The 57,671-nt window shown below is 65.1% G+C and carries 43 protein-coding genes and 10 pseudogenes (1 of these 53 only partly in view); 26 read left to right on the top strand and 27 right to left on the bottom strand.

Translation table 11 applies throughout. The features are described from left to right. Both purB and AUC69_RS10590 read right to left on the bottom strand, forming a co-directional pair. Window positions 1-904, bottom strand: the 5' portion of a protein-coding gene (purB, locus tag AUC69_RS10595; protein WP_069442121.1) for an adenylosuccinate lyase. The gene continues 389 nt to the left of window position 1, outside the view; 904 of the gene's 1,293 nt are visible here — the first part of the coding sequence; the start codon lies at window positions 902-904; the stop codon falls past the left edge of the window. Between the two features lie 117 nt (window positions 905-1,021). Then, window positions 1,022-1,510, bottom strand: a complete 489-nt coding sequence (locus AUC69_RS10590) for a hypothetical protein (protein ID WP_069442120.1) — start codon at window positions 1,508-1,510, stop codon at window positions 1,022-1,024. A gap of 151 nt (window positions 1,511-1,661) precedes the next feature. Between AUC69_RS10590 and AUC69_RS10585 the strand changes: the two genes are divergently transcribed. Continuing rightward, window positions 1,662-1,871, top strand: a complete 210-nt coding sequence (locus AUC69_RS10585; RefSeq protein WP_069442119.1) for a hypothetical protein — start codon at window positions 1,662-1,664, stop codon at window positions 1,869-1,871. A gap of 3 nt (window positions 1,872-1,874) precedes the next feature. On the opposite strand, the gene AUC69_RS10580 is transcribed toward AUC69_RS10585, so the two are convergent. The 7 genes and pseudogenes from AUC69_RS10580 to AUC69_RS10555 all read right to left on the bottom strand — a co-directional run bounded on the left by AUC69_RS10580 (window position 1,875) and on the right by AUC69_RS10555 (window position 7,805). Beyond that, on the bottom strand, window positions 1,875-2,870 hold the full coding sequence (locus AUC69_RS10580) for a branched-chain amino acid ABC transporter substrate-binding protein (protein ID WP_342018573.1): 996 nt from the start codon (window positions 2,868-2,870) through the stop codon (window positions 1,875-1,877). Between the two features lie 178 nt (window positions 2,871-3,048). Beyond that, window positions 3,049-3,404, bottom strand: a pseudogene (locus tag AUC69_RS16380) (DUF6867 family protein). Beyond that, window positions 3,401-4,147, bottom strand: a complete 747-nt coding sequence (locus AUC69_RS10575; RefSeq protein WP_069442118.1) for an ABC transporter ATP-binding protein — start codon at window positions 4,145-4,147, stop codon at window positions 3,401-3,403. The pseudogene AUC69_RS16380 and the gene AUC69_RS10575 overlap by 4 nt, the downstream one beginning before the upstream one ends. Next, window positions 4,144-4,989 carry an ABC transporter ATP-binding protein gene (locus tag AUC69_RS10570; protein ID WP_069442117.1) on the bottom strand — a complete coding sequence of 282 codons (846 nt, stop codon included), beginning with the start codon at window positions 4,987-4,989 and terminating at the stop codon, window positions 4,144-4,146. The genes AUC69_RS10575 and AUC69_RS10570 overlap by 4 nt, the downstream gene beginning before the upstream one ends. Beyond that, the gene (gene livM / locus AUC69_RS19040; protein WP_083239329.1) at window positions 4,986-6,536 is read right to left on the bottom strand and encodes a high-affinity branched-chain amino acid ABC transporter permease LivM; all 1,551 of its coding nucleotides are present in this window, start codon (window positions 6,534-6,536) and stop codon (window positions 4,986-4,988) included. Before livM ends, AUC69_RS10570 begins: the two co-directional genes overlap by 4 nt. A 3-nt stretch (window positions 6,537-6,539) precedes the next feature. Next, a complete protein-coding gene (locus tag AUC69_RS10560; protein ID WP_158008084.1) occupies window positions 6,540-7,451 on the bottom strand; it encodes an ABC transporter permease subunit in 912 nt (303 codons plus the stop codon). A gap of 111 nt (window positions 7,452-7,562) precedes the next feature. After that, window positions 7,563-7,805, bottom strand: a complete 243-nt coding sequence (locus tag AUC69_RS10555) for a CDGSH iron-sulfur domain-containing protein (RefSeq protein WP_069442116.1) — start codon at window positions 7,803-7,805, stop codon at window positions 7,563-7,565. Window positions 7,806-8,092: 287 nt separating this feature from the next. Here AUC69_RS10555 and AUC69_RS10550 point away from each other — a divergent pair, with 287 nt between their 5' ends. The 5 genes from AUC69_RS10550 (at window position 8,093) to AUC69_RS10535 (ending at window position 15,009) form a co-directional block, all read left to right on the top strand. Further along, entirely contained in the window at window positions 8,093-10,555 is a 2,463-nt protein-coding gene (locus AUC69_RS10550) for an acyl-CoA dehydrogenase (protein ID WP_244500208.1), read from the top strand. A 43-nt stretch (window positions 10,556-10,598) separates the two neighbouring features. Then, window positions 10,599-12,596 carry a 3-hydroxyacyl-CoA dehydrogenase NAD-binding domain-containing protein gene (locus AUC69_RS10545; RefSeq protein WP_069442115.1) on the top strand — a complete coding sequence of 666 codons (1,998 nt, stop codon included), beginning with the start codon at window positions 10,599-10,601 and terminating at the stop codon, window positions 12,594-12,596. A gap of 31 nt (window positions 12,597-12,627) precedes the next feature. Beyond that, window positions 12,628-13,344 carry a thiolase family protein gene (locus tag AUC69_RS19385; RefSeq protein WP_342018571.1) on the top strand — a complete coding sequence of 239 codons (717 nt, stop codon included), beginning with the start codon at window positions 12,628-12,630 and terminating at the stop codon, window positions 13,342-13,344. After that, complete coding sequence (locus tag AUC69_RS19380) at window positions 13,257-13,940, top strand: thiolase family protein (RefSeq protein WP_342018570.1); 684 nt, start codon at window positions 13,257-13,259, stop codon at window positions 13,938-13,940. Before AUC69_RS19385 ends, AUC69_RS19380 begins: the two co-directional genes overlap by 88 nt. Window positions 13,941-14,055: 115 nt before the next feature. Beyond that, entirely contained in the window at window positions 14,056-15,009 is a 954-nt protein-coding gene (locus tag AUC69_RS10535; RefSeq protein WP_069442114.1) for a DUF2147 domain-containing protein, read from the top strand. A 131-nt stretch (window positions 15,010-15,140) separates the two neighbouring features. Here the strand turns inward: AUC69_RS10535 and AUC69_RS10530 are convergent, their stop codons facing one another. Next, on the bottom strand, window positions 15,141-16,868 hold the full coding sequence (locus AUC69_RS10530) for a long-chain-fatty-acid--CoA ligase (protein ID WP_069442113.1): 1,728 nt from the start codon (window positions 16,866-16,868) through the stop codon (window positions 15,141-15,143). 356 nt (window positions 16,869-17,224) lie between these two features. On the opposite strand from AUC69_RS10530, the gene AUC69_RS10525 reads away from it, so the two are divergent. From AUC69_RS10525 to AUC69_RS10510, 3 genes are all read left to right on the top strand, one after another. Next, window positions 17,225-17,494, top strand: a complete 270-nt coding sequence (locus tag AUC69_RS10525; RefSeq protein ID WP_069442112.1) for an acyl carrier protein — start codon at window positions 17,225-17,227, stop codon at window positions 17,492-17,494. Window positions 17,495-17,559: 65 nt separating this feature from the next. After that, window positions 17,560-18,798: a beta-ketoacyl-[acyl-carrier-protein] synthase family protein gene (locus AUC69_RS10520; protein WP_069442111.1), complete on the top strand. Its 1,239-nt coding sequence runs from the start codon at window positions 17,560-17,562 to the stop codon at window positions 18,796-18,798. A 27-nt stretch (window positions 18,799-18,825) separates the two neighbouring features. After that, window positions 18,826-19,470 carry a DsbA family protein gene (locus tag AUC69_RS10510; RefSeq protein WP_083239327.1) on the top strand — a complete coding sequence of 215 codons (645 nt, stop codon included), beginning with the start codon at window positions 18,826-18,828 and terminating at the stop codon, window positions 19,468-19,470. 20 nt (window positions 19,471-19,490) lie between these two features. Here the strand turns inward: AUC69_RS10510 and radC are convergent, their stop codons facing one another. The 3 genes from radC to sfsA are packed head-to-tail and all read right to left on the bottom strand — an operon-like array spanning window position 19,491 to window position 21,811. Beyond that, on the bottom strand, window positions 19,491-20,177 hold the full coding sequence (radC, locus tag AUC69_RS10505) for a RadC family protein (protein ID WP_069442108.1): 687 nt from the start codon (window positions 20,175-20,177) through the stop codon (window positions 19,491-19,493). Window positions 20,178-20,194: 17 nt separating this feature from the next. Beyond that, window positions 20,195-21,016, bottom strand: coding sequence for a type I methionyl aminopeptidase (gene map / locus AUC69_RS10500; protein WP_069442107.1), 822 nt, complete (start codon window positions 21,014-21,016; stop codon window positions 20,195-20,197). 27 nt (window positions 21,017-21,043) lie between these two features. Beyond that, window positions 21,044-21,811: a DNA/RNA nuclease SfsA gene (sfsA, locus tag AUC69_RS10495; RefSeq protein WP_069442144.1), complete on the bottom strand. Its 768-nt coding sequence runs from the start codon at window positions 21,809-21,811 to the stop codon at window positions 21,044-21,046. Between the two features lie 106 nt (window positions 21,812-21,917). Between sfsA and AUC69_RS10490 the strand changes: the two are divergent. Continuing rightward, window positions 21,918-22,693, top strand: a pseudogene (locus AUC69_RS10490) (competence/damage-inducible protein A). A 67-nt stretch (window positions 22,694-22,760) separates the two neighbouring features. Here the strand turns inward: AUC69_RS10490 and AUC69_RS10485 are convergent. Continuing rightward, a pseudogene (locus tag AUC69_RS10485) lies at window positions 22,761-23,015 on the bottom strand (BLUF domain-containing protein); the annotation flags it as partial. 138 nt (window positions 23,016-23,153) lie between these two features. Between AUC69_RS10485 and AUC69_RS10480 the strand changes: the two are divergent. Beyond that, window positions 23,154-23,354: a hypothetical protein gene (locus AUC69_RS10480; RefSeq protein ID WP_069442105.1), complete on the top strand. Its 201-nt coding sequence runs from the start codon at window positions 23,154-23,156 to the stop codon at window positions 23,352-23,354. Window positions 23,355-23,397: 43 nt separating this feature from the next. On the opposite strand, the gene AUC69_RS10475 is transcribed toward AUC69_RS10480, so the two are convergent. Then, on the bottom strand, window positions 23,398-23,604 hold the full coding sequence (locus tag AUC69_RS10475) for a hypothetical protein (protein WP_069442104.1): 207 nt from the start codon (window positions 23,602-23,604) through the stop codon (window positions 23,398-23,400). 43 nt (window positions 23,605-23,647) lie between these two features. Then, window positions 23,648-27,349 (bottom strand): annotated as a pseudogene (locus AUC69_RS10470) (vitamin B12-dependent ribonucleotide reductase). Window positions 27,350-27,784: 435 nt separating this feature from the next. On the opposite strand from AUC69_RS10470, the gene AUC69_RS10465 reads away from it, so the two are divergent. From AUC69_RS10465 to AUC69_RS19760, 5 genes and pseudogenes are all read left to right on the top strand, one after another. Next, window positions 27,785-28,381 carry a response regulator gene (locus AUC69_RS10465; protein WP_069442103.1) on the top strand — a complete coding sequence of 199 codons (597 nt, stop codon included), beginning with the start codon at window positions 27,785-27,787 and terminating at the stop codon, window positions 28,379-28,381. Window positions 28,382-28,498: 117 nt separating this feature from the next. Further along, window positions 28,499-28,876: an NADH:ubiquinone oxidoreductase subunit NDUFA12 gene (locus tag AUC69_RS10460; protein ID WP_069442102.1), complete on the top strand. Its 378-nt coding sequence runs from the start codon at window positions 28,499-28,501 to the stop codon at window positions 28,874-28,876. Beyond that, complete coding sequence (locus tag AUC69_RS18555) at window positions 28,873-29,235, top strand: class I SAM-dependent methyltransferase (protein WP_244500207.1); 363 nt, start codon at window positions 28,873-28,875, stop codon at window positions 29,233-29,235. Before AUC69_RS10460 ends, AUC69_RS18555 begins: the two co-directional genes overlap by 4 nt. A 138-nt stretch (window positions 29,236-29,373) precedes the next feature. Beyond that, window positions 29,374-29,655 carry a hypothetical protein gene (locus AUC69_RS18550; protein ID WP_244500206.1) on the top strand — a complete coding sequence of 94 codons (282 nt, stop codon included), beginning with the start codon at window positions 29,374-29,376 and terminating at the stop codon, window positions 29,653-29,655. Next, window positions 29,618-30,106: pseudogene (locus AUC69_RS19760) on the top strand (DUF2155 domain-containing protein); the annotation flags it as partial. The gene AUC69_RS18550 and the pseudogene AUC69_RS19760, both read left to right, overlap by 38 nt. Window positions 30,107-30,155: 49 nt before the next feature. Here AUC69_RS19760 and aat read toward each other — a convergent pair. From aat to AUC69_RS10420, 7 genes and pseudogenes are all read right to left on the bottom strand, one after another. After that, window positions 30,156-30,953, bottom strand: a complete 798-nt coding sequence (gene aat / locus AUC69_RS10445) for a leucyl/phenylalanyl-tRNA--protein transferase (RefSeq protein ID WP_083239324.1) — start codon at window positions 30,951-30,953, stop codon at window positions 30,156-30,158. A 6-nt stretch (window positions 30,954-30,959) separates the two neighbouring features. Then, window positions 30,960-32,315, bottom strand: coding sequence for an acetyl-CoA carboxylase biotin carboxylase subunit (gene accC / locus AUC69_RS10440; RefSeq protein WP_069442100.1), 1,356 nt, complete (start codon window positions 32,313-32,315; stop codon window positions 30,960-30,962). 7 nt (window positions 32,316-32,322) lie between these two features. Continuing rightward, complete coding sequence (gene accB, locus AUC69_RS10435) at window positions 32,323-32,799, bottom strand: acetyl-CoA carboxylase biotin carboxyl carrier protein (protein WP_069442099.1); 477 nt, start codon at window positions 32,797-32,799, stop codon at window positions 32,323-32,325. 20 nt (window positions 32,800-32,819) lie between these two features. After that, window positions 32,820-33,272 (bottom strand): type II 3-dehydroquinate dehydratase, encoded by a 453-nt coding sequence (aroQ, locus tag AUC69_RS10430; protein ID WP_069442098.1) that lies wholly within the window; start codon window positions 33,270-33,272, stop codon window positions 32,820-32,822. A 160-nt stretch (window positions 33,273-33,432) separates the two neighbouring features. Then, complete coding sequence (locus AUC69_RS10425) at window positions 33,433-34,134, bottom strand: DsbA family protein (protein WP_083239323.1); 702 nt, start codon at window positions 34,132-34,134, stop codon at window positions 33,433-33,435. A gap of 124 nt (window positions 34,135-34,258) precedes the next feature. Next, complete coding sequence (locus tag AUC69_RS17495; protein WP_158008083.1) at window positions 34,259-34,423, bottom strand: hypothetical protein; 165 nt, start codon at window positions 34,421-34,423, stop codon at window positions 34,259-34,261. Then, window positions 34,380-35,447: pseudogene (locus AUC69_RS10420) on the bottom strand (M48 family metalloprotease); the annotation flags it as partial. The gene AUC69_RS17495 and the pseudogene AUC69_RS10420, both read right to left, overlap by 44 nt. A gap of 437 nt (window positions 35,448-35,884) precedes the next feature. On the opposite strand from AUC69_RS10420, the gene AUC69_RS10410 reads away from it, so the two are divergent. Next, a complete protein-coding gene (locus AUC69_RS10410) occupies window positions 35,885-37,060 on the top strand; it encodes an aminotransferase class I/II-fold pyridoxal phosphate-dependent enzyme (RefSeq protein ID WP_069442143.1) in 1,176 nt (391 codons plus the stop codon). Between the two features lie 69 nt (window positions 37,061-37,129). Here the strand turns inward: AUC69_RS10410 and AUC69_RS10405 are convergent. After that, a pseudogene (locus AUC69_RS10405) lies at window positions 37,130-39,804 on the bottom strand (Rne/Rng family ribonuclease). 623 nt (window positions 39,805-40,427) lie between these two features. Between AUC69_RS10405 and AUC69_RS10395 the strand changes: the two are divergent. The 3 genes and pseudogenes from AUC69_RS10395 (at window position 40,428) to prfB (ending at window position 45,682) form a co-directional block, all read left to right on the top strand. Further along, window positions 40,428-41,660 carry an N-acetylmuramoyl-L-alanine amidase gene (locus AUC69_RS10395; protein ID WP_244500205.1) on the top strand — a complete coding sequence of 411 codons (1,233 nt, stop codon included), beginning with the start codon at window positions 40,428-40,430 and terminating at the stop codon, window positions 41,658-41,660. 134 nt (window positions 41,661-41,794) lie between these two features. Further along, window positions 41,795-44,467 (top strand): annotated as a pseudogene (locus AUC69_RS16365) (penicillin-binding protein 1A). A gap of 101 nt (window positions 44,468-44,568) precedes the next feature. Beyond that, a protein-coding gene (gene prfB / locus AUC69_RS10385) for a peptide chain release factor 2 (protein ID WP_141700737.1) occupies window positions 44,569-45,682 on the top strand; the annotation gives its coding sequence in 2 pieces (ribosomal slippage) (window positions 44,569-44,637 and window positions 44,639-45,682; 1,113 coding nt in all). A 76-nt stretch (window positions 45,683-45,758) separates the two neighbouring features. Here prfB and AUC69_RS10380 read toward each other — a convergent pair. Next, window positions 45,759-46,322: a bactofilin family protein gene (locus AUC69_RS10380; protein WP_069442090.1), complete on the bottom strand. Its 564-nt coding sequence runs from the start codon at window positions 46,320-46,322 to the stop codon at window positions 45,759-45,761. 615 nt (window positions 46,323-46,937) lie between these two features. Here AUC69_RS10380 and AUC69_RS10375 point away from each other — a divergent pair. Further along, entirely contained in the window at window positions 46,938-49,277 is a 2,340-nt protein-coding gene (locus AUC69_RS10375) for a YhdP family protein (RefSeq protein WP_069442089.1), read from the top strand. Window positions 49,278-50,196: 919 nt separating this feature from the next. Next, a complete protein-coding gene (locus tag AUC69_RS19880) occupies window positions 50,197-50,508 on the top strand; it encodes an AsmA-like C-terminal domain-containing protein (protein ID WP_069442087.1) in 312 nt (103 codons plus the stop codon). Between the two features lie 9 nt (window positions 50,509-50,517). On the opposite strand, the pseudogene tyrS reads toward AUC69_RS19880, so the two are convergent. Then, window positions 50,518-51,770: pseudogene (tyrS, locus tag AUC69_RS10360) on the bottom strand (tyrosine--tRNA ligase). Window positions 51,771-51,887: 117 nt separating this feature from the next. Next, window positions 51,888-52,555, bottom strand: a pseudogene (locus AUC69_RS10355) (alpha/beta hydrolase). A 261-nt stretch (window positions 52,556-52,816) separates the two neighbouring features. Between AUC69_RS10355 and AUC69_RS10350 the strand changes: the two are divergent. The 4 genes from AUC69_RS10350 to sufD all read left to right on the top strand — a co-directional run bounded on the left by AUC69_RS10350 (window position 52,817) and on the right by sufD (window position 57,648). Continuing rightward, window positions 52,817-53,878 (top strand): cysteine desulfurase family protein, encoded by a 1,062-nt coding sequence (locus AUC69_RS10350; protein ID WP_244500204.1) that lies wholly within the window; start codon window positions 52,817-52,819, stop codon window positions 53,876-53,878. A gap of 125 nt (window positions 53,879-54,003) precedes the next feature. Further along, window positions 54,004-55,476 carry a Fe-S cluster assembly protein SufB gene (gene sufB, locus AUC69_RS10345; protein WP_069442086.1) on the top strand — a complete coding sequence of 491 codons (1,473 nt, stop codon included), beginning with the start codon at window positions 54,004-54,006 and terminating at the stop codon, window positions 55,474-55,476. A gap of 50 nt (window positions 55,477-55,526) precedes the next feature. After that, window positions 55,527-56,282: a Fe-S cluster assembly ATPase SufC gene (gene sufC / locus AUC69_RS10340; RefSeq protein ID WP_069442085.1), complete on the top strand. Its 756-nt coding sequence runs from the start codon at window positions 55,527-55,529 to the stop codon at window positions 56,280-56,282. Between the two features lie 13 nt (window positions 56,283-56,295). Continuing rightward, window positions 56,296-57,648 carry a Fe-S cluster assembly protein SufD gene (sufD, locus tag AUC69_RS10335; protein WP_141700735.1) on the top strand — a complete coding sequence of 451 codons (1,353 nt, stop codon included), beginning with the start codon at window positions 56,296-56,298 and terminating at the stop codon, window positions 57,646-57,648. Window positions 57,649-57,671 lie beyond the last annotated feature (23 nt).

Below are 57,671 nucleotides of genomic sequence, written 5' to 3'. Positions count from 1 at the left end.
CCCGCTCGTGCCACAGCGCCACGTCCTCGAAGGCCGGCATGGCGTAAGCGCGCACGATACGGGCGAGCCCGGTCAAATTTTCTGACAGGACCGGGTTGCGCTTATGGGGCATGGCCGATGAGCCTTTCTGCCCGGCGCTGAAAAATTCCTCGGCCTCCAGCACCTCGGTCCGCTGCAAATGGCGGATCTCCGTGGCGAGCCGCTCCACCGAACTCGCCACTACCGCCAGCGTGGCAAAATAGGCGGCGTGACGATCCCGCGGCACCACTTGCGTGGAGATCGGCTCGGGCTTCAGCCCCAGTTTCTTCGCCACATAGGCTTCGACCCGGGGGTCCACATGGGCGAACGTGCCGACGGCGCCCGAGATGGCGCAGGTCGCCACCTCCTCGCGGGCCGTCACCATGCGCTGCTTGGCGCGGGCGAACTCCGCGTAGGCCACCGCCAGCTTCAGCCCGAACGTGGTGGGCTCCGCATGGATGCCGTGACTGCGGCCCACGGTGATCGTGTCCTTGTGCTCGTAGGCGCGGGGTCTGAGTGCCTCCAACAGGGCGTCGAGATCGGCGATGAGGATGTCGGCTGCCTGCACGAGCTGCACGTTGAAGCAGGTGTCGAGTACGTCGGAGGAGGTGAGGCCCGCATGCAGGAAGCGCGCTTCCGGGCCCACATGCTCGGCCACGGAGGTGAGGAAGGCGATGACGTCGTGCTTCACCTCCCGCTCAATGGCGTCGATCCGGTCGATGTCGAAGCCGCCGCGCTTCTTGGCCACCTCGGCCGCCTCCTTGGGGATCAGGCCGAGCTCGGCCATGGCCTCGGCGGCGTAGATCTCGATGCGAAGCCAGATGCGGAAGCGGGTCTCGGGCTCCCAGATCTGAGCCATCTCGGAGCGGCTATAGCGCGGGATCATGGAAGTGGCGGTGCCTTTCCCCGGAAGAACTCCGGCGAGCGGAAGGTCTAGCAGAGCGCGCGGACGCGCTCAAACCTCGGTGATGTCAACGCGCACGAGCCTCGGAAGCCAACAGCCTCAAATCTCGACCGTTTTGGGCTCCCGCGGGCCGAACACGGCGACATAGATCGCCGCGGCCACGGCGAGTGCGGCATAGGCCGGACGCGGCGGGATCAGCATGTCGAGCAGGAACGTATAGAAGTCGTTGAGCGAGGCCAGATACATCCCCGACAGCGACCAGTCTTGCTGGCTCGGGTAGATGGCGTGGATGTAGATGAAGCGGAGTAGGCCGCCGAAGCTGCAAAAGGCCACGATGAAGATGAACAAGGCGAACAGCGTGCGGACGAGGAACCCGCGTCTGGCGGCGAAGCGCTGACACCACCACGTCACGAGCGCCGCGAGCAGGCCGGCGAAACCCACGATGCGCACCGTGTGTTGGGTCTGGGTGTTCATCACCGTGTTCATGTAGTCGCCGATGATCAGCGCCCACATGGACACGCCGATGACGATGGCGAAGGCGGCGGCGAGCACGAAGCCGACCACCTTGGTAAAAGTCACTTTTTCCATTGCCGCTCGATTCCCCTCAAAGCCCCTCGGCCGGTGAGACTATGCAAGGGAAACGGCCCGGGGGCAATCCGCGACAGGCGCAAACCCTTGCCGCTCTCCCTGGTTTATGGTCCGATCCGCCGCCCGTGACCCAAGGGAGGCTGTCTCAATCATGGCATTCGACGATCTCAAGGCCGAACTCGCGCTTCTCATCAACCAGATGGAGAATCAGCCCGAGGACAGACACGAGCTCTATTTGCAGATTCGCGAGAGGCTCAACGAAATGCGCGCCTTCGGCATGCCGCTACCCGAGGATCTGGTGAAATTCGAGGAGGAACTCGAAGCTCAGTTCAAGGCGGAGGAGAAAGCCGCCAAGAAATAGGCGTCAGCCCGCGGGCGAGGGGGTCTCGTCGCCGATTTCCTCATAGGCGCCGTCCGACCAGCGATAGACGGCGTAAGGCGGCAGGTTCGGGTCGCCTTTCTCGTTGAACTTGAATTTCCCGATCACCGTATCGAACTCGTTGTCGTTGAGCGCCTTGACCACGGCGGCGGCGTCCGTCGAGCCGGCCTTCTCCGCCGCCTCCTTCCAGGCCTGGATCGCCGCGTAGTGTAGAGCACGTACTTCCGGCTCGATGCCCTTCTCCTTGAAGCGGGCGACCACCTCGGCGGCGGCGGGGTTCTTGCGCGGGTCGGGTGAGAAGGTCATCAGCGTGCCTTCGCCGGCCGGCCCGGTGATCGACCAATATTCCTGGGTGATGAGCGCATCGCCGCCCATGAGGATCGTGTCCATGCCCTGGTCGCGCATCTGCCGCGCGATGAGGCCAGCCTCGGTGTGGTAGCCTCCGACGAACAGCACGTCGACATCCGCCTGCTTGAGCTTGGACACGAGCGCCGAATAATCCTTTTCGCCGGCCGTATAGGACTCCGCCAGCACCTCCTGCTTGCCGTCCGCGTTCAGCGCCTTCTTGACCTCCTCGGCCAAGCCTTTGCCGTAGGCCGTCTTGTCGTCGATGATGGCGATGTTCTTGTCGCCGAAATGCTTGGCGAGATAGGCGCCGGCGATGCTGCCTTGCTGATCGTCGCGGCCGCACACGCGATAGATGTTCGGCCCGGCGCGGTTGTCGGTGAGCGCCGGATTCGTGGAGGCGGGCGAGATCTGCACCAGGTTGCTCTCCGCATAGACCTGGGACGCGGGGATCGACGAGCCGGAGCAGTAATGCCCGGCGACCAGCGCCACCTTGTCGCCGGCCATCTGGTTGGCGACCGCCACGGCCTGTTTCGGATCGCAAGCGTCGTCGCCGACCTCGAGTTCGAGCGTTTTGCCGAGCACGCCGCCGGCTTCGTTGATGTCGGCCACGGCCAGATCGGCGCCGTTCTTCATCTGCGCGCCGAAGGAGGCGTATTGACCCGTCACCGGCCCGACCACGGCGATCGTCGTAGTGTTGGCGTCGTCCTCGCCGTTGCAGCTCGCGAGCACACGCCCGCAACGACGGCAACGATCAGCCCGGCCATGCGCATCATCGTGGTGTCCTCCAAAAGTCCGAAAGTGAAAGCCTATATCAGGCGTCCTTCGCCCGCCAAGTAAGCGGGCTTGTCCGCTCGTAAAGCCAGCGATATTGCGTAACCATCTGCGTCGTCCGCGTGACGCGGAAGCCGATCGACGCGCGGCCAGCAGCAGGGCATAGGTGACGAGATAGTCGTAGGGCGACAACAGTCTGCCGTCGTATAAGGCGTAATGGAAGAAGCGCACCGCCGCGGCCAGCAGCGCCATGTAGACGAACACGCGCCAGAACGGCTTCCAGGAACGGGCCAGGCCGTTGCCGGCGAGAAACGCCGCGCCACCGCCGAGGATCACGGTGAGCACCAGGAAGACGCGTAAGCCGTCGTCGGAGAGCCAGGGGGCCAACGCCGTCATGCGCCCGTCTCCTTCAGCATCGCCGTGTCGCCTTCGAGATAGGCGGCGCGCACCTCTTTGCGGGCCAGCAGCTCGTCGCCGGTTCCAGACAGCGTGATGTTGCCGTTGACCATCACATAGCCGCGATCGGCGAGCTTCAGCGTGTGATAGGCGTTCTGCTCGACGAGGAACACGGTGAGCCCGTCGCGGTTCAGTTCTTTGATCGCCGCGAAGATCTGTTTGACGATGAGTGGGGCGAGGCCCAGCGAGGGCTCGTCCAGCAGGAGCAGCTTCGGCCGTCCCATCAGCGCGCGCGCGATGGCCAGCATCTGCTGCTCGCCGCCCGACAGCGTACCGCCGCGCTGGTCGGCCCGCGCTTTGAGCACCGGGAACAGCGTGGTCACCCGGTCAAGGTCGTGATCGAACCCGTCCGGATCGCCGGCGATGATGGCGCCCATCTGCAAGTTCTCCATCACCGTCATGCGTGGAAAGATGCGGCGACCTTCCGGTGACTGGGCGATGCGCAGCCGCGCGATCTCATGGGTCGGCAATTGGGTTATGTCCCGGCCGTCGAACACGATGCGGCCTCGGGAGGCGCGGGGACGCCCGAAGATCGTCATCATCGTCGTGGTCTTGCCCGCGCCGTTGGCGCCGATCAGCGCCACGATCTCGCCGAGCTTGATGTCGAGGCTGACGCCGTGCAGCACCGGCAGCCGGCCATAGCAGGCCGTGACAGTGTCGATCTCGAGCAAGGACGAGCTCACAGCCGCACCTCGGAGACGGCGTCGGGCAACTCCTCGTCCGGTACGCCGAGATAGGCGGCGATGACGCTCGCATCGTCGCGGATCGCCTTTGGCGTGCCATCGGCGATCTTCTTGCCATAGTCGAGCACGATGATGTGGTCCGAGATGGCCATCACCACGCTCATATCGTGCTCGATGAGGAAGATGGCGATCTTCTCCTGCTCGCGGATCGAGTAGAGCAATTCGTTGAGCCCGTCGCTCTCGCGCGCATTCAAGCCCGCCGCCGGCTCGTCGAGGCAGAGCAGTAAGGGCCGCGTGCACATGGCGCGTGCGATCTCGAGCCGCCGCTGGTCGCCGTAAGGCAGATCGCCGGCCGGCTCGTCGGCGCGGGACACGAGCCCCACGCGCTCCAGCCAGTGCCTGGCAAGCTCCACCGCCGCCTTCTCCGCGCGGGCAAAATTTCCGAGCCCGAGGATCGCGCCGACGGTGAGGGCGGAGGCGCGCGACAGCCCGTTATGCTGCGCTACCATCAGATTCTCCAGCACGGTCATGCCGGCGAACAAGCGAATATTCTGGAAGGTGCGCGCGACGCGCGCCGAGGCGTTGATCTGATGGTCGTCGAGCCGCTCGAGCCGGAACGCGGGCCCCTCTGGCTGGCGCAGTTCCATGGTGCCTTCGGTCGGCTTGTAGAAGCCGGTGATGCAGTTGAACACCGTAGTCTTGCCGGCGCCGTTCGGCCCGATCAGCGCGGTGATGTCGTGACGGCCGACGTCGAAGGAGACGTCGTCGATGGCGACGAGGCCGCCGAAGCGCATCGTCAGATGCTCGACCTTGAGCACGGGGTCTTCATGCCACGAGATCATGCGCGGCCCTCGTTGACGAGGTCGGCGGAGATGGGCCGCGCGTCACCGAGCGCGATGGTGGGCGCGCGGCTGGAGATCAGCCCGCGCGGCCGCCACACCATGATGCCGACCATGGCGATGCCGAACAGCAGCATGCGGTAGAGCGCCGGGTCGAAGCCTTCGCCGAAGAACGTTTGCAAGCCGTCGGTGTGGCGCAGCGCCTCGAAGCCGCCCACCAGCACTACTGCGGCGATGGCGACGCCGAGCTGGCTGCCCATGCCGCCGAGCACGACGATGGCGAGAATGATGGCGGACTCGATGAAGGTGAAGCTCTCCGGGCTGATGAAGCCTTGCCGCGTGGCGAAGAAGCCCCCCGCCAGCCCGCCGAACATCGCGCCGGTGGCGAACGCCGTGAGCTTGGTGATGGTGGTGTTGATGCCGAGCGAGCGGCAGGCGATCTCGTCCTCGCGCATCGCCTCCCAGGCGCGCCCGATGGGCAGGCGCCGCATGCGCAACGTCACCAGGTTGGTGAGCAGCGCCAGCGCCAGGATCACGTAATAGAGAAAGATGATGCCGTGGAGCGCGTCGTATTTCAGCCCGAAGAACTGGGCGAACGTCGTGCCATCGGCGAAGGGGGCGAAGGGAAGGCCGAAAAAGGTTGGCTTCGGAATGCCGGAGATGCCGTTCGGCCCATTGGTCACCTCGGTCCAGTTGAGCAGCACGATGCGGATGATCTCGCCGAAGGCCAACGTGACGATGGCGAGATAGTCGCCGCGGAGCCGCAGCACCGGGAAGCCGAGAATGATGCCCCAGGCCGCCGCCGCGAGTCCGGCGATGGGCAGGCAGATCCAGAAGCCGAGACCGAAATGGGTGGCCAGAAGCGCGAAGGTATAGGCGCCGACCGCATAGAAGGCGACATAGCCGAGGTCGAGCAGGCCGGCGAGGCCCACCACGATATTCAGCCCCCAGCCCAGCATGACGTAAGTCAGTACCAGGATCGAGAGGTCGAACCAGTAGCGCAGCGGCATACCGAGATGGAAGGCGCTCTCGAGCGCGTAAGTCGTCAGTGGGAAGAATAGCGCGAACAGGATGCCGGCGACGACGAAGATGCGCGCGTAAGGCAGGTCCGGAAACGCATAGACGATGGCCCGCCGCAGCAGGCCGAGGCCGACGAAGACGAGCACGGCGGTGGCGATCAGCGCATAGGCCGGCGCGCCGAGAAGCATCGCGACGATGATTCCGAGGACCGCGAAAGCCGCAGTGCCGCCGAGCACGGTGACATCGCGCCGATCGAAGGGCTCGCGCGTGAACAGCTTGGCGAAGGAGGCGGTGAGGGGATGCTCCGCCTGCCAGACGAACAGGTTGAGCAGCAGCCGGCCGAAGAACACGATGCCGACGGCTGTGGCGAGCAGCATCGGCCGCGGCTGGAGCGTCAACCCGGTGACGTTGTCCTCGGTGCGCAAGCCCAGCACGAGCGAGAACAGGGCAAAGGCGATGAGACCGGCGAGGAAGGAATCCCAAAGGGCCGTTTTGACCCGTTGGCTGAAAGATATGCCGGGCTCTGCCAAGGGCTAGACTTTCTCCACCTCGGGCCGGCCGAGCAGCCCCGTGGGGAAGAAGATCAGCACGATGGCGAGCATCGAGAAGGCGGCCACGTCCTTATACTCGATAGTGAAATAGGCCGACCAGAAGGTCTCGATCAGCCCGATCACCAGCCCGCCGAGCATGGCGCCGGGCAGCGAGCCGATGCCGCCGAACACCGCCGCGGTGAAGGCCTTGATGCCGACGACGAAGCCGATGAAGAAATCGATGACCCCGTAATAGAGCAGGTAGAGCAGCCCGGCGACCGCAGCGAGCGCCGCCCCGAGCACGAAAGTGAGCGAGATGGTGCGGTCGACATTGACGCCCGACAGCGCGGCCATCAGCCGGTCCTGCTCGCAGGCGCGTTGCGCGCGGCCGAGCGCGGTGCGGCTGATGATCAGCCAGAAGGCGGTCATCAGCACCAGCGTCGTCACCACGATGAGGATCTGGATATTGGAGATGATGACGGTGAAGTCGCCGTCCTTGAAGAATTCGTAGCCGCCGGTGATCACCGGCTGCAGCGGCTTCACGCGCGCGCCTTGCGCCACCTGGATGAAATTCTGTAGCACGATCGACATGCCGATGGCGGTGATCAGGCGCCAGGCGAAAGGATTCGCGTAACGGCCGGTAGGCGATGCGTTCCACTGTCCAGCCCCAGATGGCGGTGAGCGCCATGGGACGACGAGCACGATCAAGAGCGCCAGGGGGATCATGGTGACGCCGAGCGCCATCAGCGCGAGGAAAGCGATCAGCGCGATGAAGGCGCCGACCATGAAGATGTCGCCATGAGCGAAATTGATCATGCCGATGATGCCATAGACCATGGTGTAGCCGATGGCGATCAGCCCATAGATCGAGCCCAGCGCGATCCCGTTGATGAGCTGCTGAAGAAAATAGGCCATGGAAACGCCTGCCTCGCCTTCCCCCATTCGGGCATTGCAGACCTAAGACAGCGGGCCGCGCCCACTTTGGGGTGTTTTAGCAAGAAGGGTGGCCAGTCTGCATGCTCAAATTCAGAGCAGCATATGGGAGCCGTCGCAAAACGGCGGATCGCCGGTATCCTTGCACCCGCACAGCAGCGCCATTTCCGTGCGCTCGGCCGTGAACATCAGCGGCTCGATGCCGGTGCCGGCGTGAGAACCGTCGCAGAAGGGCTGCTTCTTGCTTCGGCCACAACGGCACCAAGCGTAGCGTTTGCCGGCCTCGAGCTCGACCTGATACGGGCTGAGCTGTGGGCGCTCTGGCTCTTCGGACATTTAGATATTCCCCAGCGTTGTTGGCCAGTTTTGCCACCGTGTTAGCCAATTCGCCTCCTTCGCACAAGGAAGCGAGGGCGATTTCCTGTTAAGCCGTCCGGTAACATTTCCTTCCTAGAAATGGGAGGCGGGGAACGATTCGAAAAGAAACTTGAGTCCATGGCCCATCGGGACCATAGAGGGCGGAAAGCTGCGGTCTTCCTGCATTGCGTGGGGTCGGATAGGGGCCGCGAGATGGCGCTTCGGTTGGGGAGGCGGAAGCACCAAAGCGAGCTTGGAGGCCATTCGTGGCTGAACTGATTTTCGCGGCGCTCTCCTTGGCCGCGTTCCTTGCCCTGGCGATGAACCGCGCGTCCTTGCGTGGCTGGGCGATCGCCATCGCCGTCTTCACCGTGATCTTGCAGTTCGGGTTCGGCTTCACGCTGTGGTCCTTTGCCGGCTGGCTCGTCGCCGGGCTCCTGTTCGCCGCCAGCGTCCCCGACATCAAGCGCAAATACATCACGCTGCCGGCTTATGGCGCGCTGAAGGGCGCCATGCCGACCATCTCCGACACCGAAAGAGAGGCGCTCCAGGCCGGCACCATCGGCTGGGACGCCGAGCTGTTCTCCGGCGAGCCCGACTTCGCCAAGCTCCGCCGCGTGGCGCCGATCACGCTCACCGACGAGGAGCGCGCCTTTCTCGACGGGCCAACCGACGAGCTGTGCAAGCGGCTCGATGATTGGCGCATCCGCCACGAGCTGCACGACATCCCCGACGACATCTGGGAGTTCGTCTGCGACAACGGCTTTCTCGGCATGCTCATCTCCAAGGAGCATGGCGGCCTCGGCTTCTCCGCTCAGGCCCAGTCGCTGATCCTCGGCAAGATCTCGTCCAGAAGCGCCGACAGCGTCACCATCGTCATGGTGCCGAACTCGCTCGGCCCCGGCGAGCTGATCGAGAAATACGGCACCGAAACGCAAAAAGCCCACTACCTACCGCGCCTGGCGCGCGGCGAGGAAATTCCCTGCTTCGCCTTGACCGGGCCGTTCTCCGGTTCGGATGCCGCCGCCATGCGCGATGTCGGCGTCGTCACCAAGGGCATGCACGAGGGCAAGGAGACGCTCGGCGTCAAGCTCACCTGGGACAAGCGCTACATCACGCTTGCGCCCAAGGCGACGCTGCTCGGGCTCGCCTTCCGCCTCTTTGATCCCGACAATCTCTTGGGCAAGGGCGCCGATATCGGCATCACGCTCGGTCTGGTGCCGACGGACCATCCGGGCGCGAGATCGGCCGCCGCCATCTGCCCGCGGGCGCGGCGTTCCCCAACGGGCCCACCAAAGGGCCGCGAGGTGTTTGTCCCCCTGGACTGGATTATCGGCGGCCCGGACGGGGCGGGCCAGGGCTGGCGCATGCTGATGAACTGTCTCGCCGCCGGCCGCTCCATCTCGCTGCCTGCCACGAGCGCGGCCTGCGCCAAGGCGATGCTCCGGCGCAGCACGGCATATGCTCGCATCCGCAAGCAGTTCGGCCTCCCCATCGGCTTCATGGAAGGCGTCGAGGAGCCGCTCGCGCGTCTGGCCGAGAACGCCTATGGGCTCGAGGCGGCGCGCGCCGTCACCGCGTCGATGGTGTCGGCCGGCGAGAAGCCCGCCGTTATCTCGGCGCTGCTGAAATACATGTCGACGGACCGCATGCGCGACAGCGTCAACGACGCGCTCGACATTCACGGCGGCCGCGGCATCTGCGACGGGCCGTCCAACTACATCCAAGGCGCCTATCAGATGGTGCCCGTCGGCATCACCGTCGAAGGCGCCAACATCCTCACCCGCACGTTGATCACCTTCGCCCAAGGGGCGCTGCGCAGTCACCCTTATCTCTTCGCCGAGATCGAGGCGCTGCAGGATAGCGATCGCGAGCGCGGCATCGAGGCTTTCGAAAAGACCTTTGACGACCACCGCGCGTTTCTGTTTTCCAATGCCGCGGGCGCGCTCTTCCACAACGTCACCTTCGGCGCCTTCGCGGGGGCGCCCAACAACGGCGGCGACGTCACAAAGTGGTGGAAGCAGCTCTCGCGCGCCTCGCGCTCCTTCGCGCTCGTCGCCGATCTCACCGTGGCGCTGCTCGGCGGCGGCCTCAAGGTGAAGCAGAAGATCACCGGCCGCATGGCCGATGCGCTGGCCGAGCTCTACCTCCTATCGTCGATCCTCAAGCGCTACGAGGACGATGGCCGCCCCAAGGACGACCTCAAGCTCGTGAATTATTGCGCGCGGAACTGTCTTGCCCGCTTCGACCAGGCGCTGCGCGGCGTCATCGATAATTTCCCGGTGCGTTGGGCGGCCTGGATCATGGGGCCGCTGGTAATGCCCTTCGGCATGCGCCGGCCGGCGCCCGACCGCGACGCCAAGGCCATCGTGCGCGCGGCCCTGACGCCCGGCGCCTTCCGCGACCGTCTCACTAGGGACATTTACGCCTCCGAGGATGCAAGCGACGGCATTGGCTTGCTCGAGGCCACGCTCAAGAAGGTGGTGGCGAGCGAGGAAGCCGAGAAGAAGCTCGAGCGCGCCATTCGCAAGGGCGAGGTGAAACGCTTCCACGACAATGATTGGATCGCCGAGGCCGAGACCAAGGGTGTGCTGACGCCCGAGGAGGCGCGCAATCTCGCCACGCTGCGCGACATGGTGGCCCGCGTCATCGCCGTCGACGATTTCTCCGCCGCCGAGCTGCAACGCGCGGCGAAGTCCGACCAGCCGAAACACATGGCGGCCGAATAAGGGTTGCCGAGTCCAAAACGAATTCCCAAGTCAAAGAGCGATCATGCCGACCACGCTTCCCGATCTTAAGGACTGGACTTTCACTGTCGACTTCGAGGGCATTGCCTGGGCGGTGTTCGACCGCGAAGGCGAGAGCATGAACTCGCTCGGCCGCCGCCCGACCGAGGAGCTCGACCGCATCGTCAAGGCGGTGGAGGACGCGAAAGCCGGCGAGATCAAGGGTCTCGTTTTGATGAGCGGCAAGGAGTCGAGCTTCGTTGCCGGCGCCGACATCCGCGAGTTCGAGGGCTTCGACACCGAGGAGAAGATCAAGGAGGTCGTCAAGGAGACCTTGGCGCTGCTCGACCGGATCGAGCGGCTGCCGGTTCCCGTGGTCGCCGCCATTCACGGCTATTGCCTCGGCGGCGGGCTGGAGCTGGTGCTCGCGTGCGACTGGCGCATCGCCGACCGCGAGGAGGGGACCAGGCTCGGCTTCCCCGAGGTCAAGCTCGGCATCTTCCCGGGTCTGCACGGCACCGTGCGATCCCTTGCCGCCGCCGGTCCGCTGGACGCCATGACCGCCATGCTCACGGGCAAGATGCTGCGGCCGGGTGCTGCGCGCGCCATGGGCTTCGTCGATCAGCTCGTGCCGACGCGCCATAATCTGAGATGGGCCGCGCGGAAAGCGGTTTTGCAAAAGCGCCGCTCCAAGGGCGCGTCCTGGTGGAAGAAGCTGATGCTGAGGCAGCCGGCGCGCGGGCTCCTGGCCAAGCAGATGCGCGCCAAGACGGCGGCCAAGGTGCGCGAGGAGCATTATCCCGCACCCTTCCGCCTGATCGATCTGTTCGAGCGCTATGGCGACGACCCGGTCCGCATGAAGCGCGCCGAGACCGAGATGTTCGCGCCGCTGATGGCGAGCGAGACGTCGCGAAACTTGCGCCGCGTGTTCGCGCTGTCGGAGATGTTGAAGGATTCAGCGCCGAAGGACGGCTTCAAGCCGCGCAAGGTTCATGTCATTGGCGCCGGCACCATGGGCGCCGACATCGCCGCCTGGTGCGTCGTCTCCGGCATGCAGGCGAGCCTGCAGGATCTCGATGAGGCGCAGATCGGCAAGGCGCTGAAGCGCGCCAAAGGCCTGTTCAAGAAGCGCCTGCGCGGCAAGACCGCGATCGACTCGGCCGTCGCCCGTCTCATCGCCGATCCCGAAGGCAAGCACATCAAGCATGCCGACGTGATCATCGAGGCGATCGTCGAGAAGCTCGACGTGAAACAGACCCTGTTCGCCGAGCTGGAAAAGAAGGCCAAGGCGGGCGCCGTGCTGGCGACCAATACCTCGTCGCTGAGACTCGAGGACATCGCCAAGCCGCTCGCCGATCCCGGACGCCTGGTCGGCTTGCACTTCTTCAATCCCGTAGCGCAATTGCCGTTGGTCGAGGTGGTGCGCGGCGAGGGTACACGCGAGGAGGAGGTGGACAAGGCTTGCGCCTTCGTCACCGCCATCAACAAGCTGCCCCTGATCACCAAGAGCTGCCCAGGCTTCCTCGTCAACCGCGTGCTCGCGCCATACATGATGGAGGCCGTGCGCCTCTATCAGGACGGCCAGCCGCGCGAGAAGATCGATCAGGCAGCGTTGAAATTCGGCATGCCGATGGGGCCGATGGAGCTCATGGACATGGTCGGCCTCGACATCTGCAACAAGGTTGGCGAGGAGCTCGACATCTCCCCCAGCAGCGCCGGCAAGACGGACAACGTGCTCGCGACGCTGGTGAAGCAGGGCAAGCTCGGCAAGAAGACGGGCGAAGGATTCTACGTCTGGGTCGACGGCAAGCCGAAACGCGAGGAGGCCGAGTATAGCGCGGCCGAGCTTCAGCGCCTTGGCCGCGAGCTCATCAAGCCGCTGCTAGACGAGGCGGATCGCGCGCTCGCCGACGGCGTGGTGGAGAGCGCCGATCATGTCGACGCTGGCGTGATTTTCGGTACGGGCTTCGCGCCCTTCCGCGGCGGGCCGCTGCATTATCGCCGCAGCGAGGCAGCCAACACATCGGACAAGGAAGCGGCGTAAGCCGAGAGGACCATTGATGAAGGAAGCGGGGATGCGGCGGGTTGCAGTGCTGGGCGGGATGCGAATCCCATTTTGCCGGTCGCACACGGCCTATGCCGAGCTGTCCAATCTCGACATGCTGACGGTGGCGCTCGGCGGGCTCGCCGAGAAATTCGCGCTCCAGGATGCGCATATCGACGAGGTGGTCGGTGGCGCCGTGGTCACCCACGCCAAGGACTGGAACCTCGCCCGCGAGGCGGTGATCGGCAGCCCGCTCGCGCCCACCACGCCCGGCATCACCATGATGCAGGCCTGCGGCACGAGCCTGCAAGGCGCGCTCAGCCTCGCCGCCAAGATCGCCACCGGCCAGATCGATTCGGGCATCGCCATGGGCTCCGACACGACCAGCGACGCGCCCATCGTGTTTCAGCGGAAATTCGCCCAGCGCCTGGTGAAGATGTCCCGCGCCCGCAGCCTGGGGCAGAAATTCTCCGCTTTCAAAGGCCTGGCGCCGGGCGAGATGGCGCCGGTGCCGCCCGACACGCGCGAGCCGCGCACCGGGCTCGGCATGGGCGAGCATTGCGAACTGATGGCCAAGGAATGGGGCATCACCCGCGAGGCCCAGGATCTTCTGGCCTATGAGAGCCACAAAAAGGCGGCCGCGGCCTATGACGAAGCTTCATGGACGATCTGGTCGTCCCGTGCGCCGGCGTGTTCCGCGACAACAATGTCCGCGAGGATATTTCCCTGGAGAAGATGGCCGAGTTGAAGCCGGTCTTCGACAAGGTGGGCGGAACCATCACCGCCGCCAACTCCACGCCGTTAACCGACGGGGCCGCGACAATCCTGCTTAGCTCTGAGGAATGGGCGGAAAAGCGCGGAATTCCGGTTCAGGCATATTTAACTTTGGGTCGCACTTCTGCCGTAGATTATGTCCACGGTGAGGGACTTCTGATGGCGCCGACGGTTGCGGTCAGCGATTTGCTCGACCAAGCCGGCCTTGCGCTTCAAGACTTTGATTATTATGAGGTTCATGAAGCCTTTGCGGCGCAGGTCTTGGCCACTTTGAAGGCGTGGGAATCAGAGGTTTACTGCCGGGAACGGCTCGGGCGGGACGCGCCTTTAGGCGCTATTAACCAAACCAGGCTCAACGTGATGGGGTCCTCGATTGCTTTCGGCCATCCGTTTGCCGCCACGGGCGCACGCATCTTGGCAGTTCTGGCCAAACTCCTGCATGATAGGGGCGGTCAGAGAGGGTTGATTTCGGTCTGTACGGCCGGTGGAATGGGCGTCGCGGCGATCCTTGAAGGGGTCAAGACGCAGACGCCCGCCAAAACGGCTCCCGAGGAAATGGGCACGGCATAAGTGCTCAGCCGAGGGAAAGGGACTTGGGCCCAACGAGGCCCGGCAGGACAGGGGGCAAAAGAGATATCGCCGGGGCGGGGGTTTCGCCCGCGGCCCGACCAAGACGGAGGTGCTTATGAAGCATCATGCTCTCACTGCGGCGACGGGACTTCTGATCGCCACTGTCCTCGTACCCACCGGTCACGTTCAGGCGGCTTCCGCTGATCCCACGGGTATTTGGCGCAAAGCCGATCAGGGCGAGCGCCCAGGCAAGATCCAGCTTTACCGCTGCGGCTCCGGTCAACGCTATCTCTGCGCCAAGATCGTCTGGCTGCAGAACCCGAACGATTCCAAGGGACGCCCGCTGCACGACGTGCGGAACGAGAACCCGTCGATGCGCGACCGCCCGATCCTCGGCCTGCCGATCATCACCGGTCTGGCCCCGGCCGGCCCGAATGTCTGGAAGGGCAACATCTATAATCCCGAGGACGGCAACACCTACTCCGCCACGCTGACGCTCGTGTCGCGCAATCAGATCAACCTCAAGGGCTGCAAGGCCTGGCTGCTCTGCGGCGAGCGGACTTGGCTGCGGACGACGCTGCCGAAGCCGGAGCCCGCGCCCGAGCCGCAAATCGAGGCCAAGGCCGAGCCCGAGGCCGCGCCTCAGGCTACCGTGCAGCCCGCGGCTGCGGAGAAGTCCAAGCTCTCCGACGATGAGATGCTGACGCCCGCCGTCGAGCACGACACGCGTCCTGGCTACCGTTTCCTCAACACCTCGGCGACGGCCCAGACCCCCGTCGAGCTTTCCGGCGAGAATGTGCCCAGCATGTTCGCCATGACCGCGCCGATCGCGGCCGAAGCCGAGCCGGTGGCCAAGGCCGCCGCGCCAACAACCACAGCCGCCGCTCCGGCGCCGAAGCCCCAGACCATGCAGGCGACCGCTTCGGCTACGCCGCGGCCAAGCCAGACTGCCCCGGCGGCAAGCGCCGCAGCTCTGCCGGCCGATGAATCGGCCGACCCTTCGGCGGCCGATGTTGCCGCGCCGACACGGAGACCGCGGAGACGAACTTCGCCGAAGAGGCGCAGTTGACGCGCCGCCAGAGGCGGCTCCTGCGGCGCCAGAGGCAGAACCAAGGGCTGCTTCCCTGGCAGAACTAGGCCCCGGAGCCCGTTAGGCGCCTTCTCGGGCTTCCGCTTAGATCTCTACGAGAGGTCTCTTCGCTAGGTTTGTTCGGCTGAGGGTTTCGCTTGCGCGCGCAGTGCCTTCTTGGACAGCTTGCCGATCATCGTCTTCGGCAACTCGTCGCGGAACTCGATGGCCGCCGGCAGCTCGAGCTTTGACAGCTTAGGCCGGAGGAACGCGAACAACTCGGCCGCGGTCGTGTGCGAGCCCGCCTTGAGCCGCACATAGGCCTTTGGCGCCTCGCCGCGATAATCGTCCGGTATTCCCACCACGCAAACCTCGGCGACGGCCTCGTGCTCGTGCAGCGCATCCTCGATCCGCCGCGGATAGACCTTGAACCCGGCCGCGTTGATCATGTCCTTGATGCGGTCGACGATGAACACGTAGCCGTCCTCGTTCATGTAGCCCACGTCGCCGGTGCGGAAGAACCGTCCGACGAAGGCGGACTCCGTCTCGGCCGGCTGCTTCCAATAGCCGGTCATGACCTGGGGTCCGGCGATGCAGATCTCACCGGCCTCGCCGCTGTCCATCTCGACGGCGGGATCCTCGAGCGAGCGGATGCTGATCTCCGTGGCCGGCAGCGGCAGCCCGATCGAGCCCTCTTGCGGCGAATTCATCGGATTGCAGGTGGCCACCGGCGAGGTCTCGCTGAGCCCGTAGCCTTCCACCACGTTGCAGCCGGCCAGCGCCTCGAAGCCGCGCTTCACCTCGATGGGCAAGGCCGCTCCGCCCGAGATGCAATAGTCGAGCGAGGTGAGGTCGAAGGTCTTGATGGTCGGATGGCGCAGCATGGCGCCGAACAGGGTCGGCACGCCCGGCATCATCGTCGGCCGCAATTTGGCGATCAGCTTGAGCGTCGGGATCAGCTCGAACTTCGGCAGCAGGATCATCTCCATGCCGCTCGACAGGCCGAAATTCATCACCGTGGTCATGGCGAAGACGTGGAACAGCGGCAGCACGCCGAGAATGCGGTCGGGCTGCTCCGGCGGCTGGTTCCGCCAAGCCTTCACCTGCGCCACGTTGATGGCAATGTTGGCGTGGGTCAGCATGGCGCCCTTGGGCGTGCCGGTGGTGCCGCCAGTATATTGCAGCACGGCGATGGCGTCGGGCGTGATCACCGGCGGTTGATAGCGGCCGTCATTAGCGAGCAGGTCGGCCGCCCGCACGATGGACCGCTTCATGGGGGACGCGCCCAGCTTGGCGAGCTGGGCGCGCTTGGTCAGTTTCAGCCCTACCGATTTCAGCGTCGGCAGCAGCGAGGCGAAGCTCTCCACCACGGCCCCTTCCAGCGCGCCGCGCGTCAGCATGGCCTCGACCTTGTCGAACAGGATCTTGAGATCGAGCGTCACCATGATCTTGGTTTCGCTGTCGCGGATCTGGAACTCGATCTCCTCGAGGCTGTAGAGCGGGTTGAAATTGACCACCGTTCCGCCGGCCTTGAGCACCCCGAAATAGAAGATGACGAAGGTCGGGGAGTTGGGCAGGAGCAGGCCCACCTTGACCCCTTCGCCCACGCCCAGCGCCCGCAGGCCCTTGGCAGCCCGGTCGGAGAGGGCGCCAATCTCGGCGTAGCTGAGCCGTTTCCCCAGAAAATAGGTGCATGGCCGGTCGCCGAAATCCGCCACCGCCTCGTCCAGCACGGTGCTCACGAGCTTCGGCGGGAAGACCGAATCCCAGGCGACATCTTGCGGGTAGCCAGTGAGCCAGGGTCGCTTGACTGCGCCTTGGGCGGCGTCCAAAGGTGCCGGATTCGCCTTGCTCACCATCGAATTTCGGTTTTTTTGTTGCTTTACCGTTGCTTAACGGGCGAGGCCCCAAGTGACGGGAGGCAATTGGCCGCAAGCCCGTTGATCTACTATTATTGTAGCACGGGGTTGATAAACAGTGCTGTTGGAGGAATGAGTCCTCCGGCGGAATATGCTGAAACCATGGCGAGGTCAGGCGCAAAAACGCCAATTTTGTTAGCGATTAGAGCGTATAGTCAGGGCATTCGAGCGGGCTGGGCACGGGTAGACTCGACCAGTTTTTAAGTCTATTCCAATGCCTGACTTGCCCTCGGATTAGCTATGTTTTAGCCAGGGACCATTAGACACGGACCCCTTAACGGGGCAGGGAGAGCGATATGGACGAGGTGGCCACCAAGATCATCGAGATTCTACGTAAGAACATGAAGGATCCATCCAAAGCCGTTGCGCTCGAAACCCCGTTGAGCGAGCTTGAGATTGAATCCCTCGATCTCGCGGTGATCGTGTTCGATATTGAGGATACTTTCGGTATCGAAATCCCCTATAATGCGAACGAAGAAGTGGAAGCGTTCGCGACGGTCGGCTCTGTGGTCGATCGCGTGAAGGGGATCATCGCCGAATCGAAGGCCTCGGGCGCAGCAGCTTGAACCAGCCGTCCGCTCGGGTCCTTCCCGGGACGTCGACCAGGCTTGGAGTTACGGCTTAACACTACATGACACAGACGAATGGACGCAGGCGCGTCGTGGTCACTGGCCAGGGCGTCGTCACTCCTTTGGGCACGGGCGTGGACAAGTTCTGGGCCGCGATGCAACGCAGCGACTGCGGCATCCGCGAGGTCCAGAGCTTCGACACCGAGGACCTGTACATCACGATCGCCGGCGAGGTGCCGGATTTCGATCCGCGCGAGCGCTTGCAAAGCAAGCAGCTGCTCCTGGCCGACAAATATTCCCAGTACGCGGGTTGCGCGGCGCATGAAGCCGTCACCCAGGCGAAACTGGAATATCCGATCAAGGACTCAGACAGCTACCGCGCCGCCTGCATCATAGGCTCCGGCGTCGGCGGTCTGACGACGCTCGAATTCTCCTACAAGATGCTGTTCAAGGAGAATAAGCGGGCGACCCATCCGCTCACCCTGCTGAAGGCCATCGGCTCGTCCGCGAGCGCCCATGTCAGCATCGAGTACGGCATCAAGGGCCCGACCTTCGGCTTGGTCAGCGCCTGCGCCACGGCGACCCATTCCATCGGCATGACCTATCGCATGATTCGCGAAGGCCTCGTCGACGTGGGGCTTGCCGGCGCGGCGGAAGCCTCGCTGAACTGGGGCGCCACGCGCGCCTGGCAGGCCATGCGCGTGCTGAGCCCCGACGGACTTTGGCCTTTTGCCAAGAAGCGCAACGGCACGGTTCTGGCCGAAGGCGCGGGCATTCTCATGCTCGAGGAATATGAGCGCGCCAAGGATCGCGGCGCGCCGATCCTCGCCGAGCTCATGGGCTATGGCATGACCGCCGACGCGGCCGACATGGTCAACCCGTCCATCGACGGCGCGTCGACCGCCATGCAGCAGGCGCTCGACGACAGCGGCCTGGCGCCGTCCGATATCGACTACATCAATGCCCACGGCACCGGGACCATGGTCAACGACATAAACGAGACCCGCGCCATCAAGCGTGTGTTCGGCAACGCCGCCAACAAGCTGTCCATCTCCTCGACCAAGTCGATGCACGGCCATTGTCTCGGCGCGGGTGGCGGCATCGAAGCGGTGGCCGCCATCAAGGCCATCGGCGAGAATTACGTGCCGCCCACGGCCGGTCTCGACGAGCCGGATCCGGAATGCGACCTGGACTACACGGCGAATACCGGCAAGGCCCGCGAGGTCAATTACGCCATGTCGAACTCGTTCGCCTTCGGCGGCCTCAACGCGGTTCTGGTGTTCGGCCCGCCGCCGGCTTGAGGGCCGTCCTATCCTTCTGATGAAGCGATCGCTTGGCCTGTTCTTGGCCCTAGGGCTCACGGCCTTGGCCGTCGGCTATTACGCGCTCGAGCGGGGCACGCGCATCGTCCGCAGCGAGCAGGCGGTGGCCGCTCATGCCGACGAGGTCTTTCGCGCGCGCTCGACGCGGTCGCCGGCAATCCGCAAGGCGATGTCAGCGTCGTCGCCTTCTTCGACTATAACTGCCCCTATTGCCGCAAGGACGTGCCCGCGCTGAAGAAGCTCATGGCCGCGGATCCAAATCTCCGTGTGGTGCTGAAGGAGCTCCCGGTTCTGGGGCCGGACTCGGAGGCTGCGGCACGATTGGCGCTCGCCGCCAAGAACCAGGGCGAATATCTGACTCTTTACCGGCGGCTCATCGCCTCGCGCGGCCGCGTGACGGAGGCCCGGGCGCTCGCCGCCGCCGCCGCGATGGGCCTCGACACGGACCGCCTCAAAGACGACATGAACGATCCGGCGATCACCGCCACGCTGCTCGCCAATACGCGGCTGGCCGATGCGCTTGGGGTGCGCGGCGTGCCCTTCTATCTTGTCGGCGACCAGGTGGTGTCGGAAGGGGACGGGGATTTCTACGCCGCCCTGACGGCCCGCGTGGCCGATGTGCGCCAGAATGGCTGCCGCGCCGCCTGCTAAAAGTGCGGCGCCTCCCTAGATTAAACCAGGCCCCGAAAGCTGGCATGGCCCTGCTTGCCGACAATGATGTGGTCGTGGATGACGACACCCAGGGGCTTTGCCGCGTCGACAATTTGCTTGGTCATCTCGATATCGGCACGGCGAGGCGTCGGGTCGCCGGACGGGTGGTTATGCACCAGCACGATGGCGGTGGCTGACAGCTCCAGCGCCCGCTTGACCACCTCGCGCACATAGACTGGCGTGTGATCGACCGTGCCTTGCTGCTGCACCTCGTCGGCGATCATCTGGTTGCGCTTGTCGAGAAACAGGATGCGGAACTGCTCCTTGGCCTCGAAGCCCATGGCGGCGCGGCAATAGTCGAGCACCTGCTGCCAGGAGGACAGGACCGGCCGCTCCAGCACCTCGCCCTGCATGAGACGCAAGGCGGCAGCGCGGATCAGCTTGATCTCGGTGGCGGCCGCCTCGCCGAGCCCCGGCACCTCCAGCAGAAGATCTTCCGGTGCGTTCATCGCCTCGGCGAAGGTGCCGAAGCGGGCGAGGATCGCCTTGGCGAGGGGCTTGGTGTCGCGGCGCGGCATGGCGCGGAAGAGGACAAGCTCCAACAGCTCGTAATCGGGCAGGGCGTCCGGCCCGCCGTCGCGGAAGCGCTTCCGGAGCCGTTCGCGATGGCCGAGATAATGCGGCTTGGCGACGTCCTTGAAGCCCATGTGGCCTTCGCTGGTGGTTAGGACGCGGCGGGAGGCCGGTCCAGGCCCTTTGGTGAGAAGGTGAACACCTCGCATCCCGTCTCGGTGACGCCGACCGTGTGCTCGAACTGTGCCGACAGCGAGCGGTCGCGGGTCACGGCGGTCCAGCCGTCGGACAGGATCTTCACATGGGGTTTGCCGAGATTGATCATCGGCTCGATGGTGAACAGCATGCCGGGCTTCAGCGGCAGGCCTTCGCCGGGCTCGCCGTAATGGAGAATGTTGGGGCGGTCGTGGAAGACGCGCCCCAGGCCATGGCCGCAGAAGTCGCGCACCACGCTGCAGCGCTCGCTTTCGGCATAGACCTGGATGGCATGGCCGATATCGCCCGTGGTGGCGCCCGGACGCACCGCGGCCACGCCGCGCATCAGCGCGTTATGGGTGACCTCGAGCAGACGCTCCGCCGCGCGTGAGATTTCGCCCACCGGATACATGCGGCTCGAATCCCCATGCCAGCCGTCGACGATCAGGGTGATGTCGATATTGAGAACGTCGCCCTCGCGAAGTCCGCGCGGACCCGGGATGCCGTGGCAGACCACATGGTTCAGCGAGGTGCATATCGACTTGGGGAAGCCGCGATAGTTCAGGGGCGCCGGGATCGCGTCATGGGCCATAGCGAAGTCGAACGCGATGGCGTCGAGCTCGTCGGTGGTGACGCCGGGCCTGACATGCTCGGCCATGACGTCGAGCGCCTCGGCCACGAGCCGGCCGGCCTTCGCCATGCCGGCGAAGGCTTCGGGTCCGTGCAGCTTGATCTTGGTATCGCGCGCTTGGGCGCGGGCAAATTCGAGATTGGACATGGGAACCGATTATAGGGGGACTTGCCGTCACTTAGGAGGAAATCTGCTTCCGTTCAAGGCGTGCGTCTCTTCCGCGTCGAATGAAACCTTAAACGGGATGGCGCGCGGCAGGGCTAGGCCTTCCAGCGTCACCTCGGAAGCGACGGCGATGGCCTCGACACCGCTTGCACGGGCGGCCTCGAAGGCGGCCGCATAGGCGGGATCGATATCGTGGGCGAGGGTGAAGCGGTCGGCATCGCCCCGCTGCACGAAATACACCATCACCGCACGCGCGCCCGTCGCAGCCATATCGGCGAGCGCCTTGAGATGCTTGGCGCCGCGCGCGGTGACCGAGTCGGGAAATTCCGCGAGCCCTGCGTGCCGCATCAGATGCACGTTCTTGACCTCCACATAGCAGGGCGGCCGCGCGGGGTCCTCGAGAAGAAGATCGATGCGGCAATTGCCGGCGTAGCGCACCTCGCGGCGGATGTTCGCATAGCCCTGGAGCGCCGGGATGAGACCGCTCCGGATTGCCGCCGACACTGCCGCGTTGGGGCTCGACGTGTTGATGCCGACGAGCGCCGGCCCGCGGCCGAGATCGACTTCGATCAACTCCCAGGAGAAGCCGAGCTTGCGTTTGGGATTCGTCGAGCGCGACAGCCAGACCCGCGAGCCGGGCGCCGCGAGGCCGAGCATGGAGCCTGGATTGGCGCAATGGGCGGTGACCGTCTCGCCGGCTTCGAGCTCCACATCAGCGAGGAAGCGCTTGTAGCGCCGCACCAGCCGGCCCTCGATCAGGCCTGAGGGAAAGCGCATGAGCATGGCCAACAACCTAGGAAGCCTGCCGCGGCCCGGCAAGGCGGCAGGCGGACTTGCCCCCGAATTCCCCCGGGTCCGAGAAAACTCGGGTAGAAGAGAAGCCATGAGCGACGACACCCAAAGCCCGGACATCGTCACCGCCGCCCTGCTTGTGATTGGCGAGGAGATCCTGTCGGGTCGCACCCGCGACGAGAACACCGCCTATATCGCCGCCTATCTGACCCGCGTGGGCATCGCGCTCCGGGAGGTTCGCGTGGTGGCCGACGACGAGGCGGTGATCGCCGCCGCGGTCAACGATCTCCGTCGCCGCTTCGCCTATGTGTTCACCACCGGAGGCATCGGCCCGACCCATGACGACGTGACCACCGACGCCATCGCCAAGGCCTTCGCGGTCGGCGTCTCGGTGCACGACGAGGCGGTGGCCGCCATGCGCCAGCATTACGCTGAAGGCGACCTCACCCCGGCGCGCCTCAGGATGGCGCGCATCCCCGAGGGCGCCGAGCTGATCCACAACGCCGTGTCCCGGGCGCCGGGCTACAGGATGGAGAACGTCATCGTCATGGCCGGGGTGCCGCGGATCATGCAGGTGATGCTGGACGAGGTCATGCCGCGCTTGGCCAAGGGCCGGCCCATGCAGGCCCGCTCGGTGCGCGTCGATGCGCCCGAGGGCGATCTGGCGCCGCCGCTCGCGGCCCTCCAGGCGGCGCATCCGGAGGTGCAGATGGGCTCCTATCCTTCTTCGAGCGGAACAGGATCGGCACCTATGTGGTATTGCGCGGCGCGGACGAGGCCATGCTCGAATCGGCGCTTGCCGCGCTTTGGAATCTGATCGCGCGGGAAGGCTTCAGCGCCGGCGCGGCCGATGAAGGCGGAGGCTAGGCCGCTGGCCCTCGAGGCGTCTCACGGTGCGGACGTCCCACCGCCGGGGCACTCCTCGAGCAGCTGCTCAGAAGGTGACGAGCGCGCGCGCGGCCTCGCCGGCCTCCGAGGTCTCGACGTCCCGCGTCACCCGCGCCACCGCATCGGCCGCCGATTGCGAGGGCCCGATATAGGCCATCGACCACTGTGGAAATTGCCGCTCGGCGATGGGCTCGCTCAGCAGAAGGGCGATGTCCTGGTGCCTCGGGTCGTGACTGATTCGCTCGAAGGTCGCCTCGACCGCCTGCCGCCCGCCTTCGAGCACCTGGGCGAAACAGTTGTCGGTGGCGAGAAGGCGCCGGTGATGTTCTCCTCTTCGTTGTTCCGCCGCGAGGACAACAGGATGTCGGCGATGTGCGCGCGCTCATCAGGATCGCCAGCGAGACGCGACTGACTAACATATGCGAGACGAAGCAATCCCATGATCGTCACCTCTTCCAAGAGCGGCGGCATCGTCGCCGGGCGTCGGCGCGATGCGGTCGCGCCGGCAGTCTTTGCCGCGAAGGGCGCGCAATGGAAACGCACGGACGAGCTTCACAGACTCTTTGCGCCAAACAAAACAAAAGCCCCGGAGCGGGTCCAGGGCGTCTCGGCAAGCTATTGTTTTTACGTCATAAAATGACAAAAGGCGCGGGGATCTCGCGATCCCCGCGCCTCTTGAGAAACTACTTCTTCTTCGCAGCCTTCTTGCGAGCCGGAGCCTTCTTCTTCTTCGCCGCGGCGGTCTTCCGCACGGCCGGCTTCTTCGCGGCGGCGGTCTTCCGCACGGTCTTCTTCTTCGCTGCGGACTTGCGGGCCGGAGCCTTCTTCTTCGCTGCGGACTTACGGGCCGGGGCCTTCTTGGCGGCCGGCTTCTTCTTCGCTACTGCCATAGTACATCCCTCCTATCGGGTGGCTGGCTGATCAGTTCACACTCTAACTACAACCGCTCGTCGATCCGCACGTGTCGCACTTGAGACAGGTGCCGTTTCGTACGAGGGTAAAGTTACCGCATTCTCCACACGCTTCCCCTTCATAACCCTTAACGCGCGCTTCGGCGACAAGAACTGACGTGCCGCGCTCGGCGAGCGCTTCGACGGCAAGGGCAACATGCTCGACCGTCTCCGATGAAGGGGGTTGAGTGGACGCGGCGGCAAGGCTTGTGGCGTTCTCAAGCGGGTCGTCGTCGGCTTGCGCCTGTACGCCCGTGCGGGATTGCCAGTGCCCTGCGCTTTACTCGGCGTAAGAAAGTTCCGCTCACTGAGGCGACCACGGGTGAAGCCAGGTGAAACGAGAGCTTCGGTGAAACGCCTGCTTTCGCCTGCGTCCCCCGAGCCGAGGGTTGTGCTGCCGATCTCGCTTGGATCAACATGTGCAAGCTCGTACCGCCCAAGATAAGAAACTGCAAGCTCTCTGAACAGGTAGTCAAGGATCGAGGTGGCGTTCTTGATGGCTTCGTTCCCGCGCACCGGACCGGCAGGCTCGAAACGCGTGAACGTGAAGGCATCAACGAACTCTTCCAGCGGGACGCCGTACTGCAAACCGACGGACACCGCGATCGCAAAGTTGTTCATGAGCGAGCGGAAGGCGGCGCCTTCCTTGTGCATGTCGATGAAGATCTCACCCAACCGGCCGTCTTCATACTCACCAGTTCTTAAGTATACCTTATGACCGCCGACCACGGCCTTTTGAGTATAGCCCTTGCGCCGGTGGGGCAGCCTCTCACGCTCGGCCGTGGCCCTGACCCGCTCGATCACCCGCTCGACGATTCGCTCGGCGAACACCGTGGCGCGCTGCACCTGCGGCTGATCCGAAGCGACCGCCGCCAGCACCTCGTCCTGCTCGTCCTCGTCGTCGGCGAGGAGCTGAGCGTTGAGTGGCTGCGATAGCTTCGAGCCGTCGCGGTAGAGCGCATTGGCTTTCAGGCCGAGCCGCCAGGAGAGGAGATAGGCCTCCTTGCAGTCCTCGACCGTCGAGTCGTTCGACATGTTGATGGTCTTGGAGATGGCCCCCGAGATGAACGGCTGCGCCGCCGCCATCATGCGGATATGGCTTTCCACCGACAGATAGCGCTTGCCCTTGCGGCCGCAAGGGCTGGCGCAATCGAACACCGGCAGGTGCGCGGGGTCGAGCCCCGGCGCGCCTTCGAGGGTCATCGCCCCGCAGGCATACTCGTTGGCCGCCTCGATATCGGCCTTGGAGAAGCCGATCTCCGCCAGGAGGTCGAAGTCGGGCTGATCGAGCCGCTGCGCCTCGAGCCCCAGCACCTCGGTGCAGAAGGCCTCGCCGAGCGTCCATTTGTTGAACACGAACTTGATGTCGAAGGCCGACACCGCGTCCTTCTCGATCGCCGCGATCTTCTCGGGCGTGAAGCCCTTGGCAGCCAGCGTCTCGTGGTTGACGCCCGGTGCGCCCTTGAGCGTGCCCCGGCCCACCGCATAGTCGATGATGCGCTTGGTGGCGGCCTCGTCGTAGCCGAGCACCCGCAGCGCCTCCGGCACCATGCGGTTGATGATCTTGAAATAGCCGCCGCCGGCCAGCTTCTTGAACTTCACCAGCGCGAAGTCCGGCTCGATGCCGGTGGTGTCGCAGTCCATCACCAGACCGATCGTGCCGGTCGGGGCGATCACCGTGGCTTGCGCGTTGCGATAGCCATAGTCGCGCCCGAGATCGAGTGCCAGGTCCCAGGCCCGCATGGCGTGCGCCAGCAGACGCGGCTCGGGGCAGGAGGCATGGTCGAGCGGCACCGGCGCCGTGGCCAGCTCCTCATAGCCGTCCCGCTCGCCGCGCGAGGCGCGCGCATGATTGCGGATGACCTTGAGCATGGCGTCCCGGTTGGCGTCGTAGCCAGGGAAGGGGCCGAGCTCGCGGGCCATCTCCGCGCTCGTGGCATAAGAGACGCCGGTCATGATGGCGGTCAGCGCGCCGGCCATCGCCCTGCCTTCGTCCGAGTCGTAGGGAATGCCCGACGCCATGAGCAGGCCGCCGATATTGGCGTAGCCCAGGCCGAGGGTCCGGTACTCGTAGGAGAGCTGGGCGATCTGGCGCGACGGGAACTGCGCCATGGTCACCGCGATCTCCAGCACCACGGTCCACAGCCTGATGGCATGCTCGTAGCTCTCGACGTCGAAGCTGCCATCCGCGTTGCGGAACTGCATCAGATTGAGCGAGGCGAGATTGCAGGCGGTGTCGTCGAGGAACATATATTCCGAGCACGGGTTCGATGCTTTGATCTCGCCCGCCGCCGGGCAGGTATGCCAGTCGTTGATGGTGGTGTGAAACTGGATGCCCGGATCTGCACAGGACCAGGCGGCATAGCCGACCTGCTCCCACAGCTCGCGCGCCTTCACGTCTTGGCCACGGCGCCGTTCTTGCGGAAGGTCAAGTTCCAGTCGCCGTCGGCCTCGACCGCCTCGAGGAAGCCGTCGGTGACCCGCACGGAGTTGTTTGAGTTCTGACCGGAGACCGTCCGGTAGGCCTCGGAGTCCCAGTCCGTGTCGTAGGTCTGGAACTGCATCGAGGTGTAGCCCTGGCGGGCGAACTGCATGACCCGGCGGATCAGGTTGTCGGGCACCTTGGCCTTGCGCGCCGCCTTGACCTCGCGTTTGAGCGCCGGGTTGCGCTTCGGGTCGAAGCAGTCGTCGCCGTCGCCGTCGCAATTGACGCAAGACCTGAGGATGGCGTTGAGCCGCTCGGACAGAACCTTGGAGCCGGTAACTAGCGCCGCGACCTTCTGCTCCTCGGTGACCTTCCAGTTGATGTAGCTCTCGATGTCGGGATGATCGATGTCGACCACGACCATCTTGGCGGCGCGCCGCGTCGTGCCGCCCGACTTGATGGCGCCGGCGGCCCGGTCGCCGATCTTGAGGAAGCTCATCAGGCCGGAGGACTTGCCGCCGCCCGACAGCGGCTCATGCTCGCCGCGCAGCCGCGAGAAATTGGTGCCCGTGCCGGAGCCGTATTTGAACAAGCGCGCCTCGCGCACCCACAGATCCATGATGCCGTTCTCGTTGACGAGATCGTCCTCGATCGACTGGATGAAGCAGGCATGCGGCTGGGGATGCTCGTAGGCCGACTCCGAGGCCTTCAGCAGGCCCGTGGCGTGGTCGACATAGTAATGACCTTGGCTCGGGCCATCGATGCCATAGGCCCAGTAGAGGCCGGTGTTGAACCATTGCGGGCTGTTCGGCGCGCCCATCTGTTTTGCCAGCATGTGGCGGAGCTCGTCGAAGAAGGCCGACGCGTCATCCTCGGTGGTGAAATAGCCGCCCTTCCAGCCCCAATAGGTCCAGGTCCCGGCCAGCCGGTCGAACACCTGCCGCGCGTCGGTCTCGCTGCCGAAGCGTTCGGCCTCGGGCAGCGCCTCGAGCGCCTCAGTGTCGGGCACCGAGCGCCACAGCCATGACGGCACCGAATTCTCCTCGACCCGCTTGGAGAATGCGGGCACGCCGGCCTTGCGGAAGTATTTCTGGGCAAGGATGTCGGCCGCGACCTGGCTCCAATGGGCTGGCACGGAAAAGCGCTCCAGCGCGAAGACGACAGAGCCGTCCGGATTGCGAATTTCGCTGCCGCTCTCGCGGAACGAAATCGCTCGTAAGGTGACCGTCCTGGCTCAGTAAATCGTCTTTGAATCCGCATCTTGCTCACATCCCCCAGTCAAAATCTGCATCCTGTGCGACCTTCGAGACTGGTGCGATTCTCTCGCTGCATCAATCGCCGCAATCAATATCTAGCGACCAAAAGTTACTCTACCACTAAACCCTGTGTGCGAGTGCAGGAATAGTATGTGGAAAGGTGGTGGGCAACTTTCAACGCCGGGGACGCGAAGGCCTGAAAATGGGGGCTTTTGGCGCTTCGCGGCCGAGCAGCCGTCGCGCGGCCTGCGGCCGTGGGCGCCGCTTGGAAAAACTCGGACCCGGCGGGAAAATGGCGCAGCGGTCGGCCTCTGAACCGCCCCGAAAGGGTCACCTTCGCTGCCGACCCTCACCGGGCCTTCACTGTCTGTTTACGAGAACGTCAGTAATTTCTTCGCTACACGTGAAAGCCCCGTCGGCAAGATTCGAGTTTGATTCAATGTTGCATCATCGCGCTCTCGGTCGGGACCTCGAACAGCTTGTGGTCTCTGTCATCGATAATCGCCGGCCCATGCGGTCCATGATGCGGGCGATGCTCGCGGCCATCGGCACGGGGCGGATCGACACTTATGAGAACGCCAACGAGGCCTTCGAGACCATGGCCTGCGACCCGCCTGATCTCGTCATCGCCGCTGCGCATATGCAGCCGATCTCCGGTTCGGAGTTGGTCAGGGCCATGCGCCATGTGGACGCTGGGCCGCTCTGTTTCGTGCCCGCCATGATCATGAGCGCCCATGCCAGGCCGAGCCTGGTCGAAGAGGCGCTCAGGGCAGGGGCTCATCAGGTCCTGGTGCTGCCGACCTCGGCCTCGACTCTGTACCGCCGCCTCGATTGGCTGCTCAACGACGACCGCCCCTTCGAGCGTGACGGCGACATCTATGTGGTAGCGGGCATGGAAGAGCGCCTGTCGCTCAGCTTTCCGCGGCCGAGTTACGTGCCGACCCCGGGGCCGGCCAGCCTGCCGCTCGCCATCGGCCAGACGGACGGCGCGGGCGATGCGCCCTACGCCTTGCGGATGCGGGCCGCTCAGAACTAGAGCCGTCTTCGCCGCCGGACTTCCATCGCCGGAAGCGTCTTTGCGCCGCTGGACAGAAGCCCGGGCAAGAGGTCATAGTCCCCGCTTACGCTCCATAGGCGGCTGACGCTAAATTCCATGGCTCTTTTCAGTGAACTGTTTGCCTGGTGGAAGGGCAACACCATCGGCACGCGCCTCTTCACCTGGCGCAAGGGCGTTCGCGTGGGCGAGGACGGCCTCGGCAACGTCTATTACCGCGAGCGCGACGGAACGCGCCGCTGGGTGATCTATCGCACCGTGTGGGAGCCCTCACAGGTCCCGCCCGAGTGGCATGGATGGCTGCATCACACCGTTGACGTGCCGCCCACCGAGGAAGACTACACGCCGCGGCCCTGGCAGAAGGCCCATCGTCCGAACATGACCGGCACCTATGAGGCCTACCGGCCGCCTGGCTCGACGTTGCGCCCGCAGGTGAAGCAGCCGCCCCGGGACTATGAGCCGTGGCAGCCCAAATGACGGATGCGCCAACGAAGGAAGCACCGCCCCAGGCGGTGCAGCGCTGGTCGGCGTCCGACTATGCCAAGAACGGCCGCTTCGTGCAGGAGCTGGCGGGGCCTGTCTTCGCCATGCTGGCGCCGAAGCCGGGCGAGCGCATTTTGGATCTCGGCTGCGGCGACGGCACGTTGACGGCGGAGATCAAGGCGGCCGGCGCCGACGTGCTCGGCGTCGATCTCAGCGACGAGCTCCTCGCCGTGGCGCGCATGAAGGGTCTCACCGTCCGCAAATCGGACGGCCATGAGCTCGATTTCGTCCATGAGTTCGATGCGGTGTTCTCCACGCCGCGCTGCATTGGATGCGCGCCCCCGACCTGGTGATCGCCGGCGTCGCCCGGGCCCTCAAGCCCCGCGGCCGCTTCGTCGGTGAGCTCGGCGGCCACGGCAATGTTGCGGCCATCGCCACGGCCATGCGGGCCGTGGGCAAGATGCGCGGGGCGATCCGGCGCATGTGGCGCCGTGGTTCTTTCCCACCGTCGAGGAATACACCAGCTCCTGGCCAAGAACGGCTTCAACGTGCATGACATCGCGCTCGTGCCGCGGCCGACCCCGTTGCGGACGGGCATGGAGGGTTGGCTCAGGACCTTTGGCCGGTCCTTCTTCGATCAGTTTCCCGAGCCGGACCGGACCGCGGCGCTCACCGACGCGCTGGAGCTTCTGCGGCCGTCTCTCTGCGATAGCCAAGGCAAATGGACGGCGGACCATGTCAGGCTCAGATTCAGCGCCGAGCGCCATGCTTGAGCCGGGACCCGTGCTGCCTCATGGTTGCCCCAATGATCGACGAGGCCTTTTCATGCTAAAGGAGCGCACCGGCGGACGCGGCGAAGAGGTGTGCGGCATCATGATGCGACGGATGAGAATTTTAGCCGATCGACCGAACCATGGATCGCGCGCTGTGACGGCGCTCGCCGTGGCGGGCCTCTTTGCCGCCATGCCGACGGGGCTGGCCCAGGCCGAGACGATCAAGAACCCGATTGCCGTGTTCGCCGCCCTCGACAAGGTGACGGGCCGCATCTCCCATCTCGAAGTGCCCATCGATCAGACGGTCGAGTTCGGCGCCCTGAAGGTCACCCCGCGCGTCTGCGACTCGCGTCCGCCCACGGAGCAGCCCCATACCGCTTCATTCGTCGAGGTCGACGAGATCAAGCTGACGGGCGAGGAGCAGCGCATCTTCACCGGCTGGATGTTCGCCGAGAGCCCCGGGCTTCACGCCGTGGAGCATCCGGTCTTCGACGTCTGGCTCACGAGCTGCAAGACGCCGGAAGGCGCCAAGCCGCCGGAGAGCGCCGAGAATGCGCCGGCGGAGGAGGTCCCGGCCGAAGCCGCGGCCGAGGCCGAGCCGGCGCCCGCGCCAGCGCCGCCACCGGCCGCCGCCGCGGCACCACGCACGCGCCCACGCCGCCGCCCGCCGCCGAGGCGCCGTCCGACACGCTGCCTTGGCTCGTGCCCAACGCTTCCTCCAGGAGGCGCTGAAACACCTGACGGCTGACCTCGATCGCACCGAAGCGGGCGAGGTGGCCGGTAACGAACTGGGTGTCGAGCAGGGTGAAGCCGCCGTATTTTAGTCTGGCGATGAGATAGACGAGCGCGATCTTGCTCGCGTCGCGTTCCCTGGAGAACATGCTCTCGCCGAAGAAGGCGCGTCCGAGATGGACGCCGTAGAGCCCGCCCACCAGCGCGCCGTCCCGCCAGACCTCGACCGTGTGGCAGTGGCCCATCGCGAACAGCTCGCGATAAAGGTGACGGATGCGCCCGTTGATCCATGTGCTGCGACGGCCGGCGCGTGGCGCCGCGCAGCCTTCAATCACCGCCTCGAAGTCGTTGTCGACTTTGACCTCGAAGCCGCCCCGGCGGATGGTGCGCGCCAGGCTCTTCGGCACATGCACCCGGTCCAAGGGCAAGATGCCCCGGCGCTCCGGCTCGATCCAATAAAGGGCGTTGTCCTCGGCACTCTCCGCCATCGGGAAGATGCCGCAGGCATAAGCCTTGAGCAGCACCTGCGGCGTGATCTCGATCATCACGTCGTCGATGGACGTCATGGCAGCCTACCCGGGCCGCTCGGTATTCGGCGACAGATGGTCCTCGAGCCAATGGATATCGTAATTGCCGTCGACGATGTCCGGTTCGGCGATGAGCGCGCTGAACAGGGGAATGGTGGTCTCGATACCATCGACGACGAATTCTCCCAGCGCCCGCTTCAGCCGCATCAAACATTCGTTGCGCGTGCGGGCATGCACGATGAGCTTGCCGATCAGACTGTCATAAAAGGGCGGAATCGTGTAGCCGGCATATGCGCCTGAATCGACCCGAACGCCAAGTCCGCCCGGCGGGTGGAAATGAGTGATCGTCCCCGGCGACGGCCTGAAGGTGTGGGAATTCTCCGCGTTGATGCGGACCTCGATGGCGTGGCCGTTGAAGCGCACATCCTCTTGGCGCAGCGACAACGGCGCGCCTGCGGCGATGCGAATCTGCTCGATCACGAGGTCGAGTCCGGTGATCTCCTCGGTGACGGTATGCTCGACCTGGAGCCGCGTGTTCATCTCGATGAAATAGAATTCGCCGTTCTCGTAAAGGAACTCCACCGTGCCGACGCCGCGATATTTCAGTTTGCGCATGGCCACCGCCACGATCTCGCCGATGCGCACGCGCTCGCTCTCGTTGAGCGCGGGCGAGGGGGCTTCCTCCCAGAGCTTCTGGTGGCGCCGCTGCAGCGAGCAGTCGCGCTCGCCGAGATGGATGGCGTTGCCGTTACCATCGGCCAGCACCTGCACCTCGATATGCCGGGGACGGCCAAGATATTTTTCCAGATAGACGGTGTCGTCGCCGAAAGGCGCTCGCGCCTCGTTGCGCGCCGCCGACAGGGCGGGCTCGAGCTCGTCCTCGAACATGGCGAGCTTCATGCCGCGCCCGCCGCCGCCGGCTGACGCCTTGACCATGATCGGAAAGCCGATCCCCGCGGCGATCTCCTTGGCCTCGGCGATGGTCTTGATGGGACCGTCGGAGCCGGGCACCACGGGGATGCCAAGCGACTTCGCCGTCTCCTTGGCCTTGATCTTGTCGCCCATCAGCCGGACATGCTCGGCGCTCGGGCCGATGAAGGTGATCTTGTGCTCTTCGAGAATTTCCGCGAAGCGGGCGTTCTCCGCCAGGAAGCCGTAGCCCGGATGCACCGCGTCGGCGCCGGTGATCTCGCAGGCGGCGACGATGGCCGGAATGTTGAGATAGCTGTCCTTGGCCGGCGGCGCCCCGATGCACACGCTCTCGTCGGCGAGCCGGACATGCATGGCGTGGGCGTCGGCGGTCGAGTGAACGGCGACCGTGGCGATGCCGAGCTCCTTGCAGGCCCGTTCGATACGGAGCGCGATCTCTCCTCGGTTGGCGATCAGGATCTTGTCGAACATCGCGTGGCTAGCGCTGCTCGATCACGACCAGCGGCTCGCCATATTCCACCGGCTGGCCATCCTCGATGAGAATAGCGACGACGACACCGGCCTTGGGCGAGGGGATCTGGTTCATGGTTTTCATGGCTTCGATGATCAGCAGGGTTTGGCCCGCGGCCACCCTCGTGCCGATTTCGACGAAAGGCGGCGCGCCGGGCTCTGGAGAGCGATAGGCGGTGCCGACCATGGGCGAGGTGACGGATCCGGGTTGGACGCCGACCTCCTCGGACTGCGAGGCGCGCGTCTTGGGCTCGTGATGCTCCTGCGGCGGCGCAGAAATGCCCTGTCCGTTCGTGGTCAGCGTCGTGGTGAGATTGACACCACGGGCGACCCTGAAGCGGCGTCCCTCGAGCTCGATTTCGATCTCCGTGAGTCCGGTCTCTTCGAGAAGCTCGGCGAGCTCTCGGATGAGATCTTTGTCGAGGGTACTCCCGTCCTTGGTCATCGGTGTCCTTTCCTGCCCCGTCAGCCGGCTTTGCCGGGAGCGATCGTGTTGGCCAGCGCCTCGATCGCAAGCTCGTAGCCCAAACCCCCGAAACCGCAGATCACGCCCTTGGCGGCCTTGGAGATGTAGGACCGGTGGCGAAACGGCTCGCGGGTGAAGATATTCGATAGATGCACCTCAACGGTGGGCACCGGACAGGCCAGAAGCGCGTCGAGCATGGCGATGGAGGTGTGGGTGAAGGCGCCCGCGTTGACGATCACGCCCGATGCGTCCGTCCGCGCCTCCTGAATCCAGTTCACCAGCTCCCCCTCGACATTGCTCTGCCGGAACACCACCGAAAGCCCAAGGCTCGCCGCCTTCCGCTCGCACCTTTGACGCAGGTCGTCCAGCGTCTCGTGGCCGTAGACCTCCGGTTCGCGGGTCCCAAGCAGGTTGAGATTGGGGCCGTTCAGGACGTAGAGCGGTTTGGCCATGGCCGGTGCGGGGTGCCTGTCTTTAGAGGCCGGGACCGGCAATAGCGCCAGGCCGCGGCACGGGAAACGGGCCCCTTTATCAGCTTTTATGCCGTTCGGCAAAAGCCGCTAGCGGTCGCTAACGGCCTGAATAGGCGGAGGGCTCGTTAACGCTGAGCCCTCAGCAGGTGGCCTCGCAGCCCTTCTCGCGGACTTCCGTCACCTTTTCCACGAGCTGGTCGTAGAGATCGTCGGGCGCGCCCGGGATAATGCGGTCGCCGATCAGGTAGAGGGGCGTGCCTTGCAGGCCGAGCTGCTGGGCCAGGCCGCGCGCTTCGGCAAGCTCCTCCGCGACTTCTTCGCTCTCCATGTCCGCCTCGAGCTGCGGCACGTCGAGACCAAGCTCGTTGGCGATCCGCAGCACTTTGTCCTTGTTGGCCTTGCCCGGCTGCGAAAACAGCTTCTGGTGCATCTCGAAATATTTGCCCTGCTTGTGCGCGGCGAGCGCGCCCTTGGCCGCGGCCTCGGAATCGTCGCCGAAGATCGGCAGCTCCTTGAGCACGAGTTTCACCTTGTCGTCGTTATCGATCAGTTTGACGACCTCGGGCATGGCGCGGCGGCAGTAGCCGCAATTGTAATCGAAGAACTCGACCACCGTGACGTCGCCGTCGGGGTTTCCGGCGGAGAAGGACTTGCTCGAGCGGAACAGCGCGTCGGCATTCTCGCTGATGGCTTTGCTCTGTTGCGCGGCCTGCTCATCCTGCTGGCGCCGATCGAGCTCCGTGGTCATCTCCACGAGGATCTCGGGATTCTTGGTGAGATAGTTGCGGACGATCTCGACGACCTGCTTCTCCCCGAGCTTGGCGGCGGGGGCGTCGACCACGCCGGGCGCGCGCGCGAGATGACGAGGATCGTGGCGGCGCTGACGATGGCGGCCACGACGGCGGCCACCAAGGCGGTGGCGAGGCCAGTCTTAGGGGTCATGCTCAGATCTCCGGGAGCTAGAGTCAGTTACTGCGGGGCACTTGGAAGGCGAGGATATCGTCGGCCCTGATCCAGTTGGGCGTGCCGTTGATCAGGCCTTCTTTGGCGCGCTTGGCTTGCACCTTGGCAAGCGCTAGGCGCCCTTCATAGAAATAGGCTTCCGCCGATGCAAGCGATGCTTGCGCCATGAATTCTTCTTGCGCCCGAGGCTTGGGCCTGCTCGGCTTGCGCGCATAGCGAGGCGATCTGCCGGTAGCCCATCGCCGATGTCCGCTCGCTCGCCAGCGCCGTGCGCAGATTGCGGATGGCCTCGTCCAGATATTTCGGGTCGTTGGTGCCCAGCAGCGCTTGGCCCAGCATGATGCGGATCAGCGCCTCGTTGGGCGCGAGCTCGACCGCCTTGCGCAATGGCGGGATGGCGGCCGCCCCGTTGCCGCTCTCGAACAGGAACTGTCCCTTGGTCTCATAGAAATACGGCCAATTGGGCTGCGCGGCGATGAGTTGGTCGAGCAGGGGCATGGCGGCCTTCACCCCGGACTGGCGATAGGTGGCGATGGCCCGCGCATAGACGCTGGCCAGCGATGTATCGGTCTCCGGGTAGCGATTGAAGGCGATCTCGGGCTTGTCGAGAAAGCCCGCGAGCTTGGCCCGCACCAGGTCGTGGCGGAATTGGAGCTCCGGCGGATCGGTGTTCGCGTAATAGGGGCTCGCGGTCACGAGCGCCTGGAGCTGGGTGATGCGCACCTGGGGCAGCGGATGGGTCATCAGATACGGGTTGATGCCGCGTAAGCCCCGCAGCTTGTCGGCCAGGACGTCGAAGGTCTCCAGCATGCCGCGGCCCGACTGCTTGGTGGCGTTCAGGAAGGTCATGGCCGCCTGGTCGGCCGAGGACTCCTCTGTCTGGCGGTAGGCGAGCACGCTGCGCATCGCCGCGTCCTGGCCGCCGAACGCCGCTCCCATGCCCACCTGTCCCATTTCCGGGGCGCCCGCGATGGCGCCGCCGGCCATGGCGGCAAGGCCGAGAAGCTGGAGCATGAGCGCCGCTGATTTTGCCTTCGAGACCTGACTGCGGAGCCGGGCCAGATGGCCGCCGGTAATATGGCCGGATTCATGGGCGATGACGCCGATGACTTGGTTCGGAGTCTTGGCTTCCATCAACGTGCCCGCATGCATGAACATGTTGTGGCCGTCCACCACGAAGGCGTTGAAGGCGCGGTCGTGACGATATGGATCTGGATGTTCTGCGAGCCGAGCCCGGCGGCGCGGAAGATGGGCTTGGCGTAGTCGCGGATCAGCGCTTCGGTTTCCGCGTCGCGGATGATGCCGGCGCGTCCGCGGTGGTCGACGCCATGAGGCCGCCGATCAGCCCGGCCACAAGCCCCGCGCGAAGTCGCAGCGGCACTCTTTCGGGTCGGGATTGAGCCAAGGCAGGCATGGTGCGGTCTGATCGTATAGGCTTGAACGGAGCGGGCAAAGGCGCCTGTTTTCTTCCGCCGTCGATGGGCGTTACGTTGGCACGCCGCTTCCGGCCCCCGCCGTTGCCAAGCATTGGTTTGCAAGCGGATTTGATTGACTTTGATTGAGGCGACAACGTGACAGCACGCCGGCGGAGGTGATCAACAATGCGCGAGGAAACCTGAGTGAACGAGATGCCTGATCTGCCCGGGCTGCCGCGGCCGCTCCCCGAGAGCCGCGCCATCGATCCGTTCATCGTCATGGACGTGATGGGTGAGGCAAACGCGCGCGAGGCGGCGGGCGAGGACATCATCCATATGGAAGTGGGCCAGCCGGCGACGCCGGCGCGCCGGGCGGCGCGCGAGCGGGCGAGAACGGCGCTCGAACGCGAACGGCTCGGCTACACCGAGGCGCTCGGCATGCCGGCGCTCCGCGAGCGCATCGCCTTGTACATGCGCGAGCGTTACGGCGTCGCCGTGGGGCCGGAGCGTGTCGTGGTCACGGCGGGCTCCTCGGCCGGCTTCGTGCTCGCCTTCCTCGCCGTGTTCGAGCCGGGCGCGGGCCTCGGCCTGCCGTCGCCAGGCTATCCCTGCTACCGCCAGATCGTGAAGGCGCTGGGCTTGAGCCCCCGTCTGATCGAGACCTCGGCGGAAGGGCGGTGGATGCCCACCGCGGCCGACGTGGACCGTCTCGCCGCCGCGAACGCGGCCGGTCTGCTTCTCGCCAGCCCCAACAATCCGACCGGCACGATGGCGCTGGGGGGTCGGCTGGGCGAACTCGCGGCGGCCTGCCGGCGGCAAGGCCTGTGGCTCATCTCCGATGAGATCTATCACGGCCTCGAATACGACGCGCCCGCCGACACCGCGCTGAACCATTCCGACGCGGCCATCGTGGTCAACAGCTTCTCCAAATATTTCAGCATGACCGGCTGGCGCATCGGCTGGCTCGTGGTGCCGGAGGCGCTCGTGCGTCCCATCGAGCGGCTGGCGCAGAATCTCTACATCTCGCCGCCGGCCATTTCGCAAGTCGCAGCACTCGGCGCTTTCGATGGTCTGGAGGAACTCGAGGCGATCAAGGCGGGCTATGCGCGCAACCGCACCATGCTGCTCGAGGAACTGCCGCGCGCGGGCCTCGACGCGATCTTGCCGGCCGACGGGGCGTTCTATCTCTATGCCGACGTGAGCCGCTTCACCGACGACAGCGAAGCCTTCGCCAAGACGATGTTGCGGGAGAGCGGTGTGGCCGTGACGCCGGGCATCGATTTCGATTCCGCGCGGGGGCGGCGCTATGTGCGATTCTGCTATTCGGGGGCGGAAGACGCCATGCGCGAAGCGGCCCGCCGGATCGGCGCTTGGCTCAAGCCGAAATGAACTCAAGCCGAAATAAAAGAGGCGCGCCGTGGCGCGCCTCTGACTGAGCGTTGAATTCGGCTTTGCGTTCTAACCGCGCGACCACCAGCCTCTACGGCGGCTTGCGGGCTCCTCGGCGGTTTCACTTTCGGCGCTTGTTGCCGGTGCCGGCAATGGCTCCTCGCGCGCGGCCGCCACGCTGAACACGGGCTCCGGCTCGCGCGGTTCGGGTGCCGCTGCTTCGTCGGCGGTCTCATCCGCGATGGGCTTGCGTCCGTGATCCTTGCCGTTGGGCCGCTCCGCAGGCTGGGCCGCGGGACGATCCTCGTCAGGCGCCGACGGCTCAGCCGCAGCCCCCTCGGCGGACTCGCCATGGCCTTCGGCCTGGCGTTCGCCTTCCGCGCCGGCCTCGGTCTGCGGACGCTGGCCGGAACGGCCGCGCCGGCCGCCGCGGCGGCCTCTGCGACGGGGCGACCGGCCGTGCCGGGGTCTCGCCGACCGTCTCGCGTTGGCCTCCGCACCGGCTTCGCCGGTCTCTTCCGCCATGTCCTCGGGGGCCGCGTCGTCATGCGAGGCGGCGTCGTCGTTGCGGGCCGAGACGCTCGGCCGCTCGGCATCCGCGCCGCCTTCGCCACGGCGGCCCTGCGGCGGCGGCGGGAGCGGCGCTTGGCTTGCTCGCCGTCGCCTTCGCTCGTGGGCTCAGCCGATGGCGCCGTGCCTTCCTCGCGGTGATGCGCCCAATCCATCTGCACCACGGCGCTGTCGCCGTTGATGAAGGCGCCTTCGGCGCCGCGCTCGATGACATATTGGGAGATGTGCATCTCCTTGTCGGCGGTCACCGTGATCGGCACCTGATAGCGCGCCTCGATGTCCTTCAGATGGGCCCGCTTCTGATTGAGGATGTACAGGGCGACCTCAACCGCCGTGGTGGCGGCGAGCGGCATCACGCCGTCGGTGATCAACCGGTCCTCGATCGAGCGCAGGATGTCGAGCGCCACCGATTCCACGGAGCGCACGATGCCGGTGCCCTGGCAGATCGGGCAGGCTGTGGTCGAGCCTTCCAGCATGCCGGTGCGCAGGCGCTGGCGCGACATTTCGAGCAAGCCGAAATGGCTGATGCGTCCAACCTGGATCCGCGCGCGGTCATTGCGCAACGAGTCCTTCAAGCGCTTTTCGACGAGACGATTGTTGCGCCGCTCGTCCATGTCGATGAAGTCGATGACGATCAGGCCGGCGAGGTCGCGCAAACGAAGCTGCCGGGCGAGCTCCTCGGAGGCCTCGAGATTGGTCTTGAGCGCCGTGTCCTCGATATTGTGCTCGCGGGTCGCCTTGCCGGAGTTCACGTCGACGGAGACGAGCGCTTCGGTCTGATTGATGACGATGTAGCCGCCGGATTTGAGCGTGACCTGCGGCGAGAACATCGCTGCCAGTTGCCGCTCCACCTGATAGCGGATGAAGATCGGCTCCGGTTCTTTATACGGCTTCACGTTCTTCGCATGGCTCGGCATGAGCATGCGCATGAAGTCCTTGGCGTCGCGGTAGGCGTCGTCGCCCGCCACCAGAACCTCGTCGATGTCCTTGTTGTAGAGATCGCGGATCGATCGCTTGATCAGGCTGCCTTCCTCGTAGACGAGGGCAGGGGCCGTCGATTCCAGCGTCAGGTCGCGCACGGTCTCCCACAGCCGCAGGAGATAGTCGTAGTCGCGCTTGATCTCGGTCTTGGTGCGCTGCGCGCCCGCCGTGCGGATGATCAGGCCCATGCCTTCCGGCACTTCGAGCTCGCCGGCGATTTCGCGCAAGCGCTTGCGGTCGGTGGGCTGGGTGATCTTGCGCGAGATGCCGCCGCCCCGCGCCGTGTTGGGCATCAGCACCGTGTAGCGGCCGGCGAGCGACAGATAGGTCGTGAGTGCGGCGCCTTTATTGCCGCGCTCTTCCTTCACCACCTGCACGAGGATGATCTGGCGGCGCCGGATCACCTCCTGGATCTTGTAGGACCGGCGGCCTCTGCGGCGCGGCGTGCGCTCCGGCAATTCTTCCAGTGCATCCTCGGAGCCGACCGACTCCACGCTGTCGCCGTTGCCGTCCTTCAGCGACGCGCCGTTCTGCTCGTCATCGCCATCATGATCGTGGTCGTCATCTTCATCATGGTCGTCGTCGTCGTGACCATGATCGTCGTCCTCGTCATGCGCCTCGGTCTCGTCGCCATGCTCGGCCGGCTCGGACACCATGTGGGTGAGGTCGGCCGCCTCCATGACCACGTCCGAACTCTCGTCGCGCGGCGTCGTGTCGATCTCTTCCTCGTCGTCGAGCTCAAACTTCGCCACGGCCGGCATCTCGGGAGCAGCCTCGGCCTCGGCCTCCGCCCGGGGCGGAGCGTCTTTCCGCGCATCGGGCCGGCCGCGGCGCGGCGGCCTCTGCGGCGGCGGCGTCCTGCGGCGGCATCGTCCTCGGCGGCTTCCTCGGCGGAGGCGCGGCTTTGCTCCGCGGCTTCCTCCTCGAGCAACGCCTGGCGGTCGGCGACCGGAATCTGGTAATAGTCGGGGTGGATTTCAGTGAAGGCCAAGAAGCCGTGGCGATTGCCGCCGTAGTCGACGAAAGCCGCCTGGAGCGAAGGCTCTACGCGCGTGACTTTGGCAAGGTAAATATTGCCTCTGAGCTGCTTCTTATTCGCGGATTCGTAGTCAAACTCCTCGACGCGATTGCCCTTTACCACGACGACCCGGGTTCTCCGGATGCGCCGCATCGATTAACATCTTGTTTGGCATGTTGTGTTTTCTCCGGCGCGCAGGCCGGGAAGGGCGGCATGAAAAACCGCCTCGCCGGGCGTAAGCCTGAGGCCCGCGCGCGCCAATATCCAATAGACCATGATTCGTCGCGACGACCCACGGTGAGCCGGGCTGACCGGCTGCGGGGTTCGGCCATCGGCGGCCGCCATGTCATCAGAGGCGTCGGAAAAGCCCGGGAAGTCCCGTGACTTAGCTGACTGGCCTGATTCTGCATCGCATTTTCTCACTTGCCGCGTTTCAGCCGCGGCCAGCAGTTTCATCCTGGGCGGCCGATTTTCGCACTTGGCCGCCGCCGTTCTGCGTCCAGACCGTTCCAATAAGGCCCGACGCGCTAAAACAAATTCCGCCCGTATCGCCGCTTGGCGTCCAGGGCTCGGACTCGAAGAATGAGTCTGTCCCTTATTACGGGTTTGCCGAGAGATTTGGCAAGTCTCGCGGGGGTGCCGCCAAAGGGTCACAACGGTCGCTTAACCAGGCGTGGTTAACAATTGGGCCCGATTCAGGGCCGATTTTGGCGCATCGTCACCCGGGCTCGTCCTGTCATGCGCCCGCCAAAAAAGAGACCGCGCGGACCAAAACGCATGTGGGGAACGATGCAAGTTGTGCGTGCCGTGATTGCGGGCATCCCGATTTGGGCCGCGGCGCTTGGTCTCTTGGCGGTACCCGGGGTCGTTCAGGCCAAGGACACGGCCAAGGAGGCCGTCGCTAAGGACGCCCGTCTCGCCGGCGACCGCGAGCGCACCCGCTTCATCGCCGACCTCTCGAAGAAGGTCGACGTCCACGTCTTCGCCCTCGGCAATCCCTACCGGGTCATCGTCGACGCCGCCGATGTGAGCTTTCAGATGCCGCCCGGCCTCGGCAAGGAGCAGCGCGGCCTGGTGACCGCGTACCGCTACGGCCTGTTCGCGCCGGGTAAGTCCCGCATCGTCATCGATGTCAGCGGACCTTTTCTCATCGACAAGTCCTTCGTGCTCGAAGCGCGCGACGATCAGCCGGCGCGCCTTGTCATCGATCTCGTCCCGACCGACGAGGCGACATTCCAAACCAAGCTCCGCGAGGTGAAGCAGGCGAGCGCCGCGAGCACGCCGGTCCCGTTCCCCGAACCGCCGACGCGCCCGGCCGACGCCAAGCCCATCATCGTCCTCGATCCCGGCCATGGCGGCGTCGATCCCGGCACGAGCAGCGAGAGTGGCGTGACCGAGAAAGAGGTCGTGCTGCAATTCGCCAAGGAGTTGAGACAGAAGCTTGTCGCCACCGGCCGCTACGAGGTTCATCTGACGCGCGAGGACGATACCTTCCTGCCGCTGAAGGAGCGCGTGGCCATCGCCCAGAAGAAGGGAGCGGGGCTGTTCCTGTCGATCCACGCCGACTATTTTCCGGCCCGGATCGACGATGCGCGTGGGGCCACGATCTACACCCTGTCGGAGCGCGCCTCCGAGAGGAGGCGAGGGCGCTCGCCGCCAAGGAGAACTTCTCCGACGCCATCGCCGGCGTCGAGCTGCCGAGCGATTCCGACGAACTGGTGGCCAACATCCTCATCGATCTGGCGCAGCGCGAGACACAGAACCGGTCGGTGGTATTCGCCAGGTCGATCGTCGGCGAGCTTGCCGCCAAAGAACAAGAGCGCCCTGCATACCAAGCGTCTGAGATCGGCCGGATTCCGGGTGCTTAAGGCCCCGGACGTACCCTCGGTGCTCTTGGAGCTGGGCTTCCTGAGCAACCCCGACGACGAGAAGCTGCTCACCTCGGCCGCTTGGCGCGACCGCATGGGCGATTCCGTCACGGCTGCCGTCGACGGCTATTTCACCAAGCGTATTGCCCGCAGCCCCTACTGATCTTAACGATCACCCCTGAAGGGCGCTGAGGGCCACGATTCGTGGCGACTCCAGCTTGTTGTTGCCATATTCTTGGCTAGGGTTGGCGCGGGTGCCTCGCGGGCTGAAAAGCGGGGCCGGGACGGGTAAAAACAATGGATATTACGGCACCAGTCAAGCCGCCGAAGCAGCGGCGCCGCCGCCGCGGCGGATTCCTTTTTCGCTTTCTCGGCTTCATGTTCGCCGCCAGCATGATCGTGTTCATCGCCGTGGCCGGCGCCGCCGCCTTCGTGCTGTGGAAAGTGTCGCAGGAATTGCCGGACTATGAGGTGCTCGCCAAATACGAGCCGCCGGTGATGACGCGCATCCACGCCAATGACGGCCGGCTGATCGCCGAGTTCGCCCGCCAGCGGCGCATCTACGTTCCCATCACGGCCATTCCCCAGCGCCTCATCGAGGCGTTCATCTCGGCCGAGGACAAGAATTTCTACCAGCATGGCGGCCTCGACATTCAGGGCATCATCCGTGCCGTGGTGACCAATCTGAGCGCGGTTCAGTCGGGCCGGCGCATGGTCGGCGCCTCGACCATCACCCAGCAGGTGGCCAAGAACTTCCTGCTGACCAACGACCAGAACATCGAGCGGAAGCTGAAGGAAGCCATCCTCGCCATCCGCATCGAGCGCGCCTTCACCAAGGAGCAGATCCTCGAGCTCTATCTCAACGAGATCTATCTCGCGCCGCGCTACGGTGTCGCTGCCGCGGCCCAGACCTACTGGGACAAGGCGCTGAGCGAGCTCACCCTCGCGGATGCGGCCTATCTCGCCACGCTGCCCAAGGCGCCGAGCAACTACGATCCGTTCCGCCATCCCGATCGCGCGATCGCGCGGCGGAACTGGGTGATCGACCGCATCGTCGAGAACGGCTTCGCCACGCCGGAGGAAGGCGAGGAGGCCAAGGCTTCGTCCCTCGGCGTCCAGGCGCGCACCTACGGCCCCAAGATCTTCGCCTCGGAATATTTCGCCGAGGAAGTGCGCCGCGAGATTCTGGACCGCTTCGGCGAGGACAAGCTGTATGGCGGCGGACTGTCGGTCCGCACCACGCTCGACCCGCAGCTCCAAGCCATGGCGCGCAAAGCCCTTGTTCATGGGCTCACCAGTTACGACCGCACCTACACCGGTTGGCGCGGCGTGAAAAGACGATCGACCCGTCCGGCGACTGGGGCAAGACGCTGGCCGGCGTGCCCGTGTGGAGCGACATCGAGCCGTGGCGGCTTGCCGTGGTGCTCGAGGTCTCCAAGGACCAGGCCACGATCGGCTTGCGTCCGACCCGCAACAAATCCGGCAAGCTGGTCGAGGAACGTGAGACCGGCGTCATTCCCTATTCGGAAGTGAAATGGGCGCGTCCAAAGCTCAAGAGGGGCCTCGGCGGCACGCCCGGCTCCGTCTCCGCCGTGCTGAAGCCGGGCGATGTGGTTTACGTCGCGCCGGTCTTAGCGAAGGCCAAGGAGGGCGAACCGGAGTCCGAGGAGATCGTCGCGGGTCAGTGGTCGTTGCAGCAGCCGCCCGAGGTGAGTGGTGCGCTGGTCGCCATGGATCCGCATACCGGCCGCGTGCTCGCCATCGTCGGCGGCTTCAGCTTTGCGCAAAGTCAGTTCGATCGCGCCACCCAGGCGCGCCGGCAGCCCGGCTCCTCGTTCAAGCCGATCATCTATCTCACGGCGCTGGATAACGGCTACACGCCGTCCAGCATCATCGTCGACGGCGCCATCTGTGTCAGTCAGGGCAAGGGCATGCCGCAATGGTGCCCGAAGAACTATTCGGGCGGCGGGGCTGGCCCCTCGACGCTGCGTTACGGCATCGAGAAGTCGCGCAACCTGATGACGGTGCGGCTCGCGCGCGACATGGGCATGCCCATCATCGCCGAGTATGCGCGCCGCTTCGGTGTCTACGACAATCTGATGCCGGCGCTGTCCATGTCGCTTGGCGCCGGCGAGACCACGCTGATCCGCATGGTCAACGCCTATTCCATCATCGCCAATGGCGGCAAGAAGGTCGACGCGACCTTTATCGACCGCATTCAGGATCGCTACGGGCGCACCGTTTGGCGTCATGACGGCCGCGACTGCGGCCAGTGCGGCGCGCGGGAGTGGACCGGTCAGGCGGAGCCGGAGCTGGTCGACGACCGCAAGCAGATCGTCGATCCGATCTCGGCCTTCCAGATGGTGGGGATCATGGAAGGTGTCGTGCAGAGTGGCACCGCCCGCAAGCTCACCGTGTTGAAGCGCCCGATCGCCGGCAAGACCGGCACCACCAACGACTACAAGGATGCCTGGTTCATCGGCTACACGCCCGACCTCGTCGTCGGCGCTATGTCGCTTCGATCAGCCGAGGAACATGGGCCGCAGCGCGACCGGCGGTGGCGTGGCCGCGCCGATCGTCCGCGACTTCTTCGCCGCGGCACTGAAGGACGTGCCGCCGGTGCCGTTCCGGGCGCCGCCCGGCGCCATGCTGGTGCGCGTCAACCACAAGACCGGACTGCCGGCGCGCCGCGGCGACCAGGGCGTGATCATGGAAGCCTTCAAGCCCTCTCAGGTCCCCGATGGCGCCGCCGCTGTCGCGGTCGAGGGCGAGGAGGGGATTCCTGGCGAGGACTTCCCCGAATATCCGGACGGTGCCCAGGCCGGGCCGGCTGGCGAGTATCCGCCGCAAGGACAGTATCCGCCGCAAGGACAGTTTCCGCCGCAGGGACAGTATCCCCCACAGGGCCAATATCAGCCGCCGCCGGGCAATGACCGGGCTTTGACATCCGGCACCGGCGGCCTCTACTAAAACCAAGAGATGAGGCGCCGGGCCGAGGCGGGTTTCCCGCCTCGACGTGGCTCGTCGCCCGATGAATTCCTACGAGTCCCCTAGCCAAGCCGAGGCAACGAATGCGCGCCGAGACTGAAACGGTCGTCAACGAGATCAGAGAATCCCTGTCCCTGCTCCGGAGGTATCTTTGACCCCGATCAGGCAAAGGCGCGGCTGACCGAGCTCGACCGCGAGGCGGAGGCGCCCGATTTCTGGAACGATGCGGCACGCGCCCAGGGCCTCATGCGTGAGCGCCAGCAGCTCGAAGCAGCCCTCGGCGCCTTCTACCGCATCACCGCCGACCTCGATGACAATCTGACCCTCGTCGCCCTTGGCGAGGAGGAGGGCGACGAGAGCATCGTCGCCGAGGCGGAAGCCGCCCTACGCAAGCTCGGCAAGGAGGCCCATACCCGCGAGGTGGAGGCGCTGCTGTCCGGCGAGGCGGATGCCAACGACGCCTATATCGAGATTCACGCCGGCGCCGGCGGCACCGAGAGTCAGGATTGGGCGCAGATGCTGCAGCGCATGTATATGCGCTGGGCGGAAGGCCGCAAGTACAAGGTCGAGCTCATCGGCGAGCATTACGGCGAGGAGGCGGGCATCAAGTCGGCCACCATCCTCGTCAAGGGTCTCAATGCCTATGGCTGGCTCAAGACCGAGTCGGGCGTGCACCGGCTGGTGCGCATCTCGCCATTCGATTCCAACGCCAGGCGGCACACGAGCTTCGCCTCGGTGTGGATCTATCCCGCCATCGACGACGCCATCGAGATCGAGATCGACGAGAAGGATCTCCGCATCGATACCTATCGCGCCTCAGGCGCCGGCGGTCAGCACGTCAATACCACCGACAGCGCGGTACGCATCACCCATGTGCCAACCGGCATTGTCGTGCAGTGCCAGAACGAGCGCTCCCAGCATAAGAACCGCGCCACCGCCTGGGCCATGTTGCGCGCGCGCCTCTACGAGCCGGAACTCAAACGGCGCGAGGAAGAGGCGCTGGCGACCGCCGCCACCAAGTCGGAGATCGGCTGGGGCCACCAGATCCGGTCGTATGTGCTGCAGCCCTATCAGCTGGTGAAGGATTTGCGGACGGGCGTCGAAAGCACCAATCCGAGCGCCGTGCTCGATGGCGATATCGATGCGTTCATCGAGGCCGCGCTCGCCGAGCGCATCCACGCTGACGCCAAAGCCTAAACGCCAAGGCGAAGGCCTAGGCATTGTGCCTAGGCCCCGCAATCCATTCGCTGAAAATCCCCGTTCGGCGTGCCGGCTACTCGGCGGCGCGGCTCGAGAACGGATTTCCCCCGCCGGAATCGCTCGGCTTGTCGGAGCGCGGGGCGGGCCTTTCCGGCGCCTTGATGTCGGCCATCGGATCGTCGGACCGGCGCGACTTCCCCTCGAAATAAGCGCCTTGTTCGATGGCGAGGCTTTGATGGAAGATATCGCCTTCCACGTGGGACTGAGCCTGCAAGGTGACCCGGAGGCCGCGGACGGAGCCGACCACGCGGCCGCGCACCACGACGTCCTCGGCGATGACCGAGCCCATGACCTGCGAGGTGTCGCCGAGCAGCAGGGAGCCGCAATGAATGTCGCCCTGGATCTCGCCGTCGACCTGGATCTCGCCCTTCGAGGTGACGTTGCCGGTGATCGTCAGGTCCTCGCCGATGATCGAGGGGACCATCTTGCTGGAGCTGGAACTGGCGCTCGGCGTTGGCCCCTTGCCGAATGTGGCGGGCCGCTCGGTGAACGGCGATGACTTGGGCTCGGGCGCGGCGCTCGGCCGCTCTCCCATCTTGGTGACGCTCTCACCAGGCTCAGGCTTTTTCGTGAACATAACTGGGTACCTCCCCATTCAAACGAGTGACGCAAAGCGCAAAAACGTACTCGGCACCAGGTCCCGCGACATTGAGACAGCACAGCAGGCTTAGAGCCGCCTAGATCTGGATTGTCGCGGAGTTGCCCGACCAAAGACCAATACCCAGCACCCAACTCCTGCCCGTGACAATATCGCCTCGCCCCAACCTTGTCATGGGGCTTCTCCTGCCTGCGGGGGGAGACCTCCCCTAGGCCTCCCTGAAGGGGACCGGCGATGCCTGAAAGGGTTGGAATCGCCTTCCTTTAGCCGATTTTCCTGCCTCATATGGCACGAGACCTTAGCCTCTCGTTCCGGGCCGTGGTAACGAGGCACGGGCGAGATGTTGAGGGTACGCCTTGGGGGGTTGCCGGCAAGAGACCATGAGCGGACCGGGCAGCGCTGTGTCGTCGTGCGATGGCGGGCCGGTCGTAGCACAAGTCTGCTCGTGTAGGCCCCTGGTGGAGGGCGCGATCGGGCGCTCGGCCGAAATTTGGGGGCCTGTGACTGAATGGACGAACCGATCGCAGGGACCTGGCTGAAGCTGACCGCCGAGGGCGGCAAGGCGATCCGCGCCTTGCCCGCGCGCGGCCGGGAGTGGGTGAAGCGGGTTCCGCGCCGGTCAGATCGAGCTGCGCCAAGCTCTCTTCGCGCAGCGCCCATGTCTGCCGCGAGATTTTCGCCGGCGTGCTCGTGGTTGGGCTCATTGCCATCGTCTTTGGCTATGGGCGTCTCGCCAACGGCCCGATCTCTCTCCCCGCTCTCGTCCCGCCCATCGAGGCGGCGATCAACGATCAGCTTTCGGACCTGCGCGTGAAGATCGACGACGCGGTTCTCCAGCGCAGCGCCGACGGGCCGGGCGTGTTGTTCCGCCTCCGCAACATTCGTCTCCTCGACAAGGACGGTTCGATCGTCGCCCAAGCGCCGCTTGCCGCCATCGGCATGAGCGGCGCGGGACTGCTGTCGGGGCGGTTGGCGCCGGGCAGCGTCGACTTCATCGGCCCGCGCCTCTTGCTGTCTTACACGGCCGACCAAGGCCTGGCCTTGGCCTTCACCCGGCCGTCCAATACGGACGGTGATGTGTTGATCCGCGGCGCGCTGCCGGCGGACGGCGCCCCCGAAGTCGCGGCCGAGCCGCCGGAGGCGGTCAGTGCCGAGCGGCCCGAGCTGCCGATCGGCGCCGGCGGACGCAAATTCGATTTGAACAAGACGGTGACCGAGGTCTTCGACCGCGCCCGCCGCGGCGACACGTCCTACCTGACGCGGTTCGGTTTCAAGAATGCGATCGTCGTCCTCAACCAGGACGGCGCGCAGACTTTATGGCAGGTGCCGGACTTCGCCATAGATCTGGAGCATCGCGACAACCGCAGCATCCTCGTGGGCGAAGCCAATGTCGCCTCCAGCAAGGGCGACTGGCAGCTCGAGGTTCGTACCGAGCAACGCGCCAGGCGCAACAGTCTGTTGATCACCGCGCTGATCGAGAATCTGGTGCCGGCGGGCATTGCCGGCAACTTCCCCACGATCGGCATCCTCCGCGCGCTCGACATGGCGGTCGATGGCGAGACCAATGTCGAGTTGGACGATTCGGGCGAGTTCCTGTCGGGTGAGGCGCGGCTCAGGCTGGCGCCGGGTCCGATCACCCCACCTTGGGATCGCGATACGCCCGTGCGGATCGACCACGGCGACTTCACGGTGCGCTATCTGAAAGAGAGCGACGTGGTCGAGATCGCCCCCTCGACGCTGCGCTGGGGCAAGAGCCGGGCCACCTTCAGCGGCGAGTTCCGCCCCGTGCGCGACGACAAGGGCAAGGCGGTCTCTTGGGACTTTTCCTTGAAGGCGAACGATGCGGCTCTGGGGATCGCCGAGTTCGGTCTCGCCCCCCTCAAGATCGACGAATGGACCGCCAAGGGAAGCCTCTCGTCCAAGGAAGGCACCATGACGCTGTCCCGCTTCGTCATTCGCGCCGGGGACGCCTCGATCGTCATGTCCGGCAGCGTGGTGGACGCGCCCGGTTCGCCCGCGGTCAAGCTGGCCGGCAAGGTGAGCCCGATGCCGGTCGAAACCCTGAAGCGCTTCTGGCCCAAATTTCTCGCCGGCAAGGCACGCGAGTGGGTGCTCGAGCGCGTATCGGGCGGCCAAGTGGTCGGCGGCAAGTTCAACGTGTCGCTGCCGGCCGGCGCCATCGCCGAGATCGAGCAGGGGGCCGCGGCGCCCGAAGGCGCGGTCGATGTCGAGTTGAACTTCTCCGGCATGAGCATCGTCTACGTGGAAGGCCTGCCGCCGGTGATCACGGGCGACGCCAAGCTCACCGTGGTGGGCACGGAGTTCATGGTCGACATTCCCCAGGGCAAGATCGTCCCCGCCGCCGGACAAGAGATTACGCTCAGTGAAGGGCGCTTCTACATCCCCGACCTGCGCGAGGATCCGCAGCAGGGCGTCATCACCTACAAGGCGGCCGCGCCCACGCCGACGGTCATGCAACTCCTCGATCACGAGCCGCTGGGCTATATTAGCGCCGTCGGCATGAAGCCGGACTTCCTCGGTGGCTCCGCCGTGGGAGAGTTCACCTTGTCGATGCCGCTCAAGAACGATCTCGATTTCAAGGAGATCAAGATGAGTGGTTGGCGCGTCTCAACGACGCCATCGCCTCGAACCTCGTGGGCGACATGGACATCGACGGCGGCGCGCTCGACGTCGAGCTCTCCGACGAGGGCGTCACCGCCAAGGGCGAGATCAAGATCAAGGAAGTGCCCGCCGAGATCTACTGGCAGCGGGTCTTCTACGCGCCCGCCGGCCAGCAGCCGCCCGTCAGGGTCTCCGCCACGCTCGACGAAGCCTTGCGCGACAAGCTCGGGATCAAGGTCAACCATCTGGTCAAGGGGCCGACACCCCTTACGCTGTCGGTCACGGGCTTGGGACAGGCCACGCAGTCCATGAGCATGGAAGCCGACCTGACCAACGCGCAGCTACTCTTCGGCAGCATGGGGTGGACCAAGCCGACCGGAAAGGCGGCGCAGGTGAGCTTCGACGTGGCCAAGCACGAGGACGGCTCGACCGACTTGCAGAATTTCAAGATCGTCGGTGACGATATCGCCGTCGACGGTCAGATCTCTCTCGACGCCGATCAGCACCTCAAGAAGTTCTACTTCTCGGATTTCTCGGTGAGCCCCCAGACCCATGTCGAGATCACCGCGGAGGTCCGCGACGATCAGGTGCTCGAGGTCCACGCCGAAGGTCCGAGCTATGACGGTCAGCAATTCTTCCGCTCTTTGTTCTCGGCGGGCCAGCTTGTCGAGGACGGATCGACGGAGCCGGCGCAGCCCTTCGGCATCGATTTCACCGCCAAGATCGGACGCGTCGTCGGCTTCTACGATACCACGGCGACGAATGTGGATGTCATGCTCAAGAAGCGCGATGGCCGGCTGATCGCCCTCGATGCCAAGGGCCTGCTGAACGGCAGGGAAGTGGCCGCCGTCGAGCTGCAAAATAAGAACGGCGCCCGAATCCTCAAGGCCGAGGCGCATGACGCCGGCGCGGCGTTCCGCTTGGTCGGCTTCTATCGCAGCATCAAGGGCGGGGATGCCTCGCTGCAAGTGAACATGGATGCCGGCGGGCCGGGGACGAAGTCCGGGACCCTATGGGCGCGCGACTTCGAGGTGGAGGGCGATCCCGTTGTGGCCGACGTCCTCACCGACCCGAGCGCCGCCGCCGTCCTCGGCGAGCAGAAGCAGCAGATGGTCAAGTCGAGCATCGTGTTCAAGCGCCTGCGCGCGCCCTTCTCCGTCGCGCCGGCAAGTTCCGTCTGCGCGACGCCTATATCAACGGTCCGGCGCTCGGCGCCACCTTGCGCGGCACGGTGGACTTCAAATCGCAGACGGTCGATCTCGGCGGCACCTACGTTCCGCTCTACGGCCTGAACTCGGCGCTCGGCGCCGTGCCTATTCTCGGCAAGATCCTGGTGGGCCGCCAAGGCGAGGGCGTGGTGGGCATCACCTTCGCCATTAAAGGCAAGCTCGACGACCCCACGGTGCTCGTCAATCCCATGTCGGTGATGGCGCCGGGCATCTTCCGGCAGATCTTCGACTTCACCGGCACCGTGCCGGATCCGGGCGCCGCGGCCGCGGCACAGAAGAACGAGCGCATCAGGCCGTTCCAGAACGTCAGGTAGACGGAAGATCTAGACGGGACGGATGAGCGCGTGGCGCTTCTTGCCCAGCGACAGCTTGATCACGCCTTCGTCGGTCAGGTCAGTCAAAGTGAGCGACTGCCGCTCGTCGGTGCGGCCGCGTCGTTGACCTTGATGCCGCCGCCCTTGACCTGACGCCGCGCTTCGCCGGTCGACTTCACGAAGCCCGCCAGCACCGCCGCGTTGAGCACGCCCAATCCCTTTTCGAGGTCGCCGCGCGCCACCTCGATGCTCGGCAGGTTGGCGGAGGTCTGCCCCTGCTCGAACGTGGTCCGCGCCGTTGCCGCCGCGCGGTCCGCCGCATCGCGCCCATGCACGAGTGCCGTGGCCTCGGTGGCGAGGATCTTCTTGGCCTCGTTCAGCTCGGCGCCCTCGAGCGCGGCGAGCTTGCCGATCTCTCCCAGCGGCAGCTCGGTGAAGAGCTTGAGGAAGCGCGGCACGTCGGCGTCCTCGGCATTCCGCCAGAACTGCCAATAGTCGTAAGGGGAGAGCATGTCGGGGTTGAGCCACACCGCGCCCGCCGCGGTCTTGCCCATCTTGGCGCCCGAGGCGGTCGTGAGGAGCGGCGAGGTGAGGCCGAACAGCTCGGCGCTCTCGGTGCGCCGGCCGAGCTCGATGCCGCTCACGATATTGCCCCACTGATCCGAGCCGCCCATCTGCAAGCGGCAGCCTTCGCGCCGGTAAAGCTCCACGAAGTCGTAGGCCTGCAGCACCATGTAGTTGAACTCGATGAAGCTCAAATTCTGTTCGCGGTCGAGCCTGAGCTTGACGGAGTCCTGGCTCATCATGCGGTTGACGCTGAAATGGCGCCCATAGTCGCGCAGGAAGTCGATGTAGTTCAGCGCGCCGAGCCAGTCGGCATTGTTGACCATGATCGCGTCACGCGTCCCATGGCCAAAGCTCAAGAACTTGGAGAACACCGTCTCGATGCCGGCGATATTGGCGCCGATCTCCGCGTCCGTGAGGAGCTTGCGGGACTCGTCCTTGCCGGACGGATCGCCGACCTTGGTGGTGCCGCCCCCGATCAGCACGATCGGGCGGTGGCCCGTCTGCTGCAGCTTGCGCAGCAGCATGATGCCGACCAGGTTGCCCACATGCAGGCTCGGCGCCGTGCAGTCGAAGCCAATATAGCCGGTGATGGTCTCGCCGCGCGCGAGCTTGTCGAGGCCCGCCTCGTCGGTGCATTGATGGATGAAGCCGCGCGTGGTGAGCTCGTGCAGCAGGTCCGATTTGACGGTGCTCATGGCGGATTGGCCGCTTCTCGTCTGACTGGCGTTGGCCAGAGCCTCTAGCAGGTTTGCGGGACGAATACCAAACCCGCCAGTCCAGGACGGCGCACGGGGCCGAAGGGAAGGCGGCCCTTAGGCGGCCGTGTCCTTGCGCTTCTTCAGCTTGCCGAGACGCTTGTCGAGATAGCCGTCGACCACGTCCATGAGGCCTTCCATGCGATCCTCGAAGAAGTGGTTCGCGTCGGGCACGGTCTGGTGGTCGATGACGATGCCCTTCTGCGTCTTGAGACGATCCACAAGCCCGCGCACGGATTCGGTTGGCACGACTCGATCTTTCGCGCCGTTGACCATCAGCCCGGAGGACGGGCAGGGGGCCAGGAAGGTGAAGTCATAGAGATTGGCCGGCGGGGCCACGGAGATGAAGCCTTCGACCTCGGGGCGGCGCATCAGGAGCTGCATGGCGATCCAGGCGCCGAAGGACACTCCGGCGATCCAGCAGGACGGCGCATCGGCGTTATAGGCCTGCAGCCAGTCGAGCGCCGTGGCCGCGTCCGCCAGCTCGCCCGGGCCGTTGTCGAACAGCCCCTCGCTGCGCCCGACGCCGCGGAAATTGAAGCGCAGCACCGAAAATCCACGCTTCTGGAAAGCGTAGTACAGATGATACACGACCTGATTATTCATCGTCCCGCCGAATTGCGGGTGCGGATGCAGGATCAGGCGACCGGCGAATTCGGAGAGGCCTCATGATGATAGCGGGCTTCGATTCGACCGCTGGGGCCGCTGATATTGACTTCAGGCATGAACTACTGGCCTCGAGATGCGTTAACGCGCTGATGGGGATGCGTGCTTGTATATGGGGCGTGTGATTGGGCGCCGCAAAACTTGACTCTGCCGCCTCGGAATCCTATACAAACAAGAGATTAGAATTGTTCCAAACAAGGCCGTTCCAAATCAGCTGGGCGCTTGGAGCGGTGCATTTGTTAGGCCGCGCTTCATAGCACGGGCGACGGGGGCTCGTGCAAGCGTTAACCGGCGGCGTTTGGCCGCGAGCTTGGCACAGCATGAACCAGCGCTCCTATCTTGATTATAACGCGACGGCGCCTTTGCGCTCGGAAGTGCGCGACGCGGTCACGGCGGCGCTCGGCCTGCACGGCAATCCGTCCTCCGTGCATGAGGAGGGCCGCGCGGCCCGCGCGGCCATCGAGGATGCCAGAGCCAAGGTCGCCAAGCTGGTCGGCGCGAGCCCCGCGAATGTGATTTTCACCAGCGGCGGCACCGAAGCCAACGCGCTGGCGCTTGCCGCCCTGTCGGGCGACGCCTCCTGGCACTGCTACCTGTCGGCGATTGAGCACCCCTCGGTGCTCTCGGGCGGCCGGTTCCATCCCGAGACCACGACCATCATCCCCGTGACGCCGGACGGCATCGCCGATCTCGCGGTCCTCGCGCGGAAGCTCGAGAAGCATAAGCCCGGCGGCTGGCGGCCGATCGTCTCCTTGATGGCGGCCAATAATGAGACGGGCGCCATTCAGCCCGTGGCGGAAGCCGCCAAGATCGTGCACGACGCCGGTGGGCTGCTCCATTGCGACGCCATTCAGGCGGCGGGCCGGGTGCCGCTCGACATGGCCGAACTGGGCGCCGACATGGTGAGCCTGTCGGCTCACAAGATGGGCGGACCGAAAGGGGCCGGCGCGCTTGTTCTCGCCGAAGGCGTCACCGTCGAGCCACTCATCAAGGGCGGCGGTCAGGAAGGCCGGCGCCGGGCCGGCACGGAGAACGTTCCCGGCATCATTGGCTTCGGCGTAGCGGCGGAACTGGCCGCGGCCGACCTCGCCAAGATGGACGAGATCGCCAAGCTCAGGGATGCGCTGGAAGAGGGTGTGCGGGCCATCGCCGAGGATGCGGTGGTGTTCTCAGGCAATGTGCGGCGCCTGCCGAACACGGCCTGCATCGCCGTGCCGGGCGCGAAGTCGGAGACGCTGGTGATCGCTCTCGATCTGGCGGGCATCGCGGTGAGCGCCGGGTCCGCCTGCTCGTCGGGCAAGGTCGAGGTTTCCCATGTGCTCGCGGCCATGGGCGTGGCGCCTGAATTGGCCGAGGGCGCCATCCGGATAAGCTTGGAATAGGCAGCGAGAATACCGATATCCAGAGATATCTCAGCGCCTTCGGTGACGTGATCAAGCGGCTCAAGCAGAGCGCGAAGGAAGCGGCTTAACTAGTCGCAAACGAAAGAGAATTTGGAGCAGCAGTAATGGCGGCAGTGCAGGAAACGGTCGAACGCGTCAAAGAGATCGACGTCGATCAGTATAAATACGGCTTCTTCACCGACATTGAATCGGTCAAGGCCCCCAAGGGTCTGAACGAGGACATCGTCCGCTTCATCTCGGCCAAGAAGCACGAGCCCGAATGGCTGCTCAAGTGGCGGCTGGAAGCGTTCCGGCGCTGGCAGACCATGCAGGAGCCGGAGTGGGCCAACGTTCACTACCCGAAGATCGATTTTCAGGATCTCTACTACTACTCGGCGCCGAAGAGCACCGAGGGACCGAAGAGCCTCGCCGAGGTCGATCCCGAGCTCCTTGCCACTTATGCGAAGCTCGGCATCCCGCTGAAGGAGCAGGAGGTACTCGCGGGCGTCAAAGGCGCGCCGCGCGTCGCCGTCGACGCCGTGTTCGACAGCGTCTCGGTGGTCACCACCTTCAAGGAGGAGCTGTCCAAGGCGGGCGTGATCTTCTGCTCGATCTCCGAGGCGGTGAAGAACCACCCCGACCTGGTGCAGAAATATCTGGGCTCGGTCGTGCCGGCCACCGACAACTTCTACGCCACGCTCAACTCTGCGGTGTTCTCCGACGGCTCCTTCGTCTACGTGCCGGAAGGGGTGCGCTGCCCCATGGAGCTCTCCACCTATTTCCGCATCAATGCCGAGCAGACCGGACAGTTCGAGCGCACGCTCATCATCGCCGACAAGGGCTCCTACGTGAGCTATCTCGAAGGCTGCACCGCACCCATGCGCGACGAGAACCAGCTCCATGCCGCCGTGGTCGAGCTCGTGGCCCTAGAGGACGCCGAGATCAAATACTCCACGGTGCAGAACTGGTATCCGGGCGACAAGAACGGCAAGGGCGGCATCTATAACTTCGTCACCAAGCGCGGCGATTGCCGCGGCGACCGCTCCAAGATCTCCTGGACGCAAGTCGAGACCGGCTCGGCCATCACCTGGAAATACCCGTCCTGCATCTTGCGCGGCAACGGCTCACGCGGCGAGTTCTACTCGATCGCCATCTCCAACGGCTATCAGCAGGTCGATAGCGGCACCAAGATGATCCATCTGGGCAAGGATACGTCGAGCCGCATCATCTCCAAAGGCATCGCCGCCGGCCGCTCCAACAACACCTATCGCGGGCTCGTCTCGGCTCATCGCAAGGCGACCAACGCGCGGAACTTCACGGTCTGCGACTCGTTGCTCATCGGCGACAAATGCGGCGCCCATACCGTGCCCTATATCGAGGCCAAGAATGCGAGCGCGACCTTCGAGCACGAAGCGACCACCTCGAAGATCTCCGACGACCAGCTGTTCTATTGCCTGAGCCGCGGCCTGTCGGAGGAGGAGGCGGTGGCGCTCATCGTCAACGGCTTCGTCCGCGACGTGCTTCAGCAGCTCCCCATGGAGTTCATGGCGGAGACCCAGAAACTCATCTCGATCAGCCTCGAGGGCTCGGTCGGCTAGGAACGCAACAGAACAGACTCTGATGCCAAAGAGTTAGAAAGACGGACTAGATGCTTGAGATCAAAAACCTCCACGCCAATGTCGACGGCCGCGAGATCCTGAAAGGCCTCGACCTCACTTTGCCCACGGGCGAGGTGCACGCCATCATGGGCCCGAACGGCTCCGGCAAGTCGACCCTTGCCTATGTGCTCGCCGGCAAGGAGGACTACGAAGTGACCGAAGGCTCCATCACCTGGAACGGCAAGGACCTGCTCGACCTAGACCCGTCGGCGCGCGCCGCCACCGGCGTCTTCCTCGCCTTCCAATATCCGATGGAGATTCCCGGCGTCGCCACCATGACCTTCCTGCGCAGCGCCGTGAACGCGGTGCGCAAAGCCCGCGGCGAGGACGAGCTGTCGACCCCGGACTTCATGCGCTTGGTGAAAGAGAAGGCCAAGGGCCTGAAGATCGACGCCGAGATGCTGCGCCGTCCGCTCAATGTCGGCTTTTCCGGCGGCGAGAAGAAGCGCAACGAGATCCTGCAGATGGCGCTGCTTGAGCCGTCGCTCTGCGTGCTCGACGAGACCGATTCCGGGCTCGATATCGATGCCCTGCGCATCGTCGCCGACGGCGTCAACGCGCTTCGCAGCAAAGAGCGTTCGATGCTCGTCATCACCCATTATCAGCGGCTCCTCGACTACATCGTACCCGACAAGGTGCATGTGCTGTCCAAGGGCCGCGTGGCGCGCTCCGGCGGGCCCGAGCTGGCGCTCGAGCTCGAGAAGACCGGCTACGCCGAATTTGGCGGCGAAGCCACGGCCGCGTAGGGAGACTTAATTCATGGACTTGTCCGTCCAACAGTTCCGCAGCAAGGCCGAGCAGGATTATCTCGACCTTTACACCAAGGCCGAGAAGGCGCTTCCCGGCGCGGGCAACCCGTTTGTCGCGGCGCTGCGCGCCGACGCCATCAAGGCCTATGGCCGTCTGGGGCTGCCCCATCGCCGTATCGAGGCGTGGAAATACACCGATCTGCGCGCGCGGATCGACGAGGTCCATCCGCTCGTCACCGCGCTGGGCATCCCCGTGAGCGACGAAGCGCTCGAAGCCGCGCTGGGCAGCGCGATCGCGGCGTTCCCCGCCTACCGCATCGTCATCGTCGAAGGCGAATTGCGCGTCGATCTATCGGACATGTCGGGGCTCCGCGAGGCCGGCGTCGAGGTCAGCTCGCTGTCCCATCTGCTGGAGATGCCGCCGGAATGGCTGAAGGCCGCCTTGGGACAGGTCAATCCGCGTGAGGACGACGCCGTGCTGGCGCTCAACACCGCACTGATGACCGGCGGCGTGGCTTTGCGCTTGCCCGAGGGCCTGACGCTTGGCAAGCCCATCCATCTCGTCCATCTCGACGGCACCGGCGAGGCGGCGTCCACCTTCACCCGCAATGTCATCGCCGCGGAGGCGGGCGCCTCGGCCACGGTGCTCGAGAGCTATGGCAGCCTCGGCATGACGGGGCTCCAGCGCAACGCCGTCACCGAGATCAAGATTGGCGACAAGGCCGCGATTAATCACATCAAGATCCAGCGCGAAGCCCCTGAAACGATTCACCTCAATGTGTGGCTCGCGGCCCTCGGAGCGGATGCCCGCTATAACGGCTTCCAGCTTTCGACCGGCGCCGCGCTCGCCCGCAATCAGGTCTATGTGGCCTTCAACGGTGAGGGGTCCTCGGCGGACATTTCCGGTGCGTGCCTCGGCCGCGACCGCCAGCACTGCGACACCACCCTGGTGGTCGAGCATCGCGTGCCGGCCTGCGACAGCCGTGAATTGTTCAAGGTGGTCCTCGACGACGAGGCGCGCGGCATCTTCCAGGGCAAGGTCATCGTCTCGCCGGATGCGCAGAAGACCGACGGCAAGCAGATGGCTCAGGCGCTGCTGCTGTCCGAGACGGCGGAGTTCGATTCCAAGCCCGAGCTTGAGATCTTCGCCGACGACGTGGTCTGCGGCCACGGCGCCACCTCCGGCCAGATCGACGAGGATCTGCTGTTCTATCTGGAATCGCGTGGCCTGCCCGAGCCGGAAGCGCGCGCCATGCTTATTCAGGCCTTTGTCGGCGAGGCCTTCGAGGTCGTCGACGACGAAGCCTTGCGTGAGGCGTTCAACGCCGCGTCAGCCGCTTGGCTCGGCGTCGAGGCCGGCTGACGGGGAGGGCCGATGACCATCAT

The sequence above is a fragment of the Methyloceanibacter superfactus genome, assembly GCF_001723305.1.
Lineage (GTDB): Bacteria > Pseudomonadota > Alphaproteobacteria > Rhizobiales > Methyloligellaceae > Methyloceanibacter > Methyloceanibacter superfactus.
The sequence above is the reverse complement of the archived record's forward strand: the minus strand, read 5'-3'. Positions and strand labels throughout refer to the sequence as shown.

Coding starts and splice junctions, on each gene's coding strand:
- AUC69_RS10590 (WP_069442120.1), bottom strand. CDS start 1,510: ATGGAAAAAGTGACTTTTACCAAGGTGGTCGGCTTCGTGCTCGCCGCC.
- AUC69_RS10585 (WP_069442119.1), top strand. CDS start 1,662: ATGGCATTCGACGATCTCAAGGCCGAACTCGCGCTTCTCATCAACCAG.
- AUC69_RS10580 (WP_342018573.1), bottom strand. CDS start 2,870: ATGAAGAACGGCGCCGATCTGGCCGTGGCCGACATCAACGAAGCCGGC.
- AUC69_RS10570 (WP_069442117.1), bottom strand. CDS start 4,989: ATGATCTCGTGGCATGAAGACCCCGTGCTCAAGGTCGAGCATCTGACG.
- AUC69_RS10560 (WP_158008084.1), bottom strand. CDS start 7,451: ATGGCCTATTTTCTTCAGCAGCTCATCAACGGGATCGCGCTGGGCTCG.
- AUC69_RS10555 (WP_069442116.1), bottom strand. CDS start 7,805: ATGTCCGAAGAGCCAGAGCGCCCACAGCTCAGCCCGTATCAGGTCGAG.
- AUC69_RS10545 (WP_069442115.1), top strand. CDS start 10,599: ATGCCGACCACGCTTCCCGATCTTAAGGACTGGACTTTCACTGTCGAC.
- AUC69_RS19385 (WP_342018571.1), top strand. CDS start 12,628: ATGCGGCGGGTTGCAGTGCTGGGCGGGATGCGAATCCCATTTTGCCGG.
- AUC69_RS19380 (WP_342018570.1), top strand. CDS start 13,257: ATGGACGATCTGGTCGTCCCGTGCGCCGGCGTGTTCCGCGACAACAAT.
- AUC69_RS10535 (WP_069442114.1), top strand. CDS start 14,056: ATGAAGCATCATGCTCTCACTGCGGCGACGGGACTTCTGATCGCCACT.
- AUC69_RS10530 (WP_069442113.1), bottom strand. CDS start 16,868: ATGGTGAGCAAGGCGAATCCGGCACCTTTGGACGCCGCCCAAGGCGCA.
- AUC69_RS10525 (WP_069442112.1), top strand. CDS start 17,225: ATGGACGAGGTGGCCACCAAGATCATCGAGATTCTACGTAAGAACATG.
- AUC69_RS10520 (WP_069442111.1), top strand. CDS start 17,560: ATGACACAGACGAATGGACGCAGGCGCGTCGTGGTCACTGGCCAGGGC.
- radC (WP_069442108.1), bottom strand. CDS start 20,177: ATGGGCTTCAAGGACGTCGCCAAGCCGCATTATCTCGGCCATCGCGAA.
- map (WP_069442107.1), bottom strand. CDS start 21,016: ATGTCCAATCTCGAATTTGCCCGCGCCCAAGCGCGCGATACCAAGATC.
- sfsA (WP_069442144.1), bottom strand. CDS start 21,811: ATGCGCTTTCCCTCAGGCCTGATCGAGGGCCGGCTGGTGCGGCGCTAC.
- AUC69_RS10480 (WP_069442105.1), top strand. CDS start 23,154: ATGATCGTCACCTCTTCCAAGAGCGGCGGCATCGTCGCCGGGCGTCGG.
- AUC69_RS10475 (WP_069442104.1), bottom strand. CDS start 23,604: ATGGCAGTAGCGAAGAAGAAGCCGGCCGCCAAGAAGGCCCCGGCCCGT.
- AUC69_RS10465 (WP_069442103.1), top strand. CDS start 27,785: ATGTTGCATCATCGCGCTCTCGGTCGGGACCTCGAACAGCTTGTGGTC.
- AUC69_RS10460 (WP_069442102.1), top strand. CDS start 28,499: ATGGCTCTTTTCAGTGAACTGTTTGCCTGGTGGAAGGGCAACACCATC.
- AUC69_RS18555 (WP_244500207.1), top strand. CDS start 28,873: ATGACGGATGCGCCAACGAAGGAAGCACCGCCCCAGGCGGTGCAGCGC.
- aat (WP_083239324.1), bottom strand. CDS start 30,953: ATGACGTCCATCGACGACGTGATGATCGAGATCACGCCGCAGGTGCTG.
- accC (WP_069442100.1), bottom strand. CDS start 32,315: ATGTTCGACAAGATCCTGATCGCCAACCGAGGAGAGATCGCGCTCCGT.
- accB (WP_069442099.1), bottom strand. CDS start 32,799: ATGACCAAGGACGGGAGTACCCTCGACAAAGATCTCATCCGAGAGCTC.
- aroQ (WP_069442098.1), bottom strand. CDS start 33,272: ATGGCCAAACCGCTCTACGTCCTGAACGGCCCCAATCTCAACCTGCTT.
- AUC69_RS17495 (WP_158008083.1), bottom strand. CDS start 34,423: ATGGCGCAAGCATCGCTTGCATCGGCGGAAGCCTATTTCTATGAAGGG.
- AUC69_RS10410 (WP_069442143.1), top strand. CDS start 35,885: ATGCCTGATCTGCCCGGGCTGCCGCGGCCGCTCCCCGAGAGCCGCGCC.
- AUC69_RS10380 (WP_069442090.1), bottom strand. CDS start 46,322: ATGTTCACGAAAAAGCCTGAGCCTGGTGAGAGCGTCACCAAGATGGGA.
- AUC69_RS10350 (WP_244500204.1), top strand. CDS start 52,817: ATGAACCAGCGCTCCTATCTTGATTATAACGCGACGGCGCCTTTGCGC.
- sufB (WP_069442086.1), top strand. CDS start 54,004: ATGGCGGCAGTGCAGGAAACGGTCGAACGCGTCAAAGAGATCGACGTC.
- sufC (WP_069442085.1), top strand. CDS start 55,527: ATGCTTGAGATCAAAAACCTCCACGCCAATGTCGACGGCCGCGAGATC.
- sufD (WP_141700735.1), top strand. CDS start 56,296: ATGGACTTGTCCGTCCAACAGTTCCGCAGCAAGGCCGAGCAGGATTAT.